The following is a 54613-nucleotide window of genomic DNA, read 5'->3' on the forward strand; positions in this document are numbered from 1 at the left end:
TTCGTCTGTGTTCGAGTTCTTGGACGAGTTCTTCCTGCTCTTGCTCGCTTAGCGCGTCGCTCATGTCGGACACCGTTCGATGACGAACAGTTCGACCGATTCACCGCCCGAGAGCGCCGCGAGGTCGTACTGTTCGTCTTTCACTCGTAGTTCGTGCTTCGCCACGTCACCGGGCGTAACAGGAACCTGCGCGTATCGACCCGGCGGGTCGAAAACGAACCAGCCCTCCTCCATCGTTACGTCCGCGTTGGCGGGAAGTCCGGCCCCGTAGGATTGGAACCGCATTTCGACCATTTCTAACTCGTTCCCGTCCACTGCGTACACGTCATGCACTGGCGTCTTTTCGACGCTGTGCGTGTACGCGAGCGTGACTCGCGTTCCGTTTTCGACCGGTGTAACCAGCATCGGTTCGCCCGTCTCGGCGTCGGCGACGACGAGGACGCGTTCTCCTTGTTTGTCGCTCTGTGAATCGAACCCTGCTCCGGTTCCTGCCCTCATTCCGGCTCCCGCCGGAACCGCGAGCAGGAGAATAGCGCACAGGGCGAGCGATATTCGGGCAGTCTTACGAACCGTCGTTCCCACCGGAGTCATTGCCTCCTGTCTGATTTCCGCCTGACTGATTCCCGCCGGTCTGGTTACCACCTCCTCCCTGCGTCGTGGCCGGGCCGAAGATTTCTCGCGCGGCGGGATGAAGCGGAATGGACATTCCGTCGAGCGCGCTTTCGCGATTGATGAACTGCTGTTTCAGGCTCAACTGGCCGGTGTTGTTGAAGATAGATTCCGTCACGCCTCTCACCGCAGCGTTCGGTTGGTCTTGTGTCGTCGCAATCATCGCCTGCACCGCGACGGTTTGAACCGGTTCGTTCTGCCCGCTGTACGTTTCCGGCGGAATCGTATCGTCGGCGAACCACTCGGCCTCTTGTCGGATACTTTGGCGCGCCTCCCCGGAAATGTTCACGAACGCGATGTCGTTCGTCGTCGCCAGCTCCTCGATTGCGCCGACTGGCCACCCGCCGACGACGAACGCAGCGTCGATGTCGCCATTTCGAAGTTGGTCTGCCGCCTGCGAGAAACCGGTGTTCTGCTCCGTGAAGTCGTTCTGTTGGATGCCGACCGATTCCAGAATTTGAAGCGCGTTTATCTGCGTGCCGCTTCCGAGGTCGCCCGTATTGATCGTCGCCCCTTGCAGGTCTTCTAACGTCTCGACGTTGTTCCCTTGAAGCGTTACGATGTGAATCGTCTCGGGATACAGCGTTGCCACGCCCCGCAAGCTCTGAATTCTCGTTCCTTGGAACTCCTCGATACCCGTCCCGTTGTACGCGAAGTAGGCGACGTCGTTCTGGATGAGCGCGAAGTCGGCGTTTCCTTGCGCGAGTCCGCCGACGTTTTCGACGCTCGCACCCGTCGACTGCACCTGTACGGTGTAGTCGGTGTTGTTCTCGATAATCGTCTTGAACTGGTTCGAAAGCGGGAAGTATGTCCCGCCGGTTCCGCCCGCGAACCACGTTAATCGCTGTTGTTGTGCCAGTGCATTCCCCGAAAATCCGAGAAGCCCCGCTGCTCCCACGGTTTTCACGAATTTGCGTCGGTTGAGTTCCCCCACCATGATTCTGACCTCTCCGTGAATGTTCATATAGCCAATCGACGCTTCGAAACCGAAATCCTACGCTACCGGATTGAAATTTCCCAATACCAGGCAGTAACGTGGAATATTGATGGGAAACGATTCCGTAATCGGTATATTTCGAATCGAAAGTATATTTTGCTTCCCATCCGAGAGAAGGCGTATGGAAACGATACGTGCCAACGAATATCACGATATAGTCAAGGCCAGCGACCCGCGGGTCGCTCCGGATGGCGAGCGAGTGGCCTTCGTCCGTTCCGTCCCGGAGGACGACGAAGGGTACGAATCGACCGTCTACGTCGTTCCGCTCGGCGGCGGCGACCCCACGCAGTTCACTATTAGCGAAGGAGTGGACAGCAGTCCGCGGTGGAGTCCCAGCGGTGACCGCCTCGCCTTCGTGAGCACTCGCAGCACGGACGACGACCGACCGCAGTTGTGGGTGCTTCCGACCACAGGTGGCGAGGCACGGCAGGTGACGGACGTTGCCGGTGGCGTATCGCAACTCGCGTGGTCACCCGACGGAACGCGAATCGCGTTCGTCCAGCAGAGTACCGAAGACGACCGCGACGAGGAGCGCGATATCTCACCCGACGGCGAGGAGTACGAACCTGAAACGCCCGATCCGCGCGTTATCGACCGAAAAATCTATCGAGCGGGCCAGCAGTACTTCGACGGCAAGCGGAGTCACGTCTATCTCGTAGCCCTCGAAGACGATTCCGTCTCCCGACTCACGGACGGCGATTTCGACTTTTCCGCGCCGGAGTGGGGCGACGAGAGGACGCTGTACTACGGCGTCAAGCGAACCGACGACCCGGACGACAACATCATTGCCGATATTGTGGCCTACGACACCGATGCCGAGGAGGAAGAAACGCTCTTCCAAACGAGCGCGTGGAGTCCATTCATGGCGGCGACCGAAGACGGACGAATCGCCTACGTCTACAGTCCGGAAGAGAACGCGACACTCCGCCAAAACGAGATCAAGGTGTTCGACCGCGCAACCGAAAAAACGGTGACGCTCACCGACTCGCTCGACAGGACACTTTCGAACCCGCCGCAGTGGGACGCGAACGAAGAGCGCGTCTACTTCGGGACGCCCGATGAGGGCGACTACGTCGTCTGGCGAGTTGCGGGTGACGGAAGCGACGAACCCCAGCAGGTCGCCGTCGACGGGCACATCACGGAGTTCTCGGTTGGTGCCGACGCCATCGCGTACGTAAAATCCGAATGGGACCATCCCGGAGACGTGTTCGTCTCGACGCCTGGCGGGGCCGAAACCCGGCGACTCACCCGCCTCAATTCCGGGTATCTGGACGAGAGGGCGGTCGGCCAACCGGAGGAACTGTGGTTCGAATCCGATGACGGCACGGAAATTCAGGGCTGGGTGCTGACGCCGCCGGATTTCGATTCGGACAAGCGGTATCCGCTCGTCGTGGAGATTCACGGCGGGCCACACTCGATGTGGTCTACCACCGGCACGATGTGGCACGAGTTCCAGACGCTCGCGGCACGGGGATACGTCGTCTTCTGGTGCAACCCGCGCGGTTCCACCGGCTACGGCGAGGAACACATGGCCGCCATCGAACGTGGCTGGGGAACCGTCGATTACGAGGACGTGATGGCGGGAACCGACACCGTCGCGGAGCGCGATTACGTGGATACGGATAACATGTTCGTCACGGGCGGCAGCTACGGTGGTTACCTAACGTCGTGGATTGTGGGCCAGACCGACCGATTCAAAGGTGCGGTCACGCAACGCGGCGTGTACGAACTCAACAGTTTTTACGGTTCGACGGACGCGTTCAAACTTATCGAGTGGGATTTCGACACGACGCCGTGGGAGGAATCGGAGTTCCTGTGGGGACGCTCGCCGATGGCTCACGTTCAGAACGTAACCACGCCGACGCTCGTCATTCACAGCGACAACGACTTCCGCGTCCCAGTGAACAACGCGGAGATGCTCTACTTGCTTCTCAAGAAAAACGACGTGGAAACGCGCCTCGTGCGCTATCCACGCGAGGGCCACGAACTGTCACGAAGCGGAGAACCCGGTCACGTCGTCGACCGGCTGGAGCGCATCGTCCGTTGGTTCGACGGCTATTCCGACTACCACGAAGTGCCGAAAGCACTAGAGCGCGGCGACGGTGGACTGTCCGCGGCGCAGGAGGATGAAGAAGACGACGAAGGCGGTGTGGAAGCAGACGGCCGAAAAACGGACGCGGCGAACCCCGTCAGCTGGAGCGAATAGCGACAACTGTTGGCATACGGTGGTACGTTTCGTTCGCGGTTCCGATGCCGAAAAATCGCCCGCACGCGGGCGATTTTTCACCCGAAACGAAGGGGTTCGATCCATTCGAAATCTCTTCCATTAGCCAGTTGGAAAACGAATATAATCTTGTGCATTGTGCTTTCGCCGATGATTCCCCTCGAACAGAGTGTAATGTGGTACGATTCCGTCTTGTCGTACGGTTTCGCTCTCGCAATTCCGCTCGGATTCTTCTCGCTGCTGTGAGGTCTTCTACCGGTATCTTCGGATCTTCTAGCGAACCGATACTGACGCTCGCATCCGTCACGACCTTCCTTCGGTCGATTTTTCTACTCACACTCTACGGCGCTACCGAGGTCGCTGTACTGTTCTGCGGTCTATTTCACTAGTACCAAAAATCGACTTCTACCCGGTGCCTGCGTCCGTTTTTCGACTCGAAAGAAGGGGGTTCAATCCACGATGATTTCAGAACCGGTGTTCTCCGATTCGGGCGTCGGTTGCATCTCGTTTTCGTAGCGGTCTATCCAGTCGGCAAAACATTCGGGACACAGCCGTTGACTGTCGATTTGCGAACGGTCAACCGTCAGTCGAACCGTTCTGGCGAGGGCGTCTGTCAGCGGTTCTTGACAGTCGTCACACAGCTCGGGTTCGGATTCGTCGCTCATGCGCGGTCAATGTGACGCAGGATATATAAAACTCGTTGGGTATCGGGAGAGCAACGACGGTTACGCTGGCGGCGCGTACTGGGTTTCGTTCGGTGCTACCTGCGGGGATTGTGTTTGGTACTGCACATCTACGGGGACGCTCGTGCTGGCGAAGAACAGGCGAACGTGACCGAGCCACGGTATTTTCACTTCGGCGGTGCCACGAATCCAACTCGGCTTGACTGGTTCGCTGATAGGCACGACTTGATCGTAGGCGTCATTTGCGTCACCCTTGGTGATGAATCCGGCATGTGGCGCGGGACAGTTCAGCAGTTCTTGACAGCTGTCCGCACCGTTCATGTATCGGGGATTCCCCCTGTCGTACCAGTTCTCACCTCCGTCGACCCAGAACCGCGCTCGGTGAATAATTGGCGTTTGGTATTCACTTCCGTCGGGACGGTAGATTATCACGTCTCCGGCTTGGTTGAAGCTGTTGTAACCGCTTTTCTGTCCTTGTTGGTACGTGACGACGCCTGTTCCGTCCTGTGCGACATCCGGAACGAAGCGACTCTCGTCCATGATGAAGATGAGGTCACCGCGCTCCATCTGCGGTTCCATACTTCCGCTTTCGACGGCGACCATCGGCGGCCAGACGCCGCTAATAGCAAAGAGGACGAGGCCGATTGCGGCGACGACGGCGGCGCTCTCCAGCATTTCTCGGACGAACACCACTGTCCCGTTGTCGGTGTGTCGGAACCAACGAAGCCACGAGACCAGCCCTGACCCCTCCGGGCCGGTGTCCCGTACGTCGTCTGACGACGACTCGTCTGGGGGACTCATTACGGTTCTCTAAACTGCCACGGGTTGTCAACCTTCTGGGTTAGTTCGCTATATTTTTTGCCCGCCCGCTCCTTTACCGATTCGTGCCGTTAGAAACCCCGGCTCGAATTGTCAGAGAACTAACGAGTCGCGGGTACAACGCCGACCGGGAGGCCGTGACGCTTCTCGCAAATGCGCCCGACCCCGACGGCGCGCTCGACGAGGCGGTCGAATCCGCGCCCGAACACGCACTGAAAATCTCAGTCGAACACGTCAGGAACGTTCTCGATTCGTCCCCGTCGGAGAACGAAGACGATTTTGCTCCCGACAACACCTCAATTTCCACTGGAACGAAAAATACAGAATCCTCCGTGGAGGGAGTAACTACTCCAGTCGAAACCGGGGGGTCTGTGTCGCGGAACGATGCCCTTCAGTCGGTCGGTATCGACGGCGACGTGACCGGACAGAGCACCGGAACCGGAGAATACGACGATTTCGTCACCGTGTTCCGCGACCGTTTCCAGCGGCTTTCGGGGCAACTCCGCGGCCGAGTTAACGCTCGCCCAACGAACGCGGTCGCCAGCATGCCGAGCGGAAGCGACGCCGCCATGGTCGGGATGATAAGCGACATTCGCTCAACGGCAAGCGGACATTGGCTAGTCGAACTCGAAGACACGAACGGAACGTTCCCGTGCCTCATCATGAAGGACAAGGAGTTTGCGGGCGTCGTGAACGAACTACTGTTGGACGAGACGATTGCCGTCGAAGGAACGCTTTCGAGCGACGCAGGTATCCTCTTCGTGGATTCGATTCATTTCCCCGATGTTCCGCGAACCTACAAACCATCGACCGCCGACCGCCACGTACAGGCCGCGCTCATCAGCGACGTTCACGTCGGCAGTCAGGAGTTCATGGCCGATGCGTGGTCGCGGTTCACCAGTTGGCTTCACACCGACGAGGCGGAACACGTCGAGTACCTCCTCATCGCGGGCGACATGGTGGAGGGCGTCGGGATTTATCCGAATCAGGACGAGGAACTCGACATCATCGACATTTTCGAGCAGTACGAAAAGTTCTCGGAATATCTGAAGGAAGTTCCCGGTGACCTGGAAATCGTCATGATTCCCGGCAACCACGACGCGGTTCGACTCGCCGAACCGCAACCGGGATTCGACGAGGAACTCCGCGACATCATGGACGTTCACGACGCCCGAATCACGGGTAACCCGTCGACGGTTACGATCGAGAACGTCTCGGTGCTGATGTACCACGGCGTCTCGCTGGACGAGGTCATCGCGGAGATGCCCGAGGAGAAGGCGAGCTACGAAGAACCACACAAGGCGATGTACCAACTCCTCAAAAAGCGCCATGTCGCGCCGCAGTACGGCGGCCACACCCGCGTCGCGCCGGAGGAAAAGGACTACCTCGTCATCGACGAAGTGCCCGACATCTTCCACACCGGCCACGTCCACAAACTCGGGTTCGGCAAGTACCACAACGTCCTCGCAATGAATTCCGGTTGTTGGCAGTCCCAGACGGATTTCCAGAAGAGCGTGAACATCAACCCCGACTCTGGATTCGCCCCGATTGTTGATTTGGATACCCTCGATGTGACGGTTCGGAAGTTTGCCTGAGTCGAAAAGATCGCCCTCTGCGACCATTTTTCCAGTTGAAATGAGGGGGTTGTTTTCTATCTCGTATGCTCAAAAACTTTGATAAGGTTGCGATTCTCCGAAGTAGACCGTTGAATTCTATCGATTTAGCGTGTGAATCGCGTGTCCGAGCGCGTTTTCGGCACACTCCATCACGGCCTCCGAGAGGGTCGGGTGGGTGTGAACCGTGGCAGCGAGGTCTTCTAACGTCGCGCCCATCTCGATTGCCAATCCGAGTTCAGCAATCAGTTCCGAGGCTTCTGGCCCCACAATCTGAGCGCCAAGGACGAAGCCGCTTGGCTCATCCGCAACGATTCGAACGAATCCTTCGGCGTGGCCCGTGGTCAGTGCGCGACCGCTGGCTTGGAACGGGAACTTGCCGACGACCGGTTCGAAGCCTTGTGCTTCGGCTTCTTCCTGCGTCATGCCGACAGTGCCGATTTCGGGATCGGTGAACACCGCGGCGGGCATGGCCTGATAGTCGAGCGCCGAGGGTTCGCCCGCGATAACTTCCGCGGCGACCTGTCCTTCCTTGCTCGCTTTGTGCGCCAGCATCGGTTCGCCCGCCACGTCGCCGATTGCGAAGATGTGTTCCTGCTCGGTTCGCGCGCGGTCGTCCGTCTGGATGAATCCCTTCTCGTCGGTTTCGATGCCCGCGTTTTCGAGTTCGAGCGTGTCAGCCACGGGTTGGCGACCGACCGCCACGAGCGCCTTTTCGGCACCGAACTCCGAAACTTCGCCGTCCTCATCCTCGGTCACGACGGTGATACCGCGCCCCGACTCTTCCCACTCCTTTGCGGCCTGCCCGAAGTGGAAGCCGATTCCCAACTCGTCGGCTTTCTTTTTGACCGGTCGTGCGAGGTCGTCCTCGTAGCCCGGAAGTACCGAATCGAGCATCTCGACGACGGTCACGTCGGAACCGAGTTTGGCGAAAACGCCAGCCAGTTCCATGCCGATGTAGCCCGCGCCGACGATGACGATACTCTCCGGAACCTCGTCCAGCGCGAGCGCCTGCCGCGAACTCAGGATGTGCTCGCCGTCGAATTCGAAGCCGGGAATCTCGATGGGTCGGCTTCCGGTCGAAACGATTGCGTTTTCGAACTCGACGGTTTCCGACCCCTGGCCTTCGCCGCCGTGGACGACGCGAACCGACTTGTCGTCCGCGAACTCGGCGCGGCCTTCCATCAGCGAGACGCCGTTCGCCTTGCAGAGCTTTTCGACGCCCCCGGTCAGTTGGGAGACGACGCCGTCCTTCCACTCGACCATCTCGCCGTAGTTCACGTCGAGTTTCGTGTAAATTCCCATGTCCTCGGCGTTGTTCGCATCGTAGGCCAAGTCGGACGCCGTAATCATCGCCTTCGATGGGATGCAGCCGTAGTTCAGGCAGGTTCCCCCGTAGGCGTCCTTTTCGACGAGCGTTACGTCTAGACCCAGTTGCCCGGCGCGGATGGCGGCGACGTAGCCGCCCGGTCCTGCGCCGATAACGAGCACGTCCGTTCCTGTCGAGATGTCTCCGACGACCATTACCCGAATAAAGTAGCTACCGGGTAAAAAATCAGGTGGATTACGAACCGGCAAGTGGACGTGTGTTGGCAATTATCACGACTTTGTATTCGGTCTGGTACGGTCTCGCCATTTTCGGCTTTGCGAGTAGAATCGCGTTCGAACACGGGCGAGAGTCGTCGTAGCTCTTCGGATCGAAAAAACGAAAATCGATAGTTTTCGACTACCCAACTACTCCAGCAGGAGCAGTCGCGGGTTGTGCAGATATTCGAGCAACTGGTTGGCGAATGACGCCACGACCGCGCCGTCGATGATGCGGTGGTCGATGGACATCGAAATCGGGAGCGTGTAGCGCGCTTCGACCTCGTCGTCCACGACAACCGGGCGCTTTTTGAGTTCGCCGAGTCCGAGGATGCCGACCTCGGGGTGGTTGATAATTGGCGTCGCGTACTCGCCGCCGATTGCGCCGAAATTCGTGATGGTGAACGTGCCGCCTTGCATCTCCTCGCGCGAAATGGTGCGGTCGCGGGCCTTCTCCACTAGTTCGTTCATCTCCGAGGAAATCTGGAGCATGTCCTTTTTATCCACATCCTTCAGGACAGGAACCATCAGACCGTCGTCGGTCGCCACCGCGATACCGATGTTGTAGTAGTTCTTGACGACGATTTCCCCGTTCTCCTCGTCCAGCGCACTGTTGAGGTACGGGTAATCCTTGAGCGCCGCCACGATTGCCTTCAGCACGAACGGCATGTAGGTCAGCCTGATACCGCGTTCCTCGGCTATTTCCTTGAGCTCGGCGCGCGTTTCCACCAGTTCCGTCACGTCGATGGAATCGTGGTGGGTAACGTGCGGCGCGGTGAACTTCGATTTCTGCATCTGCTTGCCGATGGTGCGCCGAATGCCGCGATACGGAATCCGTTCTTCGCGCGGGCCGGTTTCACCCGCCGCGACTGCGGCGGCGTCCGCGGCCTGCGCTTGCTGTTGTGTCTCGGCGTATTCCCTCACTGCTTCCGGCGTGACGAACGCCTGCCCGTCGCGTTCTTCGACGGCGGGTACGGCATTGAGATTGACACCCTGTTCGTCGGCGAGCCGTCGCGTTGCGGGTGCGGCCAGTGTCCGTTCGCGATCCATCGTATCCACTGTCTTCGATTCCGGACCGCCGGCACCCATACCGCCGTTTTCGGGTTGGATTTCGAGGTCGTCGTCGGGTTGAATTTTGCCGACTTCTTCCTCGACTTCATCCGCACCGCTCTCTGCCGCCGTGCGAACGTCGTGTTCCGTCACGCGACCGCTCGGGCCGGTGCCTTCGACGGCTACAATATCCACGCCGAGCTCGCGCGCGAGCCGACGTGCGCTCGGTGCCGCGAAGACGCGACCTTCGGGCGTTTCGGTTTCCTCCGAAACTTCCGGCTCTTCCGCGACTTCCTCCTGTGATTCGGTCGGTTCTTCGGAGTCGGCGCTTTCGGTGGTCGATTCGTCGTCCTCGCCTTCCACGTTGAACGTGATGATGACGTTGCCGACGGGAACGACTTCGCCTTCCTCCGCGCGAAGTTCGCGGACGCTCCCGTTGACCGGGGAGGGAACCTCCACGATTGCCTTGTCCGTCTCGACTTCCGCGACGGGTTGGTCTTCGCTGACCTCGTCACCCTCCTCAACCAGCCAACTGACGAGTTCGCCCTCTGCGACACCTTCGCCGACGTCCGGGAGTTTGAATTCGCGTACCATGTTAGAAGTTCACCGCGTCGCGAATGCCTTCCTTGATGCGTGCCGGTTCTGGCAGGTAGTAGTCTTCGAGGCTGTAGAGCGGGAACGGCGTGTCGAAGCCGGTGATTCGTTCGACCGGGGCTTCCTGATATAGGAGCGCTTCTTCCTGAATCGTCGCCGCGATTTCTCCGGCCAGTCCGCCCGTCTTCGGCGCCTCGTGGACGACCGCGGCGCGTCCGGTCTTCTTGAACGATTCGATGATGGTATCCTCGTCGAGCGGCGACACCGTCCTGAGGTCGACGACTTCCACGTCGATTTCGCCGTCAAGTTCCTCCGCGGCTTCCATCGTCGGCCGGGTCATCGCACCCCACGTGAAGACGGAGATGTCCGACCCTTCGCGGCGGACTGCGGCCTCGCCGAGCGGTACTTCGTAGGATTCCGTCGGCACTTCGCCGCGGAACGCGCGGTAGATGAGTTTCGGTTCGAGGAAAATAACCGGGTCAGGGTCGCGGATTGCGGCCGTGAGCAGACCCTTCGTGTCGTAGGGCGTACTCGGCATGACGACCTTGAGACCGGGTTGGTGGACGTAAAACGCTTCCATCGATTCGGAGTGGTGTTCCGGCGCGCGGATTCCACCGCCGTACGGCGCACGGACGACCATCGGACAGGTGAAACGCCCGCGACTTCGCGTACGAAGTCGCGCCGCGTGCGAGACGATTTGGTCGAACGCCGGGTACATGAAGCCGGAGAACTGCATCTCCGGAACGGGCTTCAGACCGTAGGCAGCCATCCCGATGGCCGTGCCGACGATGCCGGACTCCGCCAGCGGGGTATCGATGACGCGGTCGTCGCCGAACTCCTCGTAGAGTCCCTCCGTGGCGCGGAACACGCCGCCGTTCTTGCCGACGTCCTCGCCCATGACGATGACGTCGTCGTCCTGTTGCATTTCAGTGTACAGTCCGTCGCGGACCGCCTGCACGAGCGTGAGATTCTCGGATTCGGTAGTTGCCTGACTCATGATTTACTCCTCCAGCAGCGCTTCGTCCCCGTACTGTTCGCGGAGTTGCTCGAACGATTCCATCTGTTCGCGGAGTCGTCGCGGCATGTCCGCGTACACGTGGTTGAAGATTTCCTCGAGTTCCGGTCGCTCGACTGCTTCGGCCTCGTCGATGGCATCGGCGACCTGTTGTTTGATGTCCGCTTCGATTTCCTCAACGCCGTCCTCGTCCAACCGTCCCGTGTTGAGCAGGAACTTTTCCATGCGCGGAATCGGATCCTTTTTCTTCCACTTCTGTACCTCCTCGTCGTCACGGTAGACGGTCGGGTCGTCGGCGGTCGTGTGTGCACCAAAGCGGTACTGCACTGCCTCGATAAGCGTCGGACGCAGTTCGCCTTCGTCGGGATTCTTGGCTTTGTCAACGGCCTTCTTCGTCACTTGGTACACTGCGAGCGGATCCATTCCGTCAACCTGCACGCCTTCGAAGCCGTATGCGGTTGCTTTCTGAGCGATGGTCTTCGAGGCGGTTTGGCGCTCCCGTGGCACCGAAATCGCCCACTGGTTGTTGTTACAGAAGAAAACGGCGGGTACGTCGAAGACGCCAGCGAAGTTCAGCCCTTCGTGGAAGTCGCCCTCGCTGGTCGCACCGTCTCCGAAGTAGCACATGAACGCCTTTTCTTCGCCTTTCAGGCGGGACGCCCACGCCCCACCCGTCGCGTGAAGGATTTGCGTTGCGATTGGGACCGAGACGGTGAAAATGTTGGAATCTTCCGCAATCTCGTTGCCCGCTTCGTGACCCATCCAGTAGAGCATGGTCTGGGTCAGCGAGAGACCGCGGACGAGTGCGGCCCCATGTTCGCGGTAACTCGGATACATCCAATCGTCCTCGGCGAGTGCGTAGACACTGCCGATTTGGGCGCCTTCTTGGCCCGAAAGCGGTGGGTACGTTCCCATTCGCCCTTGACGCTGGAGGCTGACTGCTCGTTCGTCGAAATGACGGGCGAGGCGCATCTGGTGGTACATATCCACCAGTTCCTCATCGGAGAGGTCCGGCACTTCCGCACCGTCCAACACCGTTCCGTCTTCGTCCAGTATCTGTACTCGTTCCTGGGGGTCTTGGTGTACGATGCTCACGGTCGAACCCATCCTGACATGTACGAAAGAACTCTGGCGCAGGTTATAGGGTTTTCGTAATTAACTTCCCATAGAGATTGCTCAGTCTGCCATTTCTATGAGATTGTTCTTTGAGGGCCGAATTAATTTCTACATTTAAAATTCCCCGTCGAATGTGAGTAGAATGATGGATAGATTCCTTTCTCGGACTATCTCTCGTCTCTTCAATTTGTGTCGAATTCGTCGAATTTATTGGGTTCCCATGTTCGCAGGTTGTTCTTTCCATCCCGTTGTGCGGAATTCACCGGGTCGCCTCCCTCGCGGCGACACCGTTTTCAGACGGAGGCTCGACGGGCCTCTTTCCTTGCCTGTTCCACGCTCTTTCCGTCTCGAAGAATAGCATCCACGAACAGTTCGCCGGCTTTGTACGACGAGCGAACCATCGCCCCGCTGGCGCAGTAGAGGAAGGACAATTCGTCTTCCGCGACCTGTCGCCACGTCTCGAATTTCGACGGGTGGACGTACTCCTCCACGTCGAGGTGCGTCCGCGACGGTTGGAGATACTGCCCGAGCGTGACGATGTCCACGTCCGTCTCCCGAAGGTCGGAAAGCGCCTGGTACACTTCGTGGTCGTACTCGCCGAGACCCAGCATCAAACTCGTTTTCGTGTAGATGTCCGACTCGCGCTTGACCTGTTCGAGGACGCCGAGACTCTGTTCGTACCCCGCACGCGGGTCACGAACCGGACGCTGAAGTCGCTCGACCGTTTCGACGTTGTGCGCGATAACGTCCGGCTCCGCGTCGATAATTTTCTGAACCAGCTGTTCCTCGCCTTGGAAATCCGGAATCAACACTTCCACGAGGATGCCGGGGTGGCGCTTTTTGATTTCTCGAATCGTCTGTGCGAAGTGATCCGCACCCTGCCCTTCGAGATCGTCTCGGTCAACCGACGTGAGAACCACGTAATCGAGGCCGATTTCCGCGATGGCGCTCGCCACGTTCGCCGGTTCGTCCGGGTCGAGCGGTTCGCCGCCGCCCGTATCCACGTCGCAAAATCCACAATTGCGGGTACATTTGTGGCCCATCAGCATGAACGTGGCCGTGCCACCGCCGTCCGAACCACGACCGCTCCAACATTCGCCGAGGTTCGGACAGTTCGCTTCCTCACAGACGGTGTTCAAGTCGTGTTCGCGGAGCGTCTGTTTGATTCCCGTAAACTCCTGACCCGACGGGGGCCGCATCTTCAGCCAATCGGGTTTACGCCGCCCACTCATTGCTCACGCTTTTGGGCCGGGACGACAAAAGGATAGGGTATTGGCGAAGCGGGGGTTGCTCGCTCCGTTTCCAACCGATGTATAGTTCGGCGTTGCTACGTGGAAATCTCAAAATACCCTCGTTCGACGGCGGGCAACTGCCAAATAACAATGTCACTCCTTCGTTTACTCACAGGTCATGGCTACCGACACTAGCGCGAGGACGAGTGGAACGATGGAAACCAACGGATTGGACTGGTTCAGTATCCTCCTCGTCGTCATCGGCGCACTCAACTGGGGAATCGTCGGTATAACGAGCCTCATCGGCGGGCAAGTGAACGTCGTCCGGCAAGCGGTAGGTTTGTTGTTCCTCCCCGATGTGGCACAAATTCTCACGAACCTCATTTACGTTCTCGTCGGGTTAGCTGGGCTGTATTTCATCTACACCAGCTATAAAATAAGGCGGGCGAGTCGCCGGACGACCCGCCAGCCGGTACAGCAAACCGAATAGCTACTTTTCAATTCGACGTCGAAAACCAGTGTCACGAGATAACTATTCACATATTTTCACTGAGGTACTTATAAATACTATCAGGATTTTATAATCTGTATAACTGAAAAACCATGGTCGATGTGTCACGAGAGGAAATAACGGACGGGTCACTGATACGTTCTCTTCTGATTCTTGCAGCCCCGCTCGTCATGCAGAACTTCGTACAGGTCGCTCAGCAGGTCGTCGATACGTTCTGGGTCGGTCGACTCGGCGAAGATGCGGTTGCCGCGGTGGGGCTTAGTTTCCCGTTGACTGCGCTTTTGTTCGCCGTTCTTCTGATGACAACCGTCGGAACGCAGGTTCTCGTCTCCCAGCGCGCCGGAGCCGAAGAGGACTCGCTCGCGCGGCGCGCAGTGTTTCACGGTATCACCCTCGCGTTCGTCCTCGGTTTGGCGCTTACCCTCCTCGTGGTGATTTTCGGCGGCGACGCCATATCCTTGTTCGGCGCCGACCCGGAAGTCGCGTCGCTGACTGTTATCTATCTCACCACGTTCGCTTTCGGTCTCCCACTCATGGGGATGGGTGACGCTATCGAAATGGGATTCATCGGGTGGGGTGATTCGCGCGCGGCCCTCTACATCAACGTCACCGCGGTCGCCATCAACATTATCCTCGACCCGATTCTCATCTTCGGTTACGGAATTCCGGGATTCACCGGGTTCGAAATTGCCGGTGCCGCTCTCGCAACCGCCCTCGGCTACGGCATTTCGTCACTGTTCGCTCTCGGAATGATGCTTCGCGGACGAAGTGGCTTATCACTCACGAGAGAAGTGATGACGTTCGAAATAAACGACTACCGTGAAATCGTCGATATTGGCCTTCCTCTCTGCGGCCAACGTGCCGCCGGTCAGTCAGTTCGTCTGATCATCGTCGGGGTTGTCGCCGCCGCCGGCGGTTCTGCAGCCCTGGCAGCCTACACCGTCGGTGCCCGTATCGCTAGTGTCGCGTTCATCCCCGCCAGTGGCCTCGCACAGGCCGCACAGAGCGTCATCGGTCAGAATCTCGGCGCAAAAAAACCGGCGCGTGCACGCCGCACTACGTGGATGGGCGCGGCTATCGCCGCCGCCGGTTTGACCCTGATTGGCGTCTTCCAATGGGTCGCTCCCGAACTGCTGGTGAGAACGTTCGTTCCGGATATGACCTCCCAAGGTTTCGCCCGGACGGTCGAATATCTCCGGATTCTGGTGTACGGTTACTGGGGCATCGGCGCGATATATCTATTCAACGCAGGATTCAACGGCGCGCGCCGGACGAAAGTTAGTTTGGTTGTCGATCTGGTGAAATACTGGGGACTTCGACTTCCCATCGCGGCAATCGGCGTCATGTGGCTTGACTACGGCGTGTCCGCCGTGTTCTGGGCAGTCACGATTTCCAACTGCGTCGCAGCGGTCGGTGCCGGTCTGTACTACTATCATACGACCCATAACGGGATGCTGGAACGGGCAATCGAAGTCGCGTCGAGTCCCGCCGACTAACGTCGCGACTGGTTAAGTGGGGAAAGGGGGAAGAATGGAGAGCGCGGAGCGTGTAACCGCGTCCGGAGGGTGAATTTCTGTGTATATAAAGCCACGGAGGGTGGAGTGAAAGTGAAATCGCAAGCAAGCCCGGATAAAAAAGCGTGTCTGACGGAAGGCAGACACCGCTGTCTGACGAGTGTCATACATAAATCATTCGGCCGGGTTTGCGCAAACTGCCTCCTCGTGGACGTATCGACGGACGCGCTGTTCGAACGTCCCATCGCCGGGCCACGAAACGGGCTTTTTCACGCCCAACCGAGTGGGGTCGCCGACGTACACCGCGACCTCCGTCTCCCCCATCGGAACTACAACTCTGACGTACAATCCCCGCCCGACACCTTCGTATGCGTCCAGCATAGCCATATCCGGCGTTTCGAGCAATCGTCCTTCCGTTTCGCCACCCGGTGCCAGCGTCGGGTACTGTCCATCGACGCGATGGAGTCCCGACAGTACCGCATCTCCGACGAAGTCGAACGTATCGATCACGCTACCAACGTGGGTCGGGTCGGTAAGCGTTCCGTAGACGAACACTATCATGCGGTCTCTTCCGTTTTCTTCGCCCCTCCGCTCGGCATGTGTTCGATAGTCACCGAAATATTACACCTTTCTAATTCCTTCCAGAACGGTGACAGACAACGGACGTACTCCGAGTCGAGGAGCGCAATCAGTTCGTCGTAGCTTTCTCCGCCCACGACGAGTTGCTTGATTTCGATCCGCACTTTTCGTGCCCAGTCGTTTCGTCCGGATGGCGTCAGCGAATCGAGCGTCACGTCGTCGGGACCGATTCTGGCGTCGGGGGAGAACAGTCCGTGCTTTTCGGAGACGAGTCGCCAATCATCGCACGTTTCCGCGTAGTTCGCTTTCGATCTGAACTGTGACGAAGCATACTGCTCGCGCGCTGGTCGCCATCCACCGCACTGTTCCTCGCTTCCGTTGACGATTGCGAGCGTCCTCATCGTTGATTGTTGGAACCTACCTCGATAGACGGTATAGTTATAGACCGATTATAGACCAATTATGGAAATCACAAGGCGAAAACCCTGCCCTGAAGGGCGGGGGATGCCGAAGGTCGGTTAATCGCATTTCGCCCATTTCGCGTCAGTTGCCCGTTCCGGTACAGCCAAACCCCGTCGGGGGAAATCACGTTCCTGTGACGCTTCGCGTGCGAACGATTGCCGTCTGGCGACGAGTACTTGCGCTCTCGTGGCCGGTGATGGCGGAGCAAGTGCTACGAACGCTGATGCGGACGACCGACATCATCGTTACCGCCTTGTTCTCGCCCGCCGCGGTCGCGGCGATCGGTCTCGCAGACCTCTACGCGCGTCTTCCGCTCAGAATCGGTCTCGGACTCGGCGGCGGGGCGATTGCGCTTTCCAGCCAGGACACCGGCGGCGGTGCGACCGCGAACCGCGACGAGGCTATTACGCAGGCAATTCTGGTCGGTGCGGTCGCCGGGATTCCGTTCGTGCTGTTCGGTCTGTTGTTCGCCAAACCCGCAATCGCCATCCTCGGCGCGCCGGAAAACGTCGCTCGGATGGGCGGAACCTATCTCCTCATCATCTTCCTCACCGCCCCGGCGCGACACGTCGCGCTGGTCGCCGCCCGCTCTTTGCAGGGCACCGGCGACACGAAAACGCCGATGTACATCAACGTCGTCTCCAACTTGCTCAACATCGGCGGAACCGTGGCGCTCGGACTCGGCATCGGACCGTTCCCGAACTTGGAAATAGTCGGCGTCGGTATCGCCACCGCCATCGGCAACCTGTTCACCGCGACGGTACTTCTGCTTGCGATGCGCATGAACTGGACGCAGGCATCGTTCGTGCGGCCGCGAAATCGAACCATCACGAAGCAACTGCTCGCCGTCAGCGCGCCGAGAATCGGCGAAGGAATCGCCGCGACGATTGCGGAGTTCCCGTTCAACGCGATTTTGCTCGCCTTCGGAACGGAAGTCAACGCGGCCTATCAAATCGGTCGTCGGGTGTACCAGCAGGTGACCGGGCCACTCTCCAGAGGCTACAGTGTCGCCTCAAGCGTCGTCGTCGGGCAAGCCCTCGGCAGTGGCGACCCCGACAGAGCACGTTTCGAGGGATGGGCAACTACCGCCCTCGGACTCCTGACGGTCGGGGGAATCGGCGGTCTGCTCTTCCTCGTCGCCGACCCGCTGGTTCGGCTCTTCACCTCGGATCCGCCGACCCTCCAATACGCCGCGGATTTCGCCCGGGTGTACGGGTTGGCCGCCCCGTTCCTCGTCTCGTTCGTCGTCCTCGCCGGCTCATTGCAAGGCGGAAGCGACACGAAAACGCCCTTCTTCGCACGGACATCGGGTATGTTCCTGTTCATGGTCGGCTTTTCGTGGGTGGTCGGGGTGCGGATGGACTACGGTGTGATGGGCGTCTACGCCGGAATCCTGCTCCATTACGTTTGGTCGATGGCAATCGTCGGGGCCGGATTTTACTGGGGCGGCTGGGCGTCCCGCGCCGCGGCGATGATGGAAGAACGCGGGAGTGCGGGGGAGACCTGAGAGGGTCCGACACCCAACGGCAGAAAACTCGGGTGCAGAAAACGGTAGGATGTCGGAGCACTATTTGATGATCGATGACGGACACCCAATTCACTACGGACGACATCGACGGCCCACACGCCGGACAGCCGGTCGCAACCACGGGTGCGACTATCGACGACGCTGACACCGCGATGGTTCTCATTCACGGGCGGGGTGCGACCGCCGAAAGCATCCTCGAACTTTCCCAAGAATTTCAACACCCGGAAATCGCCTATCTCGCGCCGCAAGCGTCCGGAAACACGTGGTATCCGCAGCCGTTCCTCGCGCCGGTGGAGACGAACCAACCGTCCCTCTCGTCCGCGTTGGCACTGCTCGAAACGATTCTCTTCGCCCTCGAAACCGTGGGGATTGCGCCGGATCGAACCTTCCTGCTCGGTTTTTCGCAGGGTGCCTGCCTGACGACCGAGTTTGTCGCACGAAACGCGACGCGGTACGGCGGTGTCGCCGGATTCAGCGGAGGTCTCATCGGCCCGGATGGGACGCCCCGAGAGTACGAGGGATCGCTCGACGGGACGCCCGTCTATCTCGGATGTAGCGACCGAGATCCGCACATTCCGGTTAAGCGCGTCCACGAAACGAGGGAGGTGCTTCGCGAACTCGACGGCGACGTAACCGAACAAATCTTCGAAGGTATGGGTCACGGCGTCATCCCGGAGGAAATCGACCACGTCAGTGAAATGATAGACGGACTGATGGATTCTGAAAGACGCTGAAAAACGCCAAATTCGACCATTTACAACCGTTCATCTCGGTTTGAATCGTTCATTCGCGTGGCGACATTTTGGAACAGAGAGGGAGCATTGACCCGGCTTATGTAGCTCGTAGAAAATCACGCGGTATGAGTTACCCTCGCGATTCCTCTTCGTGGGTTGCTTCGCCGGAAGAGTTCCGGTCAATACTGAAGCTGTTACTCGGCCTTCATTATGACTCCTCAGAGGCGTCCGACCGGGCGTGGACGTTTCGGTATCTAGATAGTCACTATCCTGATTTGATGGTCGAAATCACGCACCTTTTTCCTTCCGAGCCGAGGATGACAGCCTCTCACCCGCGTGCGAAGCTTCTTCCTCAATATGCCAATTCGAGTCGATGCTCAGAGAACTGCTCGTGAAGGCGCAGGATGGTCGGATAGCTTTCGACCGCTCGTGGCGATTCCAGTTCTCCGACCGTCCGGATTTGATGGTCGAGATAACGTATCTCGAAAAGAGAGATATGAGTTCGTAAACCGGTCGCCGAAGGGTTCTTTATCGCTCGTTGAGCGGTACGAGGTCGGCGTCTTTCTCACCGACATACTTCGCACGGGGGCGAATCAGGCGGTTGTCGTCGTACTGCTCCAGTACGTGTGCGATCCAACCGCCGACGCGCGAGACGGCGAAAATGGGCGTGTAGATGTCGATTGGGATACCCATCTGGTAGTACGTCGAGGCCGAATAGAAGTCCACGTTCGGCGCGAGTCCCTTCTCTTCTTTGATGTACTCCTCGATGGCGACGGACATTTCGTACCACTTCGTGTCGCCCGTGGCCTCGCCGAGTTCCTCGCTCTGTTCGCCGAGAATCTTTGCGCGCGGGTCTTTCACGTTGTAGACTCGGTGGCCGAACCCGGCGACGCGGCGTCCCTCGTCGAGTGCCTCTTGAACCCATTCGACCGGGTCTTGGTTCGCGTCGTCCACTTCTTCCAACATCCGCATGACGTTGGCGTTCGCGCCGCCGTGGAGCGAACCGGACAGTGTACCGATTGCGCTCGTAACCGCGCTGTGGAGGTCGGCGAGGGTGCTCGCCGTCACCATCGCGGAGAACGTTGAGGCGTTCAGCCCGTGGTCTGCGTGCAGGACGAGCGCCTGGTCGAACACGTCGGCGAGCACGTCGTCGGGTTCCTCGTCGTTGAGCATGTAGAGGAAGTTCTCGGCGTGTCCGAGGTCGGTTCGCGGTTCCACTGGGTCGTCACCGTTCCGGATGCGCGTGAACGCAGCGAGAATCGTCGGCATCTTCGCGGTGATTCGTCGGCCCTTCCGGAGGTTTGCCTCGTGGTCTGCGGGGTCGGATTCCGAGTCGTCCGGGTCGTAGGTCGCGAGCATCGAGACGGCGGTTCGGAGCGCCGCCATCGGATTCGAATCCGATTCGGCGAGTTCGCGAACGGTGTCCATGACGCCGTCGTCCACTGCGCGCTCTTCCGCCATCGACTCGTTGAACGATTCCAGTTCCTCACGATTCGGAAGATTGCCGTGCCAGAGGAGATACACCACTTCCTCGTAACTCGCACCACGCGCGAGGTCTTCTATCGTATATCCTCGATAAACGAGTTTTCCCGCGTCTCCGTCGATGTGGCTGAGTGCTGACTCCGCGACGACCACGCCCTCTAAGCCTTTTTTGACCTCGTCTGCCATACCACGACAATTCACGGGGTACCCGCAAAAGGATTATCTTTCGTGGTCGTTCTGCCGGGACTTGTTTTCTAGCGTGGGTTTGTCGAACTCTCTCCGCCGTAAACCGGCTTTCGCGCCATCTTTCCATTTTCTACGAACGTTTTTACGGGAGAACGACCAACCTCGAACTATGGAACCCGCGAGCGGCGAGGTGGAGTACGAACCACGGAGCGTAAAGGAGGTTTTGGCGGAGATGAAAGACACTGCCGAACTGCTCATCGACCTCTCCTTTTCGGCCGTGTTCCACGGAAGCGACGACATCGCGTCCGAGGTGCTCGCCCTCGAAGGGAAGATGGACGTGCTGGAACTGCAAGCCCGAATGAGCCTGCTCATGGCCGCCCGAAGCACGGAGGACGCGGAGGAACTCGCGCCAGTCCTCGGCGTCGTCGGGGCCGCGGAGAAAATCAGCGACGCCGCGGGCGACATCGCCAAGGTCGTCTTGGAGGACATCGGCTTGCCCCAGACCATGCGTGCGGCGCTCCCGGAGGCGATCGAAACGCTCGTTCGCGTTTCGATCGGAGAATCCTCGCCGCTCGCGAGCCAGACGTTGGGGCGGCTAAACCTCGAAACCGAAACCGGGGTTCGGGTCATCGCTATTCATCGCGGAGGGGATTGGATTATGAACCCTGACAGAGACACCGACCTCCGAGTGGACGACAGACTTCTCTTGCGCGGCCCCGACGAAGGTATCGGGTCGGTGTACGAGCAAGCAACCGGCGAGAAATACGAACCACCGGAACCGCCGGAGGCCTACGATACCGACCTCGAACGCGCGGTCGATTCTATCGTGCTGATGAAAAACATGAGCGAACTCGCGGTTGACCTCGCTTACGGAAGCGTTCTCTTCGACAGTACGGACGTGGCGGAGGAAGTCGTCGAACTCGAAGCCGAGGTTGACGCCCTCCAGTCGCGCTTCGAGGCGTGGGTGCTACAGGCCGCAAGCCGCGCCGACGACCCGGTTTCACTGCGCGGACTCGTTCACCTCGCGAACAGCACGGAGGTCATTAGCGATGCGGCGGTCGAAATCAGCGAAGGGGTGCTCCACGGACTCGGTACCCACCCCGTCGTCGAACACGCCGTTCAGGAAAGCGACGAGGTCATCGTCCGGGTGACCGTCGCGGAAAGGAGTGATTTTGACGGAGTCACGCTCGGAAACGAACAGGTGGAAACCGAAACCGGGATGCGGGTTATCGCGGTTCGCAGACCGCACGACGACTGGGTCATCTCGCCCGGCCCGGCGACGGAAATTCAAGCTGGCGACGTCCTACTGGCCAAGGGAACTCGGTCGGGCGCGGAACGACTCGAAGAACTGGCCGGCGTGGTCGAACCGGAGTAGCGTAAATACCTCAAACTAGCACCGAACTCAATCGAGGCCGCGAGCGAGTTTGCGCGCCGAAAAGAGTGTCAACACCGCGGTGAAGAGTGCACCGAGCGTGAGCGCCAGTACGACGGCGAGCGCGAGAAACGAAAGTGGAGTTCCGGCTTGCCCTTGCATTTCACCGATAAATACGACGCGGTAGGCGTACACGAGCGCGGTGAACAGAGCGCTCATTGCGAAGCCGATAATCGCGTTCCGGCGGACGTTCAACGCCTCGATGAGGTTCGCCACTCCGGGGCGGTCGGGAATCTCCTCCTGCACGCTCCCCGGTTGGAACGCGCGGATAAAAGAGTCGTCGGTCACTGATCGATAATAGCGTTGGCTTCGATTTCGACCAGCATTTCCGTGGCAATCAGTTTATTCACTTCGACCATGCTCGTCGCGGGTCGAACATTTCCGAAGAACTCAGCGTGGGCGTCACCGATGGCTTCCCAATTTTCGATGTTCGTCACGTACATTCGTGTCCGAACCACGTCTTCGAGGCCTGTACCTGCCGATTCAAGCGCCGATTCGATGTTTTCGAGCGTTTGCTTTGTTTGTGCGTAGGGGTCGTCCACGCCGACGACTTCTCCGTTCTCGTCGGTAGCCGTCGTTCCGGACACACGGACTTCGTTTCCGACGCGGACTGCGCGCGAGTAGCCAACGCGGTCTTCCCACTCGGTTCCGCTGGAGATGGTTTCACGGGTCATGCTCACAGTACGACGAACGAGCGCAAAAATCCATCACCGCCTCAGGCGTAGGCGTCGAGTTCCTGCCCAAAGACGAGGAAGTAGGCGGTTCCGGCGATACCGACGACGGTCGCCAATCCGAACGCCAGTATCGGGCCGTTTACGGCGGCGAATCCGAACAGCGGTGTGGATTCGATTCCGTACAGCCACCCGCCGAACGCGGCGCTCGGAATCGTAATCGTGTTTCTGACCAGATAGTACGAGCCAACGACGCGCCCGCCAGCGTTCTCTCCGGCGGGGCCGACAATCAAGGCTTTGTGCGCGGGCAACCCCGCGAATCGAAGCCCAGAGAAGGCGAACAACAGGGCGACGATTCCCGCGTTGGCGGGGGCGTTGACCAGCAGCGCGGGAAAGATGGCGTACACGACGAATCCGATGCCGACGACCGGTTTCAGGCCGATTCGCTCCGCGAGCTTCGAGACGGGAAGCATCGTCAGGAGGGCAACCGCCATTTCGATTGCGAGGAGAACGCCGAAGAAGGCCTCCGGACCGAGATAGCCGACGAACGGGAGCGTCGCATCGACTTGCAGATATTCCGTCACTGCGAGCACGACGAAGACGTACACCATTCCGTTGGCGAATCGAACCATGGTGTCGCCCACGAGGAGGGGACGGAGTGGCGCGGGCATTCCTTTGAGGTCGTCCGCGATTTGCGAAACTCCTGCGAAGGATTTGCCGAGCGAATCTTCGCTCGCCTCGTACAGGACGTGTTGTGCGAGGGTTGCTAGCAGCGCGAAGACGGCACCGACCGCGAGGACGTACCGGAAGCCGAGTTCGAACTCGTAGGCCGCGATGAGGCTCGCGGCGACGAGCGGACCGATCAAAAAGGCGGTTCGGCGGAACGTTTCGGTGCTGGCGAATCCCTGCGCGAATTTGGAAGGCGGGACGCTCTGTTTGACGATAGCGAACGTCGCACCCAGGCCGAACGATTTCCACGCCTGCACCAACAGCAGACCGACGAAAATCCACGCCCACGTCGGAACGCCCGAAAACGACGGTAGGTCGGGCGCACCGACCCAGAAAAGAAACCCGATTGTCGAGCAAAAACCGAACAGAGTCAGTGCGGTTCGTGACCCGATTCTGTCCGACAGCGCCCCGCCGGGATAGGGATAGACCGCTCCGATGAGGTTGCCGAAACTCCCGTATAGTCCGATGACGAGGCTGGTCGCTCCGAGCAGAGAGAGGTAGCGACCCATGTACCGTCCCGTCATCTGAAATCCGAGACTGAAGGCGAACATCGCCACGGACAGCACGAGTACGTCGCGTTCCAACGAGACGTACTGTCGGAACGGTTCGAGAACGTCTACCGATTCGTCTTCGGTTGCCACACGCGAGTGATTCGGCCGATTACTCATAATTTCACTGGACGTGGCAACGGGACTACTGAACCGCTAAGCGCTGGAAATACCGAACTGCTAAGGGAGTTCGGAAACGGTGTATCTGTAATGACAACGCTCGGTACGGCGAGCGCGGCCCCCGGAGAAATCGACACGGGCCGACTCGCGGTGGGAGAGACCCGCGATGGGAGCCAGTTCGGTCTCCCCGTCGCCGTGATAAACGGTGCGAACGAAGGAGAGACGCTGTATATGCAGGCCGTAAGTGACGGTGACGAACTTAACGGACTCGGTGTAATCAAACGAGTCGTCCCACAACTCGCCCCGGAGGAGCTTTCGGGCACGATTCTCGTCGCCGGTCTGGTCAACTATCACGCTTTCCAAGTGGCCGAGCATCGCAGTCCTATCGACGACACGAAGATGAATCGAGCGTTCCCCGGCAACGAGTCGGGAACGTCGAGCGAGCGAATCGCGGCGGCGGTTTTCGAAGCGGCCTCGCGGGCCGACCTTATTCTCGACCTGCATCAGGGTTCGACCAGTCGGATGATAAATGAAACTCGCGTCCGCTGTGGCAAGCGCCACCGCCTGCACGACGACTGTCTGGAACTCGCCAAGGTGTTCGGATGCGGCCACATTCTCGACCAGAAAGGACCTGACGGGCAACTCGCCCGTGCTGCCCCGGACGAGGGAATTCCGACCATCGACCCGGAACTCGGCGGGTGTGTCGGTTGGGACGAAGAGAGCATCCAGTACGGCGTCGATGGCGTGTTCAACGTCCTTCGCTACTACGGATTCCTCGACGGGGTCGTCCAGGTCGAACCCCAGACGAGAGCAACCGGATTCGACCGATACGGCGCGCCGAACGGCGGTATCGTGACGTTCAAAAAAGACCTCGGGGAGGAAGTGTCTCCGGGCGAAACGCTGTTCGAAGTAACCGACGTATTCGGAACGCTGAAGGCCGAAGTGACCGCCGACCGCTCCGGCATCTTCTGGCGTTCGCGCAGACTGCCGCAAGTTGCCACTGGCGAGTACGTCTGCTCAGTCGGCATCGACATCGACGAATACTGACGCAAACTACTACTACTAATGCAAACCGATCTCATTTGTTCCGCGTGCGACCGAGAGTACTCCGCCGGGCCGGACGAACCGTGGCGCTGTGACTGCGGCCATCCGCTGGATTTTGCGGAACGACCGCTTCCTGATACCGACCACCCGCCGAATTTCTCGGAAATCGACACCCGGGACGGGCTGTGGGCGTTCGAGGAGTTCCTTCCGGTTCGACGGGTCGTTTCGCTCGGCGAGGGCTTCACGCCGCTCGCAGACGCGGACGAGTGGGACGCCCAGTTCAAACTCGACTGCGTGTTCCCTTCGGGGAGTTTCAAAGACCGCGGTGCGACGGCGACCCTCTCGCGTGCGGCGGAACTCGGAGTCGAAACCGTCCTCGAAGATTCTTCCGGAAACGCCGGTGCGGCAATTTCCCAGTACGCGGCTCGAGCCGGTATAGACGCCGAAATCTACGTTCCGGCGGGCGTAAAGGAGGCAAAACTGACGGCCATCGAGCGCGCTGGTGCGACCCCGATACGCGTCGAAGGAAGCAGACAGGACGTGACTGACACCTGTATCGACGCGGTCGAGGCGGGCGACGGCTGGTACGCCAGCCACGCGTGGAATCCGTCGTTCTTCGCGGGGACGATGACGTTCGCGCTGGAACTGGCCGCCCAGCGCGACTGGGCGGTGCCGGATGCCGTCGTCTCGCCGCTCGGTCACGGAACACTCTTTCTCGGCATGTACCGCGGGTTCCGCGCTCTTCTCGAGTCGGGATGGACGGACGAAATGCCTCGCCTGCTCGGCGTGCAGGCCGAAGGTGTCGCACCGATTGCAAACGAACTACAAGGAGTTAGCGAGGAAGACGGCGACGAGAGAAACGACGTTGCTGACGGTATCCAAATCACTCACCCCGTCCGCAAGAATCAGATTGTGGATGCCATCGAGGGAACCGACGGCGACGCGATTGCACTCGACGCGGAGGCGACGCAGGATGCGCTCGATAAACTCCATCGAACCGGATTTTACGTCGAACCGACGAGTGCAGTCGCTGTCGCCGGATTGTCGGCGTACCGCGAACGGGGAACGCTCTCGGAGGATGCGGACGTGGTCGTTCCGCTCACCGGAAGCGGCCTGAAATCGTCGTAGCTCTTTTTTGAGCGATATTTTCAGGAATTTCTCTACTGTGGAAAAATTTATTTCATTGTATTATAATGTATTATAATACACGATGAATGACAAAAATACTCAGACGCGGAGAACAGTTTTGAAAGGACTCGCGGTAGGGACGACGGCCCTTTCCGTGCCTGCAAGCGGCAAACCGACCGAGAATGGACGTAGTCTGGCCAAACGACGGATTTTCCTCGAATCGACGCTCGGCCTCAACCTGCCTGCCAGTGTCGAACGAACGGGCCGTCTTGCCGCCGCCGACGTGTTGGTCGTTTCGGCGAATACCACCGTTCCTCGCGGCCGACTGGTGAGTTCTCTCACACGTGGCGCACCAATAACGTTCGTTGGGGACGGCGCCGACGACGCACTCGCCTCTTTCCTCTACGATGTGCAACCGTCGGGAGTCGCGGATGCGGCACGAACGTCCTCGCTCGAAAAGCCCTCCGACCTCTCGGCAAGTTTCGGCGTCGAGTACGACCGTAACAGTCGGGCCTCGGTCGCAGTCGCGTGGCCGCGCGGTTCCACCATCGACACGCACCAGTTCAGTACCGATAACCCGTCGAACGAGTACGTTCTATCCAAAATCGATCGGACGTTCGCGCTCAACGACGCGACGACGGGCAGTTTGACGACGACCGATGCGGGAGCGAGCGACGTCGGAGCGACGGCTTACACCTGTCCGGATTCGGAGGACGGGTGGAACTGCCTCGGCCGAAGCCACGAAGAGAAAGATTTGGCCGAACACGGACAGATAGAGAAGTTCGTCTGGGGCGCGAAAGCCACCAACGAAACCGACCCGTATCACGACTACTTCTCGTGGAAGACCAAGCTAAGCATGACGCCCGGCAAAGCTCTCGGACGGTCGGACTGGATGAACGACTACATCTTACGAACCGTGGATTTCGAGGACGAACTCGCAAAACACGGGCCACCGTCCACGAGCGGTTCCAGCACGAGTTCGTTCAGCGTCGGCGTCGATGTCGGCGTCTCGGCCAGCGGCCCGGATATCGGCGGTAGCCTCGGTTGGGGATGGTCAACTACCCATTCGCACACCAACATCGAGGAGACTATCGACCTCGTCGAGGAGAAAGCCACGCACAAATACGACCTGACATTCGGGGAAAACGTTTCGGAAACGACGTTCAACGCCTATCCCGGCTATCGGGTTGACCCTGCGAACGGGACAAACACGGCGAACTACTCCTACGAAGCGGACTGGTTCTTCCGCGACGACCACTGGTACGGCGACGACACGTACAAATATCACATGTACGGCGACGGGTCGTGGACCGCTTGAACAGATACGAATAGAGGTTCGAGAGAATCAGTAGGAGTAGCGTTCCACCCGGTGTCCGATTTTACGGTGCATTTCGACTATCGTTCAGGATGCGTCCGTCCATCGAACCCACCGCGAACGAGCGGTTTGGCGATGTGTCGCCGTGCTTCCGGTGGAACTTCGTACCATCCCGATTCCAACTCTCGGTCGATTTCCCGCTCTCTTTTGCCGTCCGCGCGCGTTTTGCATTCCCGACAGCGATAGCCCTGTCCCGCTCCCGCGCTCTTCATCGACTGACTGCACTTCGGGCAGTTCGGCGTCACGAGTTCCGTCGCGTTGAGGCTTCGAATCGCGAACTTTTCGAGCTTCAACGTTCCGCGAGAAACTTCCCCGCAGACCGTGATTTCGTCGCCCGGTCGGAGATTTCTGACGTGGTCGCGGAAGCGTTTGGTCGGTTCGAACGCGGCGCAGGGGAGGGTGTCGGAGGATTCGGACTCGGATTTCGATTTGGTATCTGAACCTTCCGAGAGCGTGAAAAAGACGTGTCCTCCTCGGCGAGTTTCGGGTTCGGAAGCCACGATTCCGCCGACTCTGTAGGCGCGATCGTCTTCTGCCTCCCCGAGATTCGCATCCCGAAGGTGGGCGTCGGTGCCCTGATTCGTCACAAATAGAGCTGTTCGAACGACTGGTTCACCCTCGATTTTAGCGGCGACTCGCCGGACTGCGTCCGGGTCGTCGCCGCGAATCCCGTATAGAATGGGACAGGGTGTGTGGGGCATACAGACCGCCTCGCCGGTTCCACGGTCTACCGTGTCCCAGATCGCCGGGTAGTGGTCGTCCGCGGCCTCGAACACCGAATCGAAATCCACGTCGCGGGGTGTTCCCCACCGCTCCGATTCGCGGTAGGAAATGTGTTCGTAGGTCCACTCTGAGAACGCGTTCCAACTTCCGACCGCCGCGAGCGCGCCGATTTTTCCGCGAGCGTTTTTCCACCCGGCGGAACGATAGCCCGCCGATTCGATGCGTCGTTCGGCCTCTTCGCGGGTGAGAAGATTTTGCACCGCGAGGCGCGCGAACTCGGAAATTTCGTCCGGGATATCTTCGGGTTCGTGCGGCGCGACCACGAGACCGGGGTTCGTGTCGGGGTCGCCCGTCTCCGCGGTGGTTTCGAGCTCCTCCCGCGCGAGTTCGAACGCCGGTACCGGGTCGAGGTCGGTGTGAATCGCGAGTGCGGCGTTCCCCCGCGTTTTGTGCTTCACCGCGGGGTTAAGCCGAACCAGAAGCAGTCGCTCCACGTCGCCACGCGCATCTCGGACGCGGTCTGCGATGCGCGTGGCGAGGTAAGTCGTACACATCCCGCGTTCTCGGGAGTCGGTGTCGTCCAAACCGATAACCGTCACACAGAGGCGTTGTCGCGTGGTGAACTAACGGGTTTCGAACCTCCCTTGTACTATATGAATCTATCGCCGACAAGTAGGAAAATCGCAAGACAGCGGTACTGTATTCAGCCAAAACATATTTATACCAGACTCACTTACCCCAGACCATGTCCCGGTCTGCACTGGTCGGTAACGTAACCACGATGCTCGAAGACGCGGGATTCGTGGTTAGTGACCGGTGTGCTATCCGACCAAAGAGTTTCGATGTAGCGGCGCGCCGCGGACCAGACCTGCTACTGTTGAAAATTCTTGGTAACATCGACGCGTTTGATTCGCAAACTGGCATGGAGATGCGACGACTCGGAACGTATCTCGATGCGACACCGCTCGTAATCGGTCTACGGACGAGAAACCAGGACCTCGAACCCGGCGTGGTGTACTTCCGGCACGGCGTACCGGTGTTCAACCCCGACACCGCCGTCGATTTGTTCGTCGAAGGCGTGCCGCCGCTCGTGTACGCCGCACCCGGCGGCCTGTACGTCAACATCGACGGTGACGTGTTGAAAGACGAGCGCAAGGGTCGCGGCTGGAGTCTCGGCCAACTCGCCTCCGAACTCGGCGTCTCCCGCCGAACCGTTTCGAAGTACGAAGACGGTATGAACGCCAGTGTCGAGGTGGCAATCGAACTCGAAGATCTGTTTGAGGGCGAATTGACGAGCCCGGTCGAAGTGTTCGACGGCGCGGACGAACTCACCGAAGAGGACGAACTGGACGAATCCGAAACCGAACCGGAAGACGAGCACATGTTCACCACGCTCACCCGGGTCGGCTTTACCGTCCATCCGACGACTCGCGCGCCGTTCAAGACGGTGAGCGAGGACGATTACGAAGATCGCGTGCTGACGAGTCACTCGGCGTTCACTCGAACTGCCGAAAAGCGCGCGCGAATCATGAGTTCGATCAGCCGCGTTGCGCGCACTCGGTCGGTTTACTTCGTTGACGAAGCGCGGCGCGAAACCGTCGAAGACACTGCGCTGGTCGAACGCGAGGAAGTCGAAGGAATCGACGACGCCGACGAACTCCGAAAGCTGATTCGGGAACGAGCGGAAGCGTAGGTTTCAGTCCTCGTTTTCGCCGTTTTCACCACCGTCTTCGCCGCCGCCGTTTTCTCCCTCGCCGCCACCTTCGCCGCCGTCCTCGCCCGGCCCCGTACATCCTGCAAATCCGACGATGAGCAGTCCACCCGCGGTCAGCAGTTTTCTTCTCGTCGTCATACCGTCCCGAAGTTACCGCTAAGCAGTAAATCGAACGGCTAAGCGATGAAAAACCGTGTTCCCGATGGAGGAACGATGGCATCGGACTGTGTTTTCTGACTCCGTTGGTTGCCGATTAATACGTCTGTACTTTTTCGTCGCGAATGCCGACGGTTCCGTCGTGGTGTGCGAATGAACGTATTCCGGATCGGCCTCTGGCTTACAATTTGAAGCGGTTTTAAGCGCCGTACGTTTCTTCGAGAAACTGTACGATGTCGTCGCTTTCCGGCATTCCTTCCACGCCGTGTTCTTTATCGACCAGCACCGGAACGCCGGTTTGGCCGCTGATTTCTTTCACCTCGGTTCGCTCGCTGTGTGCGCGCGGGACGAAGTGGGATTCGTAATCGAGGTCGAGTTCGTCCAATTTTGTCGTCACTTTGGCGCAGAACGGGCATCCTTCGAGTTCGTACAGTTCGAGGGTGGACATGGTCGCGAATAGGGGCGACTGAAATAAGAGTGTGGTGGAACTGAGCAAATCCACCGAATTTGCGAGGAAAGGAAGATGCGGTTTGTCTCCCACTGACGAGAAAATTCGTGACTAAATGTTGCCTTGGAGAACGCCGCTCGTTCGGACGAAAAAGTAGATGACGAAGGCGACCGCGAGCGCCCAGTGGCCGGGACGGGTATCATCCAACTCGCCTGCCGCGAGTTTGACGATGGGGTAAGAGACGATACCCGCGGCGATGCCGTAGGCGATGGAGAACGTGAACGGCATGATGAGGATGGTCATGCCCGCCGGAACGGTGTTGGTGATATCGTCCCACGCGATGTCCACAACGTTGCCGAGCATCACGACGCCGATGACGACCAGCGCGATGTGGGAAGCGTACTGCGGAATCGCGGCGGCGACGGGGACGAAGGCCAGCGAGGCCAGAAACAGCAGGCCGACGACGAGCGCCGTCATTCCGGTTCGGCCACCCTCTTCGACACCCGAGGCGGATTCGATGTAGGTCGTCACCGTCGAGGTTCCGAGCATGCCGCCGACGGTCGTTCCGACCGCGTCGGCCATGAGTGGTTTGTCGATGTCCGGAAGGTTGCCCTCGTCGTTGAGGAAGCCGCCGACTTGTCCGACGCCGACGAGGGTTCCGGCGGTGTCGAAGAAGTCCACGAAGAAGAACGTGAACACGACGAGCGCGAACGAGAAGGCCTCGATGCCGCCGAGTCCCGAAATGAACGCTCCGGCGACGGGGGTGATGTCGTAGGTCGCACTCACCATCGTGGGGGTGAGTGTGCCCGGTGCGACGAGACCGAACCACTCCGCGGCGTAGCCGCTGATCGTCGTCAGGGCGATACCGACGATAATCGACCCCGGAATACCGCGGGCGTACAGCGCGAAGGTGAGAAAAAGGCCGAACACGGAGAGAATCGCCACGGGGTCAGAGGCGACCGGGCCGAGCGTGACGTAGGTCGCGTCGTCGGGAACGACGACGTTCATCGCCTGCAAGCCGATGATGGCGAGGAATAGCCCGATACCGGTTCCGACGGCGAACTTTACCGGTTCGGGAAACAGGCGAATGACGTACTTGCGCGCGCCGATTGCTGTCAGCGCGATGAAGATGAGTCCTTCCACGAACACCGCGGCCAGCGCGGTTTGCCACGAAATTCCAAGAGCGCCGACGACCGTGAACGCGAAGAAGGCGTTCAGACCGAGGCCGGGTGCCTGTGCGAACGGTCGGTTCGCGTAGAACGCCATCGTCAGCGTTGCGACCGCCGCCGCAATGATAGTCACGACGGCGAGCATCGAAACCGTCTGGCCGTAGGAGTAGTTGGCTAATTGGATGCCGTCCTGAATCGGAATCTCCGGGCTGTCAGCGAGGATGCTCGGATTGACGACGACGATGTAGCTCATCGTCAGGAACGTCGTTATCCCTGCGACGACTTCCGTTCGTAAATCTGTGCCGTGCTCTTCGAAGCCGAAGTAGTCGGCGAAGGTGCCGACCATCCCCGAATTGGCGGCGGTGTCTGTTGTATCACTCGTCCCCATAATGCACGAGTGAGCATATCCGTGATATCGTACTTAACAGTTCCCATTGATTCTGGGCAATTGTACGCAATCGTGTATACTCTCTCCGAATAGACGAATTCAATCGTCTAATTTCGCATAGATGTGCCTATAATTTCGGAATTGAAGTACGACGTATCCTCAGTCGAACGATGCCAGCGCACCGACGGGCGCGTCGGTGCGCATTTCCGCACGCTCGATACCCTCGTTGCCCGCCGCGATGAGGGCGAAGACGCCGCCGACGTTCGCGTCCGCGTCGTTGGCGATTTCCAAAAGCAGTTCTTGGGTTTCGCCGGAGCGAATCAGGTCGTCTACGACGAGCACGGTTTCGCCCGACCCGATGGCGGAGGAGGGAAGATAGTAGGTGAGTTCAATACCGGAAGCGAGCCGCTGACGAGCCTCGATGAACTCTTCGACGGCGGTTTCCTTGGATTTCTTCGCGTAGGCACAACGCGCGCCGAAGTAACTCGCCATCGCGGCGGCGAGCGTAATGCCGTCGGTTGCGGCGGTCAGCACCACGTCGGGGTGCTCGAAATCGAACGTTTCCGCGGCGACCGGTGCGACGAGGTCGAGAAACGACTGGTCGAAAACGACGCCGGAGTTGTCCACGTAGCCCTCGGTGTCGAGGCGAGTTCTGGCTTGTAGTTCTTCCGCGAGTTCTTCTCTGCCGACTCCTTCGACGACCGCCTCCGCGCGGTCGGTGCTCGGCAGGACGTGGCCGTTCACGTAGCGGTTCAAATCGCCCGCAGGGAGACCGGTTACGTCCGCGAGCTCGTCGTAGGTTCGCGTCTCTTTCAACATCCGCAGAACGGAGACCGCCTGTAGCTGGAGAGTAGCTTTCTCTGCTCGATTCATACCTTCATACTCATCATCGTGCAACCTTGAACACTTCGATGAAGAATGGAGAGTGTATGGGCACAACTGTGCTATTTCTTGCCCAACTTCTTCGACCCTTCTTTTCTCCCCCTCGCTATTCACGCACACCTCTGTCGAGGAAATCGGGTTCCCGTCGTTTCTCCTCGTACTCCCCTTCGAGATGCGCGCGAAACGCCGGAAGTTCGACGTCCCCCTGCTGGCGTTCGTCTCTATCTCGAACCGAAATTGTCCCCGATTCGACCTCGTCATCGCCGACGATGACCATGTATGGAACGTTGTCGTCGTGGCCCGCGCGAATCTTCTTCCCGAGCGTCCAATCGCGTTCGTCCACTTCGACTCGGAAGTCGCCGACGAACTCGGCGACTTCCGCCGCGTACTCCATATCGTCGTCCGTGATAGGAAGCACGCGAATCTGCTCGGGTGCCAGCCAAAGCGGGAAATCACCCGCGAAATGCTCGATACACACGCCCATGAATCGTTCCAGCGACCCGAGCAGGGCGCGATGAATCATCACTGGCCGGTGTTCTTCGTTGTCCTCGCTGACGTAACTGATACCGAGTCGGTCGGGTTGAACGAAATCCAACTGCACCGTTCCGATCGTCCACTCTCGTCCGATAGCGTCCTCCGCATTAATCGCGATTTTCGGGCCGTAAAACGCACCTTCTCCCTCGGCAACTTCGTATTCGAGTTCCTCGTCCGAAAGCGCGTTTCGGAGGGCATCGTGTGCGCGCTCCCAGAGTTCGTCGTCACCGATTGCGTCGTCGGGTTTCGTCTCCAGTTTCAGAAGCACATCCAGCCCGAAGACGGCATACATCTCGCGGATAACCGCCAGCGTTCGGGCGATTTCACCTTGAACCTGATCGGGTCGGACGAAGGCGTGACCGTCGTCTTGCGTGAATCCCCGAACCCGCAACATGCCCGAAAGCTCGCCCGATTGCTCGTTCCGGTAGCACATGCCGAACTCCGAAAACCGGAGCGGGAGGTCGCGGTACGACCGTCTGTCGTGCTCGTAGAGATAGGCGTGATTCGCGCAGTTCATCGGTTTGAGACCGTACTCGTGACCGTCCTGCTCCCACGCGAACATCTCACCTTCCTCCTTGAAATGCTCGTAGTGGCCCGATTTCTTCCACAGCTCGGCCCGGTTGAGTTCCGGCGTCTTCACCTCCTCGTAGCCCAATTCGGCGTTTTTGTCGCGCACGAACTCCTCTAACTCCCGGCGCAGTGCCATCCCGTTGGGGTGGAAATGCACGCACCCCGGCGAGTGGTCGGGAACCGAGAACAGTTCCATCTCCGAACCGATTTTGCGATGGTCGCGCTTTTCGGCCTCCTCCCTTCGTTCGATAAATTCTTCTAACTCCGATTCGCGGCCGAAAGCCGTGCCGTACACCCGCGTCAACATAGCTCCGTCCTCGTCGCCGCGCCAGTACGCGCCCGCGATTTCGAGCAGTGAGAGTGCGCCGATTTCGCCCGTCGATTCGACGTGTGGCCCCTTACAGAGGTCTTCGAACTCGCCCTGCCGGTAGAACGTCACCGGTTCGCCCGCCTCTTCGATTTCCGCCAATAGTTCGAGTTTGTACGGTTGGTCTGCGAGTCGCTCGCGTGCCTCTTCGAGCGATACCTCCTCGCGCACGATGTCATAATCCTCGGCCACGATGTCCCGCATCTCGGCTTCGATTTCGGCGATGTCGTCGCTGTCGAGTTCGGCGCCGTCGAAATCGTAGTAAAACCCGTCATCCGTCGGCGGGCCGATAGCGAGTTCGGCATCCGGCAAGTGGCGGAGAACCGCTTGTGCGAGGACGTGCGCCGCGGAGTGGCGCAGGACGCGAACGTACTCCTTCGAATCCGGCGTAACGATTCGTACATTCGCGTCGGATTTGATTCGATACTCCGGCGCGACGAGGTCGCCATCGACGACTCCGGCGACGCAGTCCGCGCCAAGTCCCGGCCCGATGTCGAAGGCGACATCCTGTACTGGTACCGGTTGGTCGAACTCGCGGTTCGATCCCTCCGGAAGCGATACGACGACTGCTGACTGTGATTGTTGACTCATGGTTGTCACTGGTGTGAATTTTTTGACTGCCCTGCTTTCCATTCGAGTGCGCAACGAACACCCGGACACGAGAGAGAAGGAACATCTACGGACTTAGGCGGAGATGCATCGCTCGGCGCGTCAGAAGCAGGCGGGAAAACGACGATGGTGGTGACTAGATTAGCGGGCGGAAACCCGGCGTGTAAAGCAGTCACCCAACATCGTGTTGCTTATCGAGATAGTAGTCTCGGTATCGTATATATACCTTGTGCGAACTTGGGTATTGTTTCGTGCTGATTGCGCTTCGTCGTTTGCTGTTGGTTTTTCGGTGCTGCCAGCAAATCTTGACTCCAAATGACCGCCACGATGAAGCAAGCGATACGAGATTTACATCGGTGTGGGTTGTCGATAGCAAATCACGACTCCCAATCAGACCGCCACCGCACCGCAAGCCACGTCCTCCCCAACCGATTGCGTTTCTTACTTCATCCCTCGCGCGGGCGACTACCGTCGCCTTTGCGCGCTAAAAGAGTACACTCACATTCCGAGAGCGTGCCAAAACCACTCTCGGTTCCGCTATTCCCCTTCGAGTAAATCCGAAGCGGAAAGGAGTGCCTCCATCTCGACACCTGCGTCTTCCAGATTCTCCCTGCCGCCTTCTTCCCTATCCACGACGACGAGGATTTTGTTCACCTTCGCACCCGCCTCTCGCAGGGCGTCCACGGCGTCCACCGCGCTCTGTCCCGTCGTTACGATGTCTTCGAGGACGACGACTTCCTCGCCCTCTTCGAGTCGGCCTTCAACGAGATTCGCGGTGCCGTACTCCTTTTTCTGCTTGCGCGCGATGACGTAGGAATTGCCCGTCTCGACGCTCGTAACCGCCACTAGGGGAACCGCACCGAGGGCGACACCCGCGAGTTTCGTCTTCCCGAGTCGCTCCGCGAACGCCTCCGCGATGAGTTCGAGACAGTGCGGGTCGGTTTCGAACAGATATTTGTCCACGTAGTAACTGCTCGTTCCGCCGTGTGAGAGTTCGAATTCGCCGTACTGGACGGCATCCGCCGCGCGCAGGGCCTCGATGAGTTCCTGATTCGCCATGTGCGACAACGGGCGGGGAGGGTGGTTAAAAGTAGTTTTTTGCGGTCGCTACCACGGTTCGTTCTTCAATCCGAGCATGTACGCGAGCATGTTCGTCGTCAGATGTAAGAACGGCGTAACGACGACGACCACGGTAAGCACTGGAAGCGTAAAGGTTTCGAGCGTCCACTTAGGTGCGGTAATCGACGTGAGCAAGAGCGCCATCACGACGAAATCCAATTGGTCGACGCCCGGGAACGCCGCCCCGCGCCGTCGTCCGGTTCGACGTTTCAGGAAAGATGCTCCCATGTCGCCGAGCATCGCACCGAGCGGCATTGCGACCATGACGATTGCGGGAAAATCCGGTAGTGAGACGCTAAAAACGTCCGATGCAGTCGCGCTCATCGCGTTCATTCCGGCTGCCAGCAGCGTGCCAGCTGTGACTCCGGCGATGGTTCCGCGCCACGTTTTTCCGTCGCCAAGGATTCGCTCTCCGTTCCACGTCCTGCCGCCGTCAATCGGCGCGCCGCCACCTGCAATCACTGCCACGTTGTTCGGCACGTATGCGGGCAACATCGCCCACACCGCGACGATAAGAACGTCGAAAATATCCACGCCGAGTATATCCATATCGAGACAGAAACTCCCCGGGTCTTAAGAACCGACGGTCTGGCGCGGGCATATATAACCCTAAGGCACGGGGGTGCAAATCCCGGGATATGATACCTCCGATTGCCAGTCGATTCGTCGCAGGTGAAACGCCGGGGGAGGCGCTCGAACATACGCAGGAGCTAAACCAGCGAAACGTCAGCGTCATTCTCAACCTTCTCGGCGAACATTATCACGACCGGAAACCGGCGGACGAGGACGCCGAAGTCTATATTCGACTACTCGAAGACATCGAACGCTCCGACCTTTCTGCGTGCGTTTCGGTCAAACCCTCGCAAGTCGGCCTCGACGTCGGTACGCACGTTTTTCGGGAGAACATGGAGCGCATCGCGGACGCCGCGAACGACACGTTCGTCTGGATAGATATGGAAGACCACGAGACGACGGACGCGACTTTGGACGTGTTCGAGCAGTTGACCCGCGAACACGACGGCGGAATCGGCGTCTGCATCCAAGCGAACCTCAAACGAACCGAAGACGACCTCGAACGACTCGCCGACCTTCCCGGTAAGGTTCGTCTGGTCAAAGGGGCGTACGACGAACCGGGAGAAATCGCGTACAAGGAAAAAGAGCGCGTCGATGCGGTGTACCGCGAGTATCTCGAATTTATGTTTCAGGAGTTCGAGGGCGGTATCGCGGTCGGCAGCCACGACCCGGCGATGATAAAGTACGCAAAAGAACTCCACGAGGAGTACGGTACGGATTTCGAAATCCAGATGCTGATGGGCGTGCGCGAGGACGTCCAGTACGAACTCGCGGAGGAGTACGAAGTCTGGCAGTACGTTCCCTACGGCGGGAAATGGATGTCGTACTTCTATCGTCGCGTCATGGAACGCAAGGAAAACCTGCTGTTTGCGGCCCGCGCGGTTCTCGGTCGATAACGGAAACGTTGCAACTGGTTTATATTCCTGCACTCGTATGCTACACACAAATGTCTTCGTGGAAGCGTGACGCCGGAAGCGGTCTCATCGTCCTCGCCCCCTTACTGGTCACCGCGTACATCGTCGCTTGGATGTTCCTCAAAATCGCCGGGTTGCCGTTTTTGGTGGAAATATCGGATTACACCGTCATCGACGGTCTATTGACTATTCCCGGGAGTCTTATTCGCGTCGGCATCGTTCTTACGGTGTTTTCGATGCTCGTGCTCAGCATAGGTTATCTCATGCGGACGACCGTCGGCGGCATCGTCGAAAACGCCATCGACGGCGCGATGAACCAACTGCCTGGTCTCCGAATCGTCTACAATGCTTCCAAGATGGCCGCGGAAACCGCGCTTTCTGACACCAATCGACTCCAGAAACCAGTCAAAATCGAGACGTGGGAGGGAATGCGAATGACCGCCTTCAAAACCGGAAAGACGACCGACGACGGCCGCGAACTCCTATTTTTACCCACCGCGCCGAACATCACGACCGGATTCGTCGTGGAAGTCGAACCCGACCAGTTCACCGAAACCGACGAATCCGTCGAGGATGCCCTTACCCGCGTCCTGAGCGCCGGGTTCGGTGAGAACAGCGAAAGCGGGATTCCCATCAATGTGACCGACGAGGGAGAAGACACCACTAAGACGCCTCCGCCGACCCGGTAGTCTCAGAGCGAAAACTGGTATATTTTTGAACAGTGCGGTTCTCCGTTCACCCATGACTTGCCCTGACTGCGGAGAGGAACGACTTTCGTTCGTCGTCCCGTCCGAACTCCGCGAAGATGTGCCCGGGGAACCGATTTCGGTACTTCTCTGTCCACACTGTCTTCAACTCGAACCGGTCGAAGACCCAAATACGGAATTCACCGATTTTACCACGTTAAGCGACGCGCTTCCCAAAGACGAGGATACCGCCGCCGCGATGGCGCTCGCCGCCGCACTCCTGTCGTCGCTGGCTCTCCATCGCCAACATATCGACGCTCTTCTCGACCGAGTGGAAGCGGCCGGTGTTGACCCTCTGCTCGTCCTCGACAGACTCGCGGACGACCCGGAGCTCGAACCCAACTTCGACATCGAATCGCGGCGTCGGCAGTTGCTCCAACTGCGAGAGTGAAGCGACTTTCTCCCCTATGGTTCTCCCAAAGCCTCAACTTTCATCACGCCGTCTCACAACTAGACGAGCATGGCCAACGATTGCATCTTTTGCCAAATCGTCGCGGGAGACATTCCAAGTAAAACCGTCTACGAGGACGACGCCGTATTCGCGTTCCTCGACGTGAATCCGCTCGCGCCGGGCCACACGCTCGTTATTCCGAAGAACCATCACGAAACGCTTTCTGACGTGCCCGAAGACACCGCCAGCGAACTGTTTTCGGCCCTCCATCGACTCACGCCCGCAGTCGAGGACGCGGTTGACGCCGATGCGAGCAACGTTGCGTTCAACAACGGCGAGGCGGCGGGACAGGAAGTTCCGCACGTTCACGCGCACATCATCCCTCGATTCGACGGCGACGGTGGTAACCCGATTCACGCCATTGCGGGAAGCACGCCCGACCTCTCCGACGAAGAACTGGACGAAATCGCGGACGACATCGCCGACGCTCGATAAGCCGCGGATTTTTATACCAGCACGAAACTATTCCGCGGTAGAACCGTGAAAAGAACTGCTGCACTCGTCGGTGCAACCGGCGGAGCCGGGACGACGAGACTCTGTATCGAACTCGGGGCCATGCTCGCACACGCTGGCCGTGACGTGGCAATTCTCGACGCCGCGTTTGCCACGCAAGGCTTGGCCCGTCACGTTCCCGGTCGTATCGGCAACGACCTCACCGCGCTTTTGACCGACGGCAAAATCGAATTTGACGAGGGTGAACTGAACGAGGCGCTCATCGACGGTGCGAGAACGAGAGTACTGGATTCGCCGTCCGTATTCGCCGAAACACCGCCCATACTATGTTGCCTCCGGCGATACCGCGTTCGCTCTTTGTGTGATCCGTCCCGTGGCATCCAGTGTGTATCGTTCGGCCACCTGCATTATTCTGGGCTCGATAAGTCCCTAAATCTTTGTCGACGCTGTCGCATTTGACACACCTGCGAACGCAGTTCTATGCCTTTCCTGTTTTCAGAGCATGTTTATTTTTCCACATTTCAAATTTTGACAGCCACTATATGATATCTATCCTAAAGTCGGTATCCCGATCACCGAGTAGTTCGTACACCCGCGTTCGTGCAGATTCCTCCGACTCCGCGACGACGACGATACCGTCCGCCCGGTGGTCTCCTCGTGCCCGATATGCCGACACACCGCTCTCACTCTCGAACTCGGTTGCGTACGTCCTGAGTACCGCCAGCACTCGCTGTTCCGTGGTTTGCAGGTCGTTCTCGCCGGATTCGAACGAGGAAAGTGCATCCTCGATGTTCCGGAGTGCGGAGATTCTGTCCATATTACGTCGTCCGTAGGTGGTCAGTATTAGGCTCGTAAAGTTCTCCCTTTTGTTTTAATTGTTCGATTTCGTGTTCGGCCTTCGTACGTTCAGTGCCCATCTCTTCAGCGCGCTCAAGTACCTCTTCGACAGGTGCGCCCTCTTCGTAATCATCTTCTATATCTGCAATAAGTGCCCTTATACTCATAATACGGTCGCGCTGGGTTTTGGACGTTCCCGTCTCGACCATGTCCGCGTCGAACTGCCCCGTCTCCGGATCGACGCCGATATCCTGTAGACACGATCGGACGATTTCGATGACGCGATTCGCATCCTCCTGTTCCACCGTATCCGAGAGGCGAACTCGGGCGCTGGCCTCCGCCAGTCGAACCAGCGCTTCTAGTTTTCGGGCCGTCACCGGAATTGGTGCGTCCTCGTCGGTGCCTTTCGAACGCAAATCGACGTAAAAGTCCCGTATCGCTTCGCGGGCCTCCGTTTTCATCGTCGGATAGATGTTCGATTTCGCGTAGGCGATGTATTTGCGAAGGAGCTCTGCCTCGATGGCCGGAGCGACTTCTTCCGTCTGACTTCGAACCTGCTCTTCGCTGATATTCGGAGCGTTGATTTCGGTTCGTTGGGTGTTCAGCTCCCCTGCAAAGTTGGTTTGCAGGATGTGTTCTGCGAGCCGCGAATCGTGATCCGGATCGGGTTTGTCCGTCACCGTGAAGATGAGGTCGAACCGCGAGATGAGCGCGGGTTCGAGATTAATTTGCTCGGCGATGGATTCGTATTGGTCGAACCGCCCGTATTTCGGGTTCGCTGCGCCGAGGAGCGAACAGCGGGATTTCAACGTCGCATTAATTCCGGCCTTGCTCACGCTGATTTTCTGCTGTTCGAGCCCCTCGTGCATGGCGGAGCGGTCGTCCGGATTCATTTTATCCAGTTCGTCCACGGCCGCGATTCCTTTGTCGGCGAGGACGAGCGCACCCGCTTCGAGCGTCCACTGTTGCCCATCACCGAAATCGTCGCGGACTGCCGCGGCGGTGAGACCCGCTGAGGACGAACCCTTACCGGAGGTGTAGACGGAGCGCGGCGCAATTTGTTGGATGTATGATAGCATCTGCGATTTACCGGTTCCGGGGTCACCGATGAGGAGCATATGCAGGTCACCGCGAATCCGCGACCCGTCCGGGAGGTGTTTGGTTACGCCGGAGAATAGTTGGAGAATCATCGCTAACTTCTCCTCCTCGTAGCCGTAGATGGCGGGTGCGATGGAGTCCACCATCTGCTCGTAGATATCGGACTCGTTCGAGAGTTCGATGATTTCCTCTTTGTCCTCGTCCGTGATATCCATGTCCTCGAACTCCTCGTCCTCGATAACGACCGATACGCCGTCCATGTACACGTCGAAAACGGCGGACTTCTCCTGCCCGCTTCCTTGCTGTTCGAGGTGGAGGATTCCGGTCACCGTCACGTGGTCACCGGGAGAGACGTTGCCGGTGATATCGTCCTCGATGTGGATATCGATGCTCTGGGGCGTCTCACCGCCGCGGAGTCCTTCCGGACTCTCCTGCACGCGAAGTTTCTGAGAGTCGATGAACTCGGACTGGTCGAAGTTGATTTGGAACGGTCCCTGTCTTTCACAGCCCTGACATTCGTGCGGTTCCTGAAAATCGCCACCGGACTGTGGGATAAGCGTCAGTGTTCCACAGCGTTGACACTCGAAAGCGGCCTCCTGGATTTTGGGCCGAACGCCGGTCGCTTTCCGAACGATTCCCTGCACGCTGACCATCGTGTTGACGTGCCGGGCACGAATCGCGCGGATGTCCGTGTGATCCGGCAGGTCTTGAAGGCGGACGTGAGCCTGCCCGAGGCTTACGTCAACAGGGAGGTCGTACAGGCGAAGCGCCTCTTCCGCGTACTCTTGCAACTGTTGCGGTTGCGCGAGGTAGTCGTCTGCGATGTCCGCGTCGTACCGATACAGGTCGTTCCAGTCGATGTACAGCGACCGCTTTTCGTTCGGGTACTGTTGAGCGAGCTCCCCGACTTGGTCGCTGTAGTATCGCCGGTAGAACTGCTCGAATCGGTCTACCAATTCCGTATTTTCCGCGCGAGCCATTCATCAACTCTTGGTCGCCGATTACGTAAGAACTTTCGCAAAATTCGTCAGCGGTCCAAGATTGGAACAGGTTCGATTCGTTGAACAAAAGCGGGCATAGAATCGGGGAGGTAGACCACGTTTTCGTTCCCCAGACGAACACGAATAATCTCGCCCCGTACCTCCATCTCGCCGAGCAGTCTGCTCACGGTCGAGCGCGACCATCCGGTCTCCGCGATGAGTTCCTGCTGGTGCAAACTGCCCCTGCGCCCTTTGAGCAATTGCACGATGTGCACCTCTGGCGTCAACCCGCTCTCGAACGCGAAATCGGTCATGGATATCTGCTTCGGCTTCGATTCGAACTCTGCTCCTCGTGCGGTTTTCGATTCGCTAATTTCGAGCTGTCGGGCGGTCGCTCTCGCCTCGGTGTTGTTTCTCAACCGCGCGCGTTTAATCCACCTGCCGATAGCCTCACCACTCAACCGTCTTCGTATCGTGACCCAAACCATGATTATTGATTATGGATTACGAGGGGATAAGTTATTCTACTACGTCTGTCCAGCTACTACTTTTGATAAATTCGGTTGCGGTTACGTCGGAACGTCGCTGTTCATGCTTTTCAGCCAATGATTACGGCGACGATTGCCGATGCATAATAATTCCCTTGCGATTGCAACCCCATCGCCTTCTCCGCAGGGCACCAATTCATTGTCTATGGTTGGACCACTGACGGTCGGGAAAAAGGCCACAAAGTTCGGCTACCGAAAATTCGGCAAAGTCGGGGCGATCGCGTTCGGCGCCATCGCGGTTGGCGGCTATTTCGCCGTCAAGCGAAAAATCAAGGCGATGGTGGGTGGTGACCAGACCACGGCGGACGAAAACGAGGATACCGAAGAATCCGAATCGCAGGCGGAACAGAGTCAGTAACCGACGTAGCCGCACCACTTTCCTTTTTCAAACAAACAACCGAGCCAAATCAGCCGACCAGCGTCGCTCACGGACTAATAAACCAAGAATGGGATCGCCCGGATTTGAACCGGGGTTATCGGCACCCAAGGCCGAAAGGATACCAAGCTACCCCACGATCCCGTACTCACGAGTAGCGCACTTGCACTGTAAAGCGTTTCGTTTCGCACCCGGGATTGCTACTCGTCCTCACCGAACAGTTCGAGGTCGGCGACGATGTCGAACGGATGTTTATCCTTCCTGATGCCGTCCACGATTCGGAAGGCTTCGTCCGGTGCGAGGAAGTGGCTGGTGATGACACGACCTAGATGAGTCGGCGAAAAACCGTCGATGAACTCGTATTCGAGCAGTTTGCCGATTGCGTGTTTCGTCGGCACGTCGCCGATCATGCGGTTGTTCAGGCGCTTTGCGGCCTTGCCGCCGACCGTGACGTTCGCCAGCGTTTCCTCGATTGCGGCGCTCTCGTCGTAGAGCGTGCGCACGTCCTCCATCTCGCCCTTGAGGAGTTTAAACGCGACCTCGTCTTCCGACATCTCCATGCTGTTGTGATAACTTCCGTCGGGTTCCACGAGGACGTACACCTTCCCGCGGTCGTGGTAGTCCGGCCGCCCGGCGCGTCCGAGCATCTGGTGGAACTCTTGGACGGTGAGCCACTCGATACCCATCGCAAGTGAGTCGAAGATGACTTGCGAGGCGGGGAAATCGACCCCGGCAGCGAGCGCGGCGGTGGTCACGACCGCCGACAGCTCTTGCTCGGCAAACATGCGCTCGACTTTCTTGCGTCGCCCGTAGTCCAGTCCGGCGTGGTAGGGTGCGGCATTGTACTCCAGCTTTCTGGAAATCTCGTGACAGCGCCGCCGCGAGTTGGTGAAGATGATGGTTTGGCCGCGATACCCTTTCGACGATTCGCGGTCGAACTCGCGCTTGACGAGTTTGTTTTCGATGTTCGGCTTTTCCTGCCCGCTGGCGAAGGTGACGTGGCGTTCCAGCGCGACCGGTCGCTCCTCGAACTCCACGAGGTTTGCTTCGAGCGCCTGCGCGAGGTCTCGCGGGTTGCCGACCGTCGCGGAGAGATACACCCATTGTGCGCCGCCGTAGTTCTGTTTTCTCTTCGCACGCTCCTCACAGTAGTATTTCAACCGCGAGATGAGACCGTCGAGTCGGTGGCCGCGCTCCTGTTCTTGCAGGGTGTGTACTTCGTCGATTACGACGGTTCCGATGTCGCCTAAATCGCGCCCGGTTCGGAGCGCGTGGTCGATTCCCTCGTAGGTGCCGACGATGATGTCCGCGTTCGGGTCGAATCGGTTACCGTCGTCACGCACGCGACTCGCGCCGACTCGGATGGTCACGTTTGCGAGGTCGCCGTACTCGTCTTTGAAATCCTCGTGCTTCTGGTTCGCCAGCGCGACCAGCGGAACCAGAAAGAGCATCTTTCCTTGTCCGTTCAACACGCGGTCTAATCCGGTCATCTCCCCTACGAGGGTTTTCCCAGTCGCGGTCGCGCTGACGACGAGTTGGTCGTCGCCGTCGAGCAGTCCGTTCTGTACCGCGAGGCTCTGGACAGGAAGCAGGGTATCGAACCGCGATTCGAGTAGGTTCTGCACGCCGGGGTGGAGGTTCAACGAATCTACCTGCTGTAGTTCCACATCCTCGACGTTCGCGCTGATTTCGTCGAACTTCGTCAAATCCGGGTCGAGTCGCCCCTTGAGCAGGTTCGTGATTCGCTGTAAATCCTGTACTTCTAACAGCAGGTCTTCGAGTCTGTCTTGGGCGGATCCCGTTAGGTTGCCCCTGAAGGAGAGTTCGCGCTCGAGTTCCTCCGTCGCGCAGTCGGGACAGATGTACTCTTCGCCGGTATTAATCGCCGTCTCGCTGCTGATTGGCGAGTACTCTCCCTTGTTCGCACAGAGTCGGCAGGTTCGAACTGCCGTCACATCGAGTTGATAGCCGGACAACATCTCCTTCAGCTCCGCCCGCCCCTCGGGCGAAGTCTGCTGTGAGATTCGAATGCGATTTGCACCCCGGGCCAGCTCGATGAACTCGTCCGGACTGCGTGGTTTTTCGCTCGACCCGTCCTTCAGCAGAAATCGCCCCGGACGAGGCCCGGCACTCGTTTCCTTGAGTTCGAGAATCGCCTGAAACAGTCGCTTTCCGCCCTGTTGAGCGACGACTCGATAGCCGCGGTCCGTCTCGTGGCAGAAGAGCGTCTCCACCTGCTGAGCCTGCTTCGACACGGCGAGTGCTACACGCTGAAGCTATTTTAGCGATTCGGACTGGTTGAATCCCGTCATCGTTCCGAATAGCGCTTTTCGCGCGTGTTAGGTGGTGCCAACTGTCTTGGAAATCATGCATTAAGAATCGTCAATGATGGAATAACGAACTCTCACGGACGGTATTCCGGGAATACCGTTTTGCAACCGGCTCATAACAAAGCCGGTTCACCCGCTAGCGTCAGTGCGCAGTAGCGCTACTCAAGGTGGCAGAACGAATGGAAGGCACGCAAGAAGAAGAACTCCCACGGCGATTCGACGATAAGATTATCTTGGAAATAGAAGACGGTTCGGACAGGGAGCGACCACTGATTCGAATGTGCGATACGCGGGCGAATGAAGCGTGGGTGTCCGCGTCTATCGACTCCGTGATTTCGCTCTCGGAACACCGCTAAACGAGGTTGATTTCGTCGTCCCCGTTCGGCACCGCACAGAGGAACGCACCCGGTTCGTCGCTCTCGTTTCGGTACCAGTGAACGGCACCGGCGGGGATGAGCAACGAGTCACCAGCGCTGACTTCGTACGCTTCGTCTTCGATGCCGACGGTGTACTCGCCCTCCAAAACGTACTGTTCGTGTTCGACTTCGTTCGTGTGTTCCGGAACTTTCGCCCCGGGTTCCAACGTAAACCGTCGAATCGCAAAATTGGGCGCTCCCTGTTCGTCGCTGATAAGGACGCCTTTTTCCATCCCCTCTGCAGCCCCGACTGCTTCGTACTCTATCTCGTCTCCCTTCCGCACGATCGGATCGGCCATACCCTCCCTTTCACGGCGGTGGGGCTAAGGTTTTTGCACTTCTGCAAGTTCCTCGTTCGGAATGAAATCGCCGTCCGGCGTCACCCGTCCCGAACCGAGCGCGCAGTACTGCGCGCCGACGCCGCGCGACGAGAGCGGGCCGCGGCGGATGCATCTGAACCCGACGTTTTTCGCCGCGTTGTAGTGGTCGTTCGCCTCGTTACCGCATTTTAGACATTCGAAATGAGTGCGCTCGATATCGCGGTTTTGCGGGTGCGTGAACCCGCAGGCCGTACATCGCTGGCTCGTATACTCCGGATTTACCTGTACGACCGTAATTCCGCGCGCCTCAGCGCGGTACGCGACGAAGTCGAACAGCCGCTCGAACACCCACGCGTGGAATTCGTCGACCTTCGGAAGCAGTTCCTGTATCGTTTCGAGTTCGCCGAACGCAATGACGGAACAACCGTGTTTTTCGGCTTCCTCGACGATTCCCCTTGCGACGGTGTGGAGAGTATCTCGCACGAAATTGTCGTTTCTGCCGCCCGCTTGTCGAAGCGTTCGGAGCGCACTCCGAGTCTCCGTCTCGCGGAGATCCGCGCGTAGTTCCGCGAATTCGCGGTGGTGATGGTCGAGTTTCTCGCCCGAAAAGAATCGGGCGGTGCTCGTCACCGCCACGTTCTCGACGCCGAGCGCGACTCCGAGAACCGTGGCGTCTTCTTTCTCCTTCGAGCCGGCCTCACTGGACGCGTCAGCTCCCGGGCGTTCCGCCCGAAATCCGATGTGCAAATCGAACTGTCCGTCGCGGTAACAAAGGTTGCTTTTCGCCGGTTCCCACCGGTCGTCGTCCACGTACTGCGTCTGATAGCCGTCATCCGGAAAGACGAGGTCACAACGGACGCGGTCCTCGGTCGTCGTCAAACTGACTGCCTTGTCGTCGAACAGCGTCATCGTTCGCGTGTCGTAGACGACCGTCGGACTGGTGAAGGTCGGTTTTTCGGCGCTCTCGGCGGTTCCGTCGTTCCTCTCCAGAACGCCTTTTACCGCTTCTGCGGCCCGATGGGTGGCGAGAACGGCGTGCTGACTGCCGAGCTCCGTTCGCTCGCGGAGGACATCGTAGGCGAGTTGCTGTACCTCGCTCCGCGTATGGCAGTTCCCCCATGCGGTGTTGACCGCTATTTGACATCCCCGTTTCCACTCGCGCACCATCGCCAGCAGGCGCTCGTGGCCGTCCGAATCGACTGCGAGGCGAGTTACTGCTGTCCGCTTGAAATATTCGGAACCGCTCACGTTATTTTCTCCCCGGAGCGCCCCCTTGAATACTTCGGAGATGGTCTGAGCGCGACGAAGTTTAAGGCGTTTCCGACGCTAGATGTTCCCATGCGTAGCTTCAGAATCGGGAGCGTGTTCGGCATCCCGATTAAACTTGACCTCACCTTCCTGCTCATCCTGCCCGTGTTCGCGTGGCTCATCGGAACACAGGTCGGCTACTGGGTCGAAATAATGAATCCGCTGTTGGGACTCGGATTGACAACCGAACCGCTTACGGCCGGGATGATGCCGTGGATTCTCGGTGCCGCCGCCGCAATCGGCCTGTTTGCTGGTGTCGTCCTGCACGAACTCGGCCATTCGGTCGTCGCGATGCGATTCGGCTTCCCGATAGACTCCATTACCCTGTGGATTTTCGGCGGTATCGCTCGCCTTACCGACCAACCAGAGAACTGGCTCGAAGAACTGCTCATCGCCATCGCGGGTCCCATCGTCAGCATCGTCCTCGGCGTCGGCTCCTATCTCGCGCTGTTCGTAATTCCGGTACAGATGGAATCGGCTCGGTTCGTCGTCGGCTATCTCGCACTGATGAATATCGTGCTGGCGGCGTTCAACCTCCTGCCAGGTTTTCCGATGGACGGCGGACGTGTCTTGCGCGCACTGCTCGCGCGAACTCGACCGTTTGCTGAAGCGACTCAGACCGCCGCCGAAGTCGGAAAGCTGTTCGCTATCCTACTCGGCCTGTTCGGCCTGATTGGTGGCAACATCATCCTCATCGGCATCGCCTTTTTCATCTACATTGGAGCGACCGGCGAAGCGCAACAGACAGTGCTTTCAGCCGCTTTCAGTGGGGTACTCGTCCGCGACGTGATGACGCACGAAGAAGACTTAGAAACCGTTTCGTCGGACACCTCTATCGCCGACTTGCTGGAGACGATGTTCCAACAGCGCCACACCGGCTATCCGGTGGTGGATAACGGCGAACTCGTCGGGATGATAACCTTGGACGACGCGCGGAGCGTTCGACCGGTCGAACGCGACGCCTACACGGTGCGGGAAGTGATGTCCACCGACGTGAAGACGATTCCCGCCGACAACGATGCCTTGGATGCTCTCGAAACCATCCAGCAACACGGCATCGGTCGGCTGCCGGTTATCGACGCCGACGGAAATATTGCGGGTATCATTTCTCGAACCGACCTGATGACGGCGTTCGATATCATCAAAAGCAGTGGTCGTTCCGAGGAAGAACTGTCTCGCCGCGAACAGCCATCGTAGTGTCGTTCGTCGCTCCTACTCGTCCAGCGATATCGACCCATTCGGATCCACGAGTCGGGGGTGAGTTGTGAGACTGGATGTGGACGGAACCCGGACACTCGATTCTTCACGCCGAAACTGTTGTGCAGAGTGTACGCCGGGAAGTGAACGCGCTGTTCGAGGACGGTCTTGATGCTCTTTTCGTACAGCTGTTTGCGTTTCTCGTGGTTCGCCGTCTGCCGCGCGTTCTCGATGTCCTCCATCAGGCTCTCGTCGCGGTAGTGGGTTCCGTTCGTCAGCCCCTCGTTGTTGCTGTGGAAGAGGGCATTGCGACGAAGTTTATGACTGATTGCCGCACTCTCCCGTCGCTCTCCTCGCCGTCACGGACGAGGACGCACAAACCGGATTAGGCGACTTTGAATAAAAATACCGGACGGAGGCCTGCTGTTTCGCCGACTCAGTTCTTATCCGGCATCGTAGAGTGGCGGGAGGAGCCACCCATGTCCGACCGCGAGGACGGCATCGTGGACGTTCTCGTCGTCGCTCGTTGGCGGCCACCACCTCTCCCGCGTCCGCTCCCCTCATCGGGTTCTGCCGCCGCTTCTGCCGTTTCTTCGTCCCCGTCTCCGCTGCCAGCCTCTTTAAATAGCGAGCGAAGTTCCGTCAGGGTTTCTTCGACCGCCGAGGATTCGTCTTCTTTCTCGGTCGCTTCGTCTCCCTCGCTTCCCGTCTCGTCGCTTTCGGCCTCGTCGTCCTCGTTTCCTGCGTCGTCTTCACTTTCTGTCTCTTCCTCGGTCGTCGCTTCGTCGGAATTCTCGCTCGACAACACCGCCGATAGCAGGTCGCTCATACTTCGGTCGTCCTCGCCCGACGTTTCGTCGCCTGCGATGCGTTCGAGTCGGTCGATGCGCTCGCCCGCGTCGAGCTCCGGCCACTCCTCCGAAAGGTCTGCCATCTCCAACAGGTGTCGAAGACCGAGCACTGCGTCGGGGTCGGCCTCCTGAATCAGTATCGGAATGTCAGGTGGTGCGACATCATCCGATACATCCTCGAATCCGGTGGCCGCGAGCAGTTCGTCGAGCGATGCGTCGGCCACTTCCTCGGCGACGGCGTCGGCGGTTTCGCGCACGGAGTCGGCCTCCCCGTCCGACAGTTCGTCGTCTTCGACGGCGTCGAGCGCCGTCCGGATACGTTCCATCCCCTCGCCGAGGAGTTGGTAGAGGTCTGAATCGTCGGTACTCATCGTTCGAATCGGTGTGTGTGGGTCGAACAGTGATGGACGTTGTACGTTCTATTCGCCATCGGAATTCCCTCCGTCGTCCGTCTCCGAACCGTCATTGAATTCCTCGACGACGGCATCGACCATCTCGTCTCGCTGTAAGTTTGCCTTCACGCCAACCTCCTTTGCGATGGACTGAAGCTCCGAGTAGTCCATCGTTTCGAGCAGGTCGCGGTACGTCTCCTCCCGGATAGTCTGCACGTCGTCGGCGCTGAGGTCGCTCGCGTCGATGCTGGACGCCGCGCTGGTCGCCTCGTCGTCGGCCTCGTTCGTCTCCGTCACCGCTTCCTCGGCAGTTTCTTGTGCGGTGTCGCTCGCCTCACTCGCTCCTTCTTTGACGGTTTCGGCGGCTTTTTCCGTGGTTTCTTCGGCGGTCTCCTTCGCGTCGTCCAGCGCCTTCTCCCGCTGTTCAACGTACCCACGAAGCGCATCCTCGATGGGTTCCCGAAATTGCGGTTGGCGCAGCGTCCGACCGACCGCCACGACGAGCGCCCTTCCGAGGCGGTGAAGCAGTGACCGGTCGCCCTCCTCGTCGCTACTCTTGAACGGTACTTTGGAAGCGGCGCGGTCAACCGCGACTCGACCGAGTTGGCGTCCGGCGAGCGCGCCAACCGCCTCGCCGAACGCCCGCCCGAGCGACGCCCCATCGACCTGCTCGGTCACGCTGTCGCCGGCCACCAGCGAGCTGACATCTAACTGCTCGGTGAGTTCGTCCGTAACCGCTTCTTTCGGGTCGGGTGTGTCGGTCATGCGTTCTCACCCTCGTCGGTTTCGTCCTCGCTATTGGTCGAATCTCCTTCGCTCGCCCCGTCTTCGCCGTCGTCTCCATCGTCGTTCTCCCCTTCCGCGTCCGATGCGGAATCGAGGAGGGAGTCCAACAGCAGGACACCGAGGAGGCCGCCGAGCCACCCACCGAGGTTCCGCCCGACGAACGCTCCGATTGTCTCGCCGAGTGACTCCACCGACGTTTCGTCGTCGAACTCCCCGTTGAGCGGCGTGTCCGCGAACACCGCTTCGAAATCGATGTTCCGAACCGCCTCTCCGAAGTCGAGCGGCGTATCGTTGCTCATGCTTCGGACTCTGCTCCGTCCGTGGACTCGTCGCCGAACATTTCGTCGACGAGTTCCTTGAGAACCGTCGTCAGCAGTTCGTCGAGCGGAACGTCCGACAGCGCGTCGCTCACCGAGTCGCGGGCGGAGTCAACCGCCGACGAGAGCGGACTGGCATCGGAGTCCTCGGAGTCCTCGTCGGAGCCGCCGAACAGACCCTCGAAGAGACTCCCGGAGAACAGATTCCCCAGCAGTCCGCCCGAGCCACTTCCGAGCAGGTTCCCGACCCCGGAGAGCAGGTTCCCCAGTAGCCGACCGGGACCGCTTACCGCCGTCACGTCCAACTCGACTTCGTTGAGGTCGACTTCGAGACCGAGCAGGTCGAGAAATAGCCCTTCGAGGTCGAGGTACAACACCGTCGTCTCCCCTTCCTCTCGATAGCCGTACTCCTCTGACCCCTCGCCCTCTTCGGCTGTCTCCGCTTCTCCCTCTGTTTCTCCTTCCGTCTGTTCTTCCGACGACTCCTCGTCGTTTTGCTCGTCAGTCGTCTCCTCGGTCTCCTCCGACGCGCTCTCTTCTTCTGATTCCTCTTCCTCGCCACCGTCCGTTAACAACCGGTTCCTGTTCGAATCGTCCGTGATGTCGCCGTTGGCGGAATCGGTGTCGCGCTGTTCGTGGCAGTACGAATCGCTACGCTCGGCTTTCTCTATCATAGTAACCAACTTGCTTTTAAATAGTATGGTTACCACTAAGACGTTCTGGCTATCTGTGCAAGCTTATTCAGTACTCTTTGTTTCCAGAAACGAGACATCAATTTCGGTAACGAATGTCGCTACCCGACGCTTTGCTTCGATTTTCACGACCACTGTTCATTCTTTGTTTGGTATATGTTCTCTAATTTTGCTCTCTTGAAAATTTGCTTGTAAGACCCTGTTTCAACGAGTTTTTCGACGACATCTCTCTGTGAACTCCAGTCTCGTCTGTGAAGTTCCAATCACAGTTGCCCACCTACTCGCTGGTCTGCCGCCGTCACTCCGGTTCGTACACGAGAATCGTGCCCGGACTGCGGACGAGTATCAGCTATTCTCGATGGTAAATCGGATTCGTATTCTTATGTGCGGTCGTATATCACTGTTCGCTCCCGAAGCCGACCTTACAGAGTGGTTCGACGCGAAACCGACCCGTCCGATTCGACCCCGGTACAACATCGCGCCGGGTCAAGACACCCGGTCGTTCGAAACGACGCACTCGACGAAATGCACTTTCCGACGTGGGGTTTCGTCCCTCACTGAGCCGACGAATTCAGGGACGGTCACATCAACGTCGCGCGGAGACCCTGGCGGAGAACGAAGAACCGCAGTGGCTTCACGGCGACGAGGAGGAGCGGGAATCGGTGTTAGGTACCTTCCCCGGAAACGAGATGCGGGTCTACCCCGTCTCGAAACGGGTTAACAGCCCGAAAAACGATTTGCCGGAGTTGGTCGAGGAAGTGGTAGCGGATGAGGATTTACAGACCGGTTTGGAGGATTTCAATTAACCGATTCCCGAATGGCCGAGAAACCTATTTCATCGTCGCTCCCGAATCTCGCGCGGCCGTACCGTGCTCCGTCGAGCGTGCTTCTCTAGTACTTACGAAACACATAATCCGCTTATTACGGAGTACATAATAATCCCACCACGACGTTTTCATGCGAACGGATGAGACGTAACGGATTTCTCACGATAGCAGTCGTTTTCACCGTCTTGTTGGCTGGCTGTAGTGGTTTCGGATCCACCGACACCACCACAACGGAGACGACGACTACGGGGACCCCCCCGGCTGAACAGACAACGACGACGGAGAGTTCGGACTCCTCCACGACGACCACGTCTGCGTCAACGACCGCAACGACCACGTCTGCGTCAACGACCGCGACGACCACCGAATCGGACTCGGAATCGTGGTCGAAACCTTCGTCCCCGAACACGCCGCTCCAGAACAACATGGATTCGGAAGACAGGGATGAACCTCGAATCAAGAGCGTCGAGGCCGTGGACACGACTGAGGCGAGCGGTGGCGGCTATTCGGACTTCAACCTGAAAATCAACGCCGATACGCTGATGGATGACGTTGACCCGGCGGAACACGGTACCGTGCGGGGCGAACCGTACTTCCTCGTTTACGCTGACGGCTCGCTCGACAACCAATCGCGCTTCAGCTACACCAACGGCACCCTCATCGAGCGAAAACAGGTCTCCCACGACGAGAACGGCGAGTTCGTCATCGACGTTCGTCCCGGCGGCCTCGAAGAGGCGGGAGCAGACGGTGAGGTCACGCTACTGGTTCTGCTGATGGACGAAGACAAAGACTGGGACGACATCTACGGCGTCAGCAGGGTTACCGTCAAATACTCCCCCGAGGAGTAAGCGCTCGGCAGTCTCGACGGATTCGAAATCGAATATTTTCTGGGACGTAACTTACTAACAGTGCAGAAGAGGGCTGCGATAGCATTTCTCGCGTGGTCGCTGACGCTCGTATCGAACCCTGATATTTAATCCGGCTCTGGCACGGAGCGAGTGTATGGTAAAATTCGAGGTGACGATACCGGATCGTATCGACAGCGACATCGACCGTCTCGTTGACCAAGGTGATTTCCTGAATCGAGAGAAAGCGGTCGAGGATCTCCTCACGCTCGGTATCTCGTCCTACGGTGTGACTGACGACACCGACAACACGATGGACGATGACTTGTTTACGCAGGCCGTCGATGACCAACACGACCCGGCCAGCCAGCGGGACGAACCGCTCTAACTTTTCGAACCGGCGAGCCGGTTCGTTCATAATTTCTGGCATAACAGCTCTGACGCGAGCACACGCTACACGGTGCTCGCCGACCTGTTCACGGAAGAAAGGTCCAGGTGCGAGAATCGAACCCGCGTCCCAGCCTCCACAAGGCTGGAGGATAGTCCACTACCCCAACCCGGACACGCATATCGTGGTTACCCGGTGAGATTAAAATACGTTTCGAAAGTGGGCGTGTACTGTGATTGTCTCTACCGTGCGAACAGGACTCACTTTTCTTTCTCCGGGTTCTCCAGTCGAAATCGACGGGTTCGCTGACCGTCGAACCACGGGCCGGAGTCGGATTCTTCGAATCCGACATTTTCCACAACCTCCGCGGTGTCTTCCTCGGGTTCCGGTAACAGTATCTCGACCGGCATGGATTCGCGTTCGGCGAAGCGAATCGGTTCGTCCATGAGGCGTTTGCAGGCCGATTTCGTTCCAAACAGATGCGTAACGTAAACTGTCTCCTCGTCGGCTTCGAAGCCGACGAAGCCTTCGATTTTCTGGTCTGCTTCGGCTACGGAAACGGTTCGGTCATGTACCACGTCGGTCATTACTTCGGCCGGAACCTCGGCGAGTGCCGCGAGGCGTCCCCCGTCCGCTTCCACTGCATCTCG

At 58.8% G+C, this 54613-nt stretch carries 59 protein-coding genes, 2 tRNA genes and 1 pseudogene (2 of these 62 running past the window's edge); 24 read left to right on the top strand and 38 right to left on the bottom strand.

What is annotated here, in order from left to right:
* The 3 genes in view from LIX15_RS06790 to LIX15_RS06800 are tightly spaced (each overlapping or abutting the next) and all read right to left on the bottom strand, a layout consistent with a single transcriptional unit that may run on beyond the window.
* Window positions 1-64, bottom strand: partial view of a TRAP transporter permease gene (locus tag LIX15_RS06790; RefSeq protein ID WP_227776733.1) — the start only. It extends 2618 nt beyond the left edge of the window; only the first 64 of its 2682 coding nucleotides appear in the window; its start codon is at window positions 62-64; the stop codon falls past the left edge of the window.
* Window positions 61-591 (bottom strand): DUF1850 domain-containing protein, encoded by a 531-nt coding sequence (locus LIX15_RS06795; protein WP_227776734.1) that lies wholly within the window; start codon window positions 589-591, stop codon window positions 61-63. The genes LIX15_RS06790 and LIX15_RS06795 overlap by 4 nt, the downstream gene beginning before the upstream one ends.
* The gene (locus tag LIX15_RS06800; RefSeq protein ID WP_227776735.1) at window positions 563-1606 is read right to left on the bottom strand and encodes a TAXI family TRAP transporter solute-binding subunit; all 1044 of its coding nucleotides are present in this window, start codon (window positions 1604-1606) and stop codon (window positions 563-565) included. The genes LIX15_RS06795 and LIX15_RS06800 overlap by 29 nt, the downstream gene beginning before the upstream one ends.
* Window positions 1607-1787: 181 nt before the next feature.
* Here LIX15_RS06800 and LIX15_RS06805 point away from each other — a divergent pair, with 181 nt between their 5' ends.
* Window positions 1788-3872 carry a S9 family peptidase gene (locus tag LIX15_RS06805; RefSeq protein WP_227776736.1) on the top strand — a complete coding sequence of 695 codons (2085 nt, stop codon included), beginning with the start codon at window positions 1788-1790 and terminating at the stop codon, window positions 3870-3872.
* Between the two features lie 467 nt (window positions 3873-4339).
* On the opposite strand, the gene LIX15_RS06810 is transcribed toward LIX15_RS06805, so the two are convergent.
* A complete protein-coding gene (locus LIX15_RS06810; protein ID WP_227776737.1) occupies window positions 4340-4555 on the bottom strand; it encodes a DUF7569 family protein in 216 nt (71 codons plus the stop codon).
* A gap of 60 nt (window positions 4556-4615) precedes the next feature.
* Entirely contained in the window at window positions 4616-5374 is a 759-nt protein-coding gene (locus tag LIX15_RS06815; protein ID WP_227776738.1) for a S24/S26 family peptidase, read from the bottom strand.
* Window positions 5375-5457: 83 nt separating this feature from the next.
* On the opposite strand from LIX15_RS06815, the gene LIX15_RS06820 reads away from it, so the two are divergent.
* Window positions 5458-6987, top strand: coding sequence for a DNA-directed DNA polymerase II small subunit (locus LIX15_RS06820; protein ID WP_227776739.1), 1530 nt, complete (start codon window positions 5458-5460; stop codon window positions 6985-6987).
* 117 nt (window positions 6988-7104) lie between these two features.
* Here LIX15_RS06820 and lpdA read toward each other — a convergent pair whose 3' ends face one another.
* From lpdA to lipA, 5 genes are all read right to left on the bottom strand, one after another.
* Complete coding sequence (gene lpdA, locus LIX15_RS06825) at window positions 7105-8529, bottom strand: dihydrolipoyl dehydrogenase (protein WP_227776740.1); 1425 nt, start codon at window positions 8527-8529, stop codon at window positions 7105-7107.
* 210 nt (window positions 8530-8739) lie between these two features.
* On the bottom strand, window positions 8740-10233 hold the full coding sequence (locus LIX15_RS06830; protein ID WP_227776741.1) for a dihydrolipoamide acetyltransferase family protein: 1494 nt from the start codon (window positions 10231-10233) through the stop codon (window positions 8740-8742).
* A gap of 1 nt (window position 10234) precedes the next feature.
* On the bottom strand, window positions 10235-11230 hold the full coding sequence (locus tag LIX15_RS06835) for an alpha-ketoacid dehydrogenase subunit beta (protein ID WP_227776742.1): 996 nt from the start codon (window positions 11228-11230) through the stop codon (window positions 10235-10237).
* Between the two features lie 3 nt (window positions 11231-11233).
* Window positions 11234-12355: a pyruvate dehydrogenase (acetyl-transferring) E1 component subunit alpha gene (gene pdhA / locus LIX15_RS06840; RefSeq protein ID WP_390184329.1), complete on the bottom strand. Its 1122-nt coding sequence runs from the start codon at window positions 12353-12355 to the stop codon at window positions 11234-11236.
* 302 nt (window positions 12356-12657) lie between these two features.
* Entirely contained in the window at window positions 12658-13596 is a 939-nt protein-coding gene (gene lipA / locus LIX15_RS06845; protein WP_227776744.1) for a lipoyl synthase, read from the bottom strand.
* Window positions 13597-13774: 178 nt separating this feature from the next.
* On the opposite strand from lipA, the gene LIX15_RS06850 reads away from it, so the two are divergent.
* A complete protein-coding gene (locus tag LIX15_RS06850; protein WP_227776745.1) occupies window positions 13775-14086 on the top strand; it encodes a DUF378 domain-containing protein in 312 nt (103 codons plus the stop codon).
* 113 nt (window positions 14087-14199) lie between these two features.
* Window positions 14200-15603, top strand: coding sequence for an MATE family efflux transporter (locus LIX15_RS06855; RefSeq protein WP_227776746.1), 1404 nt, complete (start codon window positions 14200-14202; stop codon window positions 15601-15603).
* Window positions 15604-15795: 192 nt separating this feature from the next.
* Here LIX15_RS06855 and LIX15_RS06860 read toward each other — a convergent pair whose 3' ends face one another.
* Both LIX15_RS06860 and LIX15_RS06865 read right to left on the bottom strand, forming a co-directional pair.
* On the bottom strand, window positions 15796-16182 hold the full coding sequence (locus tag LIX15_RS06860) for a gamma-glutamylcyclotransferase family protein (protein WP_227776747.1): 387 nt from the start codon (window positions 16180-16182) through the stop codon (window positions 15796-15798).
* Complete coding sequence (locus tag LIX15_RS06865; RefSeq protein WP_227776748.1) at window positions 16179-16601, bottom strand: DUF6884 domain-containing protein; 423 nt, start codon at window positions 16599-16601, stop codon at window positions 16179-16181. The genes LIX15_RS06860 and LIX15_RS06865 overlap by 4 nt, the downstream gene beginning before the upstream one ends.
* A 257-nt stretch (window positions 16602-16858) precedes the next feature.
* Here LIX15_RS06865 and LIX15_RS06870 point away from each other — a divergent pair, with 257 nt between their 5' ends.
* From LIX15_RS06870 to LIX15_RS32720, 3 genes are all read left to right on the top strand, one after another.
* Complete coding sequence (locus LIX15_RS06870; RefSeq protein WP_227776983.1) at window positions 16859-18169, top strand: MATE family efflux transporter; 1311 nt, start codon at window positions 16859-16861, stop codon at window positions 18167-18169.
* Between the two features lie 74 nt (window positions 18170-18243).
* Window positions 18244-18924: an alpha/beta hydrolase gene (locus LIX15_RS06875; RefSeq protein WP_227776749.1), complete on the top strand. Its 681-nt coding sequence runs from the start codon at window positions 18244-18246 to the stop codon at window positions 18922-18924.
* Between the two features lie 373 nt (window positions 18925-19297).
* Window positions 19298-19432, top strand: coding sequence for a hypothetical protein (locus LIX15_RS32720; protein WP_265338415.1), 135 nt, complete (start codon window positions 19298-19300; stop codon window positions 19430-19432).
* Between the two features lie 20 nt (window positions 19433-19452).
* On the opposite strand, the gene citZ is transcribed toward LIX15_RS32720, so the two are convergent.
* Window positions 19453-20592 carry a citrate synthase gene (citZ, locus tag LIX15_RS06880; RefSeq protein ID WP_227776750.1) on the bottom strand — a complete coding sequence of 380 codons (1140 nt, stop codon included), beginning with the start codon at window positions 20590-20592 and terminating at the stop codon, window positions 19453-19455.
* 169 nt (window positions 20593-20761) lie between these two features.
* Between citZ and LIX15_RS06885 the strand changes: the two genes are divergently transcribed.
* The gene (locus tag LIX15_RS06885) at window positions 20762-21967 is read left to right on the top strand and encodes a potassium channel family protein (RefSeq protein ID WP_227776751.1); all 1206 of its coding nucleotides are present in this window, start codon (window positions 20762-20764) and stop codon (window positions 21965-21967) included.
* Window positions 21968-21994: 27 nt separating this feature from the next.
* Here LIX15_RS06885 and LIX15_RS06890 read toward each other — a convergent pair whose 3' ends face one another.
* The 3 genes from LIX15_RS06890 to LIX15_RS06900 are packed head-to-tail and all read right to left on the bottom strand — an operon-like array spanning window position 21995 to window position 24092.
* A complete protein-coding gene (locus LIX15_RS06890; protein WP_227776752.1) occupies window positions 21995-22312 on the bottom strand; it encodes a DUF7536 family protein in 318 nt (105 codons plus the stop codon).
* Complete coding sequence (locus LIX15_RS06895) at window positions 22309-22698, bottom strand: RidA family protein (protein ID WP_227776753.1); 390 nt, start codon at window positions 22696-22698, stop codon at window positions 22309-22311. Before LIX15_RS06895 ends, LIX15_RS06890 begins: the two co-directional genes overlap by 4 nt.
* Window positions 22699-22739: 41 nt before the next feature.
* On the bottom strand, window positions 22740-24092 hold the full coding sequence (locus LIX15_RS06900) for an MFS transporter (protein WP_425556729.1): 1353 nt from the start codon (window positions 24090-24092) through the stop codon (window positions 22740-22742).
* 90 nt (window positions 24093-24182) lie between these two features.
* Between LIX15_RS06900 and LIX15_RS06905 the strand changes: the two genes are divergently transcribed.
* The 3 genes from LIX15_RS06905 to LIX15_RS06915 all read left to right on the top strand — a co-directional run bounded on the left by LIX15_RS06905 (window position 24183) and on the right by LIX15_RS06915 (window position 27582).
* Window positions 24183-25139, top strand: coding sequence for a succinylglutamate desuccinylase/aspartoacylase family protein (locus tag LIX15_RS06905; protein WP_227776755.1), 957 nt, complete (start codon window positions 24183-24185; stop codon window positions 25137-25139).
* Between the two features lie 18 nt (window positions 25140-25157).
* A complete protein-coding gene (locus tag LIX15_RS06910) occupies window positions 25158-26264 on the top strand; it encodes a threonine synthase (protein WP_227776756.1) in 1107 nt (368 codons plus the stop codon).
* A gap of 82 nt (window positions 26265-26346) precedes the next feature.
* On the top strand, window positions 26347-27582 hold the full coding sequence (locus tag LIX15_RS06915; protein ID WP_227776757.1) for a hypothetical protein: 1236 nt from the start codon (window positions 26347-26349) through the stop codon (window positions 27580-27582).
* A gap of 77 nt (window positions 27583-27659) precedes the next feature.
* Here LIX15_RS06915 and LIX15_RS06920 read toward each other — a convergent pair whose 3' ends face one another.
* Window positions 27660-28961, bottom strand: coding sequence for a tRNA(Ile)(2)-agmatinylcytidine synthase (locus tag LIX15_RS06920; RefSeq protein ID WP_227776758.1), 1302 nt, complete (start codon window positions 28959-28961; stop codon window positions 27660-27662).
* 146 nt (window positions 28962-29107) lie between these two features.
* Between LIX15_RS06920 and LIX15_RS06925 the strand changes: the two genes are divergently transcribed.
* Window positions 29108-30055, top strand: coding sequence for a transcriptional regulator (locus LIX15_RS06925; protein WP_227776759.1), 948 nt, complete (start codon window positions 29108-29110; stop codon window positions 30053-30055).
* A gap of 3 nt (window positions 30056-30058) precedes the next feature.
* Here LIX15_RS06925 and LIX15_RS06930 read toward each other — a convergent pair whose 3' ends face one another.
* The 7 genes from LIX15_RS06930 to LIX15_RS06960 all read right to left on the bottom strand — a co-directional run bounded on the left by LIX15_RS06930 (window position 30059) and on the right by LIX15_RS06960 (window position 36867).
* Entirely contained in the window at window positions 30059-30214 is a 156-nt protein-coding gene (locus tag LIX15_RS06930) for a hypothetical protein (protein ID WP_227776760.1), read from the bottom strand.
* Window positions 30215-30431: 217 nt separating this feature from the next.
* Window positions 30432-30680 (bottom strand): glutathione S-transferase N-terminal domain-containing protein, encoded by a 249-nt coding sequence (locus tag LIX15_RS06935; protein ID WP_227776761.1) that lies wholly within the window; start codon window positions 30678-30680, stop codon window positions 30432-30434.
* A gap of 111 nt (window positions 30681-30791) precedes the next feature.
* The gene (locus LIX15_RS06940) at window positions 30792-32195 is read right to left on the bottom strand and encodes an NCS2 family permease (protein ID WP_390184550.1); all 1404 of its coding nucleotides are present in this window, start codon (window positions 32193-32195) and stop codon (window positions 30792-30794) included.
* A gap of 201 nt (window positions 32196-32396) precedes the next feature.
* Window positions 32397-33110 carry a phosphoribosyltransferase family protein gene (locus LIX15_RS06945; RefSeq protein WP_227776763.1) on the bottom strand — a complete coding sequence of 238 codons (714 nt, stop codon included), beginning with the start codon at window positions 33108-33110 and terminating at the stop codon, window positions 32397-32399.
* Between the two features lie 115 nt (window positions 33111-33225).
* A complete protein-coding gene (gene thrS / locus LIX15_RS06950; RefSeq protein WP_227776764.1) occupies window positions 33226-35181 on the bottom strand; it encodes a threonine--tRNA ligase in 1956 nt (651 codons plus the stop codon).
* Window positions 35182-35736: 555 nt separating this feature from the next.
* Complete coding sequence (pyrE, locus tag LIX15_RS06955) at window positions 35737-36258, bottom strand: orotate phosphoribosyltransferase (protein ID WP_227776765.1); 522 nt, start codon at window positions 36256-36258, stop codon at window positions 35737-35739.
* A gap of 48 nt (window positions 36259-36306) precedes the next feature.
* Entirely contained in the window at window positions 36307-36867 is a 561-nt protein-coding gene (locus LIX15_RS06960) for a CDP-2,3-bis-(O-geranylgeranyl)-sn-glycerol synthase (RefSeq protein WP_345410591.1), read from the bottom strand.
* 89 nt (window positions 36868-36956) lie between these two features.
* Between LIX15_RS06960 and LIX15_RS06965 the strand changes: the two genes are divergently transcribed.
* The 5 genes and pseudogenes from LIX15_RS06965 to LIX15_RS33125 form a co-directional block, all read left to right on the top strand.
* Window positions 36957-37787 (top strand): proline dehydrogenase family protein, encoded by an 831-nt coding sequence (locus LIX15_RS06965; protein WP_227776766.1) that lies wholly within the window; start codon window positions 36957-36959, stop codon window positions 37785-37787.
* Window positions 37788-37837: 50 nt separating this feature from the next.
* Window positions 37838-38494, top strand: a complete 657-nt coding sequence (locus LIX15_RS06970) for a DUF502 domain-containing protein (protein ID WP_227776767.1) — start codon at window positions 37838-37840, stop codon at window positions 38492-38494.
* A 52-nt stretch (window positions 38495-38546) separates the two neighbouring features.
* Window positions 38547-38942: a DUF6276 family protein gene (locus tag LIX15_RS06975; protein WP_227776768.1), complete on the top strand. Its 396-nt coding sequence runs from the start codon at window positions 38547-38549 to the stop codon at window positions 38940-38942.
* A 69-nt stretch (window positions 38943-39011) separates the two neighbouring features.
* Complete coding sequence (locus tag LIX15_RS06980) at window positions 39012-39437, top strand: HIT family protein (RefSeq protein WP_227776769.1); 426 nt, start codon at window positions 39012-39014, stop codon at window positions 39435-39437.
* A gap of 45 nt (window positions 39438-39482) precedes the next feature.
* Window positions 39483-39674: pseudogene (locus LIX15_RS33125) on the top strand (AAA family ATPase); the annotation flags it as partial.
* A gap of 319 nt (window positions 39675-39993) precedes the next feature.
* Here the strand turns inward: LIX15_RS33125 and LIX15_RS06990 are convergent.
* From LIX15_RS06990 to LIX15_RS07000, 3 genes are read right to left on the bottom strand one after another with little or no spacing between them, the layout of a single operon-like run.
* Window positions 39994-40272, bottom strand: a complete 279-nt coding sequence (locus LIX15_RS06990; protein ID WP_227776771.1) for a DUF7854 family protein — start codon at window positions 40270-40272, stop codon at window positions 39994-39996.
* A 1-nt stretch (window position 40273) separates the two neighbouring features.
* Window positions 40274-42370 (bottom strand): minichromosome maintenance protein MCM, encoded by a 2097-nt coding sequence (locus LIX15_RS06995; protein ID WP_227776772.1) that lies wholly within the window; start codon window positions 42368-42370, stop codon window positions 40274-40276.
* Window positions 42371-42417: 47 nt separating this feature from the next.
* Window positions 42418-42858, bottom strand: coding sequence for a helix-turn-helix transcriptional regulator (locus tag LIX15_RS07000; RefSeq protein ID WP_227776773.1), 441 nt, complete (start codon window positions 42856-42858; stop codon window positions 42418-42420).
* A 205-nt stretch (window positions 42859-43063) separates the two neighbouring features.
* On the opposite strand from LIX15_RS07000, the gene LIX15_RS07005 reads away from it, so the two are divergent.
* Window positions 43064-43276, top strand: coding sequence for a hypothetical protein (locus tag LIX15_RS07005; protein ID WP_227776774.1), 213 nt, complete (start codon window positions 43064-43066; stop codon window positions 43274-43276).
* A gap of 89 nt (window positions 43277-43365) precedes the next feature.
* Here the strand turns inward: LIX15_RS07005 and LIX15_RS07010 are convergent.
* A tRNA-Pro gene (locus LIX15_RS07010) sits at window positions 43366-43438 on the bottom strand.
* 56 nt (window positions 43439-43494) lie between these two features.
* Complete coding sequence (locus LIX15_RS07015) at window positions 43495-45549, bottom strand: DEAD/DEAH box helicase (protein ID WP_227776775.1); 2055 nt, start codon at window positions 45547-45549, stop codon at window positions 43495-43497.
* Window positions 45550-45803: 254 nt separating this feature from the next.
* Here LIX15_RS07015 and LIX15_RS07020 point away from each other — a divergent pair, with 254 nt between their 5' ends.
* Entirely contained in the window at window positions 45804-45980 is a 177-nt protein-coding gene (locus tag LIX15_RS07020; RefSeq protein WP_227776776.1) for a hypothetical protein, read from the top strand.
* On the opposite strand, the gene LIX15_RS07025 is transcribed toward LIX15_RS07020, so the two are convergent.
* Window positions 45977-46339 carry a cupin domain-containing protein gene (locus LIX15_RS07025; RefSeq protein ID WP_227776777.1) on the bottom strand — a complete coding sequence of 121 codons (363 nt, stop codon included), beginning with the start codon at window positions 46337-46339 and terminating at the stop codon, window positions 45977-45979. The two genes, LIX15_RS07020 and LIX15_RS07025, sit on opposite strands and share 4 nt — an antisense overlap.
* Before the next feature lie 24 nt (window positions 46340-46363).
* The gene (locus tag LIX15_RS07030) at window positions 46364-47608 is read right to left on the bottom strand and encodes an RNA-guided endonuclease InsQ/TnpB family protein (protein WP_227776778.1); all 1245 of its coding nucleotides are present in this window, start codon (window positions 47606-47608) and stop codon (window positions 46364-46366) included.
* Between the two features lie 90 nt (window positions 47609-47698).
* Between LIX15_RS07030 and LIX15_RS07035 the strand changes: the two genes are divergently transcribed.
* On the top strand, window positions 47699-48865 hold the full coding sequence (locus tag LIX15_RS07035) for a M50 family metallopeptidase (RefSeq protein WP_227776779.1): 1167 nt from the start codon (window positions 47699-47701) through the stop codon (window positions 48863-48865).
* 77 nt (window positions 48866-48942) lie between these two features.
* Complete coding sequence (locus LIX15_RS07040) at window positions 48943-49254, top strand: hypothetical protein (RefSeq protein WP_227776780.1); 312 nt, start codon at window positions 48943-48945, stop codon at window positions 49252-49254.
* 47 nt (window positions 49255-49301) lie between these two features.
* On the opposite strand, the gene LIX15_RS07045 is transcribed toward LIX15_RS07040, so the two are convergent.
* From LIX15_RS07045 to LIX15_RS07060, 4 genes are read right to left on the bottom strand one after another with little or no spacing between them, the layout of a single operon-like run.
* The gene (locus LIX15_RS07045) at window positions 49302-50087 is read right to left on the bottom strand and encodes a hypothetical protein (protein ID WP_227776781.1); all 786 of its coding nucleotides are present in this window, start codon (window positions 50085-50087) and stop codon (window positions 49302-49304) included.
* Window positions 50088-50135: 48 nt separating this feature from the next.
* Window positions 50136-50873 (bottom strand): hypothetical protein, encoded by a 738-nt coding sequence (locus LIX15_RS07050; protein ID WP_227776782.1) that lies wholly within the window; start codon window positions 50871-50873, stop codon window positions 50136-50138.
* Window positions 50870-51193, bottom strand: a complete 324-nt coding sequence (locus LIX15_RS07055; protein WP_227776783.1) for a hypothetical protein — start codon at window positions 51191-51193, stop codon at window positions 50870-50872. Before LIX15_RS07055 ends, LIX15_RS07050 begins: the two co-directional genes overlap by 4 nt.
* On the bottom strand, window positions 51190-51885 hold the full coding sequence (locus tag LIX15_RS07060) for a hypothetical protein (RefSeq protein ID WP_227776784.1): 696 nt from the start codon (window positions 51883-51885) through the stop codon (window positions 51190-51192). Before LIX15_RS07060 ends, LIX15_RS07055 begins: the two co-directional genes overlap by 4 nt.
* Before the next feature lie 557 nt (window positions 51886-52442).
* Between LIX15_RS07060 and LIX15_RS07065 the strand changes: the two genes are divergently transcribed.
* A complete protein-coding gene (locus LIX15_RS07065) occupies window positions 52443-52709 on the top strand; it encodes an SOS response-associated peptidase family protein (RefSeq protein WP_227776785.1) in 267 nt (88 codons plus the stop codon).
* A gap of 115 nt (window positions 52710-52824) precedes the next feature.
* On the opposite strand, the gene LIX15_RS07070 is transcribed toward LIX15_RS07065, so the two are convergent.
* Entirely contained in the window at window positions 52825-53157 is a 333-nt protein-coding gene (locus LIX15_RS07070; RefSeq protein ID WP_227776786.1) for a hypothetical protein, read from the bottom strand.
* Between LIX15_RS07070 and LIX15_RS07075 the strand changes: the two genes are divergently transcribed.
* Window positions 53156-53578: a hypothetical protein gene (locus LIX15_RS07075; RefSeq protein WP_227776787.1), complete on the top strand. Its 423-nt coding sequence runs from the start codon at window positions 53156-53158 to the stop codon at window positions 53576-53578. The genes LIX15_RS07070 and LIX15_RS07075 overlap by 2 nt on opposite strands.
* A gap of 154 nt (window positions 53579-53732) precedes the next feature.
* Window positions 53733-53963: a ribbon-helix-helix domain-containing protein gene (locus LIX15_RS07080; protein WP_227776788.1), complete on the top strand. Its 231-nt coding sequence runs from the start codon at window positions 53733-53735 to the stop codon at window positions 53961-53963.
* 101 nt (window positions 53964-54064) lie between these two features.
* Here LIX15_RS07080 and LIX15_RS07085 read toward each other — a convergent pair.
* Window positions 54065-54137: transfer RNA gene (locus LIX15_RS07085), tRNA-His, on the bottom strand.
* An 86-nt stretch (window positions 54138-54223) separates the two neighbouring features.
* Window positions 54224-54613, bottom strand: the 3' portion of a protein-coding gene (locus LIX15_RS07090; RefSeq protein WP_227776789.1) for a hypothetical protein. The gene runs 9 nt beyond the window's last position; 390 of the gene's 399 nt are visible here — the last part of the coding sequence; its start codon lies beyond the right edge, outside the window; the stop codon is at window positions 54224-54226.

The sequence above is a fragment of the Haladaptatus pallidirubidus genome (assembly GCF_020700235.1).
Lineage (GTDB): Archaea > Halobacteriota > Halobacteria > Halobacteriales > Haladaptataceae > Haladaptatus > Haladaptatus pallidirubidus.

What these genes read in the sequence shown, in the direction of transcription:
- LIX15_RS06795 (WP_227776734.1), bottom strand. Translation starts at nt 591, where the DNA reads ATGACTCCGGTGGGAACGACGGTTCGTAAGACTGCCCGAATATCGCTC.
- LIX15_RS06800 (WP_227776735.1), bottom strand. Translation starts at nt 1,606, where the DNA reads ATGGTGGGGGAACTCAACCGACGCAAATTCGTGAAAACCGTGGGAGCA.
- LIX15_RS06805 (WP_227776736.1), top strand. Translation starts at nt 1,788, where the DNA reads ATGGAAACGATACGTGCCAACGAATATCACGATATAGTCAAGGCCAGC.
- LIX15_RS06810 (WP_227776737.1), bottom strand. Translation starts at nt 4,555, where the DNA reads ATGAGCGACGAATCCGAACCCGAGCTGTGTGACGACTGTCAAGAACCG.
- LIX15_RS06815 (WP_227776738.1), bottom strand. Translation starts at nt 5,374, where the DNA reads ATGAGTCCCCCAGACGAGTCGTCGTCAGACGACGTACGGGACACCGGC.
- lpdA (WP_227776740.1), bottom strand. Translation starts at nt 8,529, where the DNA reads ATGGTCGTCGGAGACATCTCGACAGGAACGGACGTGCTCGTTATCGGC.
- LIX15_RS06830 (WP_227776741.1), bottom strand. Translation starts at nt 10,233, where the DNA reads ATGGTACGCGAATTCAAACTCCCGGACGTCGGCGAAGGTGTCGCAGAG.
- LIX15_RS06835 (WP_227776742.1), bottom strand. Translation starts at nt 11,230, where the DNA reads ATGAGTCAGGCAACTACCGAATCCGAGAATCTCACGCTCGTGCAGGCG.
- pdhA (WP_390184329.1), bottom strand. Translation starts at nt 12,355, where the DNA reads ATGGGTTCGACCGTGAGCATCGTACACCAAGACCCCCAGGAACGAGTA.
- lipA (WP_227776744.1), bottom strand. Translation starts at nt 13,596, where the DNA reads ATGAGTGGGCGGCGTAAACCCGATTGGCTGAAGATGCGGCCCCCGTCG.
- LIX15_RS06850 (WP_227776745.1), top strand. Translation starts at nt 13,775, where the DNA reads ATGGCTACCGACACTAGCGCGAGGACGAGTGGAACGATGGAAACCAAC.
- LIX15_RS06855 (WP_227776746.1), top strand. Translation starts at nt 14,200, where the DNA reads ATGGTCGATGTGTCACGAGAGGAAATAACGGACGGGTCACTGATACGT.
- LIX15_RS06860 (WP_227776747.1), bottom strand. Translation starts at nt 16,182, where the DNA reads ATGATAGTGTTCGTCTACGGAACGCTTACCGACCCGACCCACGTTGGT.
- LIX15_RS06865 (WP_227776748.1), bottom strand. Translation starts at nt 16,601, where the DNA reads ATGAGGACGCTCGCAATCGTCAACGGAAGCGAGGAACAGTGCGGTGGA.
- LIX15_RS06870 (WP_227776983.1), top strand. Translation starts at nt 16,859, where the DNA reads ATGGCGGAGCAAGTGCTACGAACGCTGATGCGGACGACCGACATCATC.
- LIX15_RS06875 (WP_227776749.1), top strand. Translation starts at nt 18,244, where the DNA reads ATGACGGACACCCAATTCACTACGGACGACATCGACGGCCCACACGCC.
- LIX15_RS32720 (WP_265338415.1), top strand. Translation starts at nt 19,298, where the DNA reads ATGCTCAGAGAACTGCTCGTGAAGGCGCAGGATGGTCGGATAGCTTTC.
- citZ (WP_227776750.1), bottom strand. Translation starts at nt 20,592, where the DNA reads ATGGCAGACGAGGTCAAAAAAGGCTTAGAGGGCGTGGTCGTCGCGGAG.
- LIX15_RS06885 (WP_227776751.1), top strand. Translation starts at nt 20,762, where the DNA reads ATGGAACCCGCGAGCGGCGAGGTGGAGTACGAACCACGGAGCGTAAAG.
- LIX15_RS06895 (WP_227776753.1), bottom strand. Translation starts at nt 22,698, where the DNA reads ATGACCCGTGAAACCATCTCCAGCGGAACCGAGTGGGAAGACCGCGTT.
- LIX15_RS06900 (WP_425556729.1), bottom strand. Translation starts at nt 24,092, where the DNA reads ATGAGTAATCGGCCGAATCACTCGCGTGTGGCAACCGAAGACGAATCG.
- LIX15_RS06905 (WP_227776755.1), top strand. Translation starts at nt 24,183, where the DNA reads ATGACAACGCTCGGTACGGCGAGCGCGGCCCCCGGAGAAATCGACACG.
- LIX15_RS06910 (WP_227776756.1), top strand. Translation starts at nt 25,158, where the DNA reads ATGCAAACCGATCTCATTTGTTCCGCGTGCGACCGAGAGTACTCCGCC.
- LIX15_RS06915 (WP_227776757.1), top strand. Translation starts at nt 26,347, where the DNA reads ATGAATGACAAAAATACTCAGACGCGGAGAACAGTTTTGAAAGGACTC.
- LIX15_RS06925 (WP_227776759.1), top strand. Translation starts at nt 29,108, where the DNA reads ATGTCCCGGTCTGCACTGGTCGGTAACGTAACCACGATGCTCGAAGAC.
- LIX15_RS06930 (WP_227776760.1), bottom strand. Translation starts at nt 30,214, where the DNA reads ATGACGACGAGAAGAAAACTGCTGACCGCGGGTGGACTGCTCATCGTC.
- LIX15_RS06935 (WP_227776761.1), bottom strand. Translation starts at nt 30,680, where the DNA reads ATGTCCACCCTCGAACTGTACGAACTCGAAGGATGCCCGTTCTGCGCC.
- LIX15_RS06940 (WP_390184550.1), bottom strand. Translation starts at nt 32,195, where the DNA reads ATGGTCGGCACCTTCGCCGACTACTTCGGCTTCGAAGAGCACGGCACA.
- LIX15_RS06945 (WP_227776763.1), bottom strand. Translation starts at nt 33,110, where the DNA reads ATGAATCGAGCAGAGAAAGCTACTCTCCAGCTACAGGCGGTCTCCGTT.
- thrS (WP_227776764.1), bottom strand. Translation starts at nt 35,181, where the DNA reads ATGAGTCAACAATCACAGTCAGCAGTCGTCGTATCGCTTCCGGAGGGA.
- pyrE (WP_227776765.1), bottom strand. Translation starts at nt 36,258, where the DNA reads ATGGCGAATCAGGAACTCATCGAGGCCCTGCGCGCGGCGGATGCCGTC.
- LIX15_RS06960 (WP_345410591.1), bottom strand. Translation starts at nt 36,867, where the DNA reads ATGGATATACTCGGCGTGGATATTTTCGACGTTCTTATCGTCGCGGTG.
- LIX15_RS06965 (WP_227776766.1), top strand. Translation starts at nt 36,957, where the DNA reads ATGATACCTCCGATTGCCAGTCGATTCGTCGCAGGTGAAACGCCGGGG.
- LIX15_RS06970 (WP_227776767.1), top strand. Translation starts at nt 37,838, where the DNA reads ATGTCTTCGTGGAAGCGTGACGCCGGAAGCGGTCTCATCGTCCTCGCC.
- LIX15_RS06975 (WP_227776768.1), top strand. Translation starts at nt 38,547, where the DNA reads ATGACTTGCCCTGACTGCGGAGAGGAACGACTTTCGTTCGTCGTCCCG.
- LIX15_RS06980 (WP_227776769.1), top strand. Translation starts at nt 39,012, where the DNA reads ATGGCCAACGATTGCATCTTTTGCCAAATCGTCGCGGGAGACATTCCA.
- LIX15_RS06990 (WP_227776771.1), bottom strand. Translation starts at nt 40,272, where the DNA reads ATGGACAGAATCTCCGCACTCCGGAACATCGAGGATGCACTTTCCTCG.
- LIX15_RS06995 (WP_227776772.1), bottom strand. Translation starts at nt 42,370, where the DNA reads ATGGCTCGCGCGGAAAATACGGAATTGGTAGACCGATTCGAGCAGTTC.
- LIX15_RS07000 (WP_227776773.1), bottom strand. Translation starts at nt 42,858, where the DNA reads ATGGTTTGGGTCACGATACGAAGACGGTTGAGTGGTGAGGCTATCGGC.
- LIX15_RS07005 (WP_227776774.1), top strand. Translation starts at nt 43,064, where the DNA reads ATGGTTGGACCACTGACGGTCGGGAAAAAGGCCACAAAGTTCGGCTAC.
- LIX15_RS07020 (WP_227776776.1), top strand. Translation starts at nt 45,804, where the DNA reads ATGGAAGGCACGCAAGAAGAAGAACTCCCACGGCGATTCGACGATAAG.
- LIX15_RS07025 (WP_227776777.1), bottom strand. Translation starts at nt 46,339, where the DNA reads ATGGCCGATCCGATCGTGCGGAAGGGAGACGAGATAGAGTACGAAGCA.
- LIX15_RS07035 (WP_227776779.1), top strand. Translation starts at nt 47,699, where the DNA reads ATGCGTAGCTTCAGAATCGGGAGCGTGTTCGGCATCCCGATTAAACTT.
- LIX15_RS07040 (WP_227776780.1), top strand. Translation starts at nt 48,943, where the DNA reads ATGTGGACGGAACCCGGACACTCGATTCTTCACGCCGAAACTGTTGTG.
- LIX15_RS07045 (WP_227776781.1), bottom strand. Translation starts at nt 50,087, where the DNA reads ATGAGTACCGACGATTCAGACCTCTACCAACTCCTCGGCGAGGGGATG.
- LIX15_RS07050 (WP_227776782.1), bottom strand. Translation starts at nt 50,873, where the DNA reads ATGACCGACACACCCGACCCGAAAGAAGCGGTTACGGACGAACTCACC.
- LIX15_RS07055 (WP_227776783.1), bottom strand. Translation starts at nt 51,193, where the DNA reads ATGAGCAACGATACGCCGCTCGACTTCGGAGAGGCGGTTCGGAACATC.
- LIX15_RS07060 (WP_227776784.1), bottom strand. Translation starts at nt 51,885, where the DNA reads ATGATAGAGAAAGCCGAGCGTAGCGATTCGTACTGCCACGAACAGCGC.
- LIX15_RS07075 (WP_227776787.1), top strand. Translation starts at nt 53,156, where the DNA reads ATGGATTCGGAAGACAGGGATGAACCTCGAATCAAGAGCGTCGAGGCC.
- LIX15_RS07070 (WP_227776786.1), bottom strand. Translation starts at nt 53,157, where the DNA reads ATGTTGTTCTGGAGCGGCGTGTTCGGGGACGAAGGTTTCGACCACGAT.
- LIX15_RS07080 (WP_227776788.1), top strand. Translation starts at nt 53,733, where the DNA reads ATGGTAAAATTCGAGGTGACGATACCGGATCGTATCGACAGCGACATC.